Below are 57,671 nucleotides of genomic sequence, written 5' to 3'. Positions count from 1 at the left end.
TTTGAAGTTAATATATCGCGGTGCAAATGCGCAGAGCCCGCCCCTCCGTGGCCGGAGCGGCAACAGATCTTTACATAATCAACAAAATTTGAACCTTGAGACATTTTTTTTCTTTTTGAGTCGGGAAAGTCCGAAAGTCAGTAAAGTCCGAAAGATGCTAAGCGGGTTGCCTAATCTTCCGGACTTTACTGACTTTTCCGACTTTCGGACTTTCGGACTTAATTAATATGAACCTATAATAGTATTGATGGCATCAAATATTTCGGTAACCGAACCGATGCCATTTATGCTTTTATATTTACTTTGATTTTGATAAAAACCGGCAACAGGCGCGGTTTTGTCGTTATATTCTTTTATTCTTTTGCGGATAACTTCAGGGTTGGCATCATCAGGCCTGCCTGAATCCTTACCTCTAAGCAGCAAGCGTTTTTCAAGCTCATCATCATTAACCTCAAGTGCTATCATGCCTGATATAGGGGCATTTTTACTCTCCAGGAGAGTATCCAGCGCTTCTGCCTGGGCCACTGTGCGCGGGAAACCATCAAAAATGAAACCTTTAGCTTCCTTATTGGCATCCAGCTTATGGCTAATCATGCCTATAACTACGGCATCAGGAACTAATTTTCCTTCATCCATCAGCTTCTTCGCTTCTAAACCAAGCTCGGTGCCCTGTGAAATTTCACCGCGCAATAAATCGCCGGTGGATAAGTGGATCAATCCGTATTTTTCTATAAGTTTTTGTGATTGTGTCCCTTTCCCAGCTCCGGGAGGACCAAACAATACCAGGTTCAGCATGCTCTTATCAAATTAAAAGCCTTTCGGTACTATACAGAAAGGCTTAAATCTTTATTTTACTTTCATAACTGAAAGTGTATTTATTATGTGCACTTGAAGGGAGTCGAACCCCTAACCTCCTGATCCGTAGTCAGGTGCTCTATCCAATTGAGCTACAAGTGCTTTTTTTATCGGACTGCAAAAATAGGATTTCTTTTTAAAACATCACATTTTTTTTGAAAAAACAATCGTTCTTTCGCTAAAATACTTAATTACCGGTAGTTATTGGCCTTTAATAAGCACTGTCTATTGGTAAAAGTGAAGCGGATGAAAGCATTCCAGGGTATAGCCTTTATGAAAACAAAGATGGCCAATTACATCTTTTGGATAACCTGCCACCTGTCATATTTGGATATTTACTTTACAGCTTCAGCAATTGCAGCAAAATCAGGCAAATCGCCTGCCGATTCAAGTACTTCTGCATAAACAATATTTTGCTCCTCGTCTATCACAAAAGCGGCGCGTTTGGATACGCCTTTTAATCCGAATACAAACTGCTCATATATGGCACCATAGGCTGTTGATACTTCCTTGTTAAAGTCAGATAACAACTCAAACTGGTAATTATTATCCTCTTTAAACTTAGCCAGCGTAAAAGGGGAGTCAACAGAGATGCCTAATATAGTTGCATTAAGGCCATCATAATAGCCAAAGTTATCGCGCATGGTGCACAACTGAGTTGTACAAACGCCGGTAAAGGCCATCGGAAAAAAGTGAAGTACTACTTTTTTTCCTTTAAAATCAGCCAGTGAAACTTCTTTTAAAGCGGATGAAAATAAGGTGAACTGCGGAGCGGGTGAACCTGGTTGTAATGACATAAATAGTTTTTTATACAAAGGAATAACAATAAAATGAATGTTTAGCCACCGATCTATAATTACAAAGTCAATTTAAAAAACTTAAAGGAGTGCTTGATTAACTAAATAATTAGTTATAGCTTTATCAAAGCTTATTTATTCGTTATGTTTAAAAATTATATCAAAACAGCGTTCCGCAGCTTATTAAAAAACAAGGGATTCACATTCATCAACGTCCTGGGGCTTGCATTAGGCCTGGCAACCTGCCTGCTTATTGTTTTTTATGTGTTTGATGAATTGAGTTACGACAGGTTCAATATTAAGCACGACAGGATCTACCGTGTAAATACGGATCTGAAAGCCGGAACTAATGAAACATCATTTGCCATAACTGCCCCGCCGGTTGGTGACGCATTGGTAAAGGAGTATCCCGAAGTTGAGAGTGCAATGCGGATTGGACAGGGGGTAAACATTCGCTTTAAAAAAGGTAATGAAGTTATAGATGAGAAAAAGGCGTTTTATTGTGATAATGCAATATTCCATATTTTCACCTTGCCCCTGTTACAAGGCGATGCTAAAACTGCTTTGACAGAAGCCAATTCAATGGTTATCAGCAAGGACATTGCCATAAAATATTTTAACACAATTGATGTGGTTGGCAAAGTAATGTTATTGGTTAGTGACAGCAGCCTGCATAAAGTAACCGGCGTTATGGAAAACATGCCTGCCCAATCGCATTTTTATGCCGACATATTACTGGGCATGCAAGCCAATAAAGATCATAGTTGGAGCCATTTTAATACCGGCACTTATATCCTGCTTAAACAAGGTGCTGACCCTGCTAAATTGACAGCCCAATTCCCGGCGCTTATCCGCCGCAACGAAACCACACCCGCATTTGATTATGGAAAATTTGAAGCAAAAGGTAATTATATCAGGCTCAGTTTAACGTCGCTTATAGACATTCACCTGCACTCCAACAGGCAGCGCGAGCTTGGCATCAATGGCAATGTGCAGTATATCTACATATTTTCGGTAATTGCCATTTTTATACTGGCGTTGGCCTGCATCAATTTCATGAACCTGTCGACAGCACGGTCAGCCAACCGTGCCCGCGAAGTTGGTGTCCGCAAGGTATTGGGCTCATCGCGCAAGAGTCTGATCGCACAATTTTTGTCGGAATCATTGATGGTAACACTGGCCGCCACGGTAATAGCTGTTTTAGCTGCCTGGGTAGTATTGCCGTTGTTTAATCAAATTTCTGGAAAATCATTAAACATAAACGCCCATACATTCACCTGGCTGTTGCCGGCTCTGCTGGTTATTATTTTGGTGGTTGGCATTTTAGCAGGCTCCTACCCGGCGTTCTTCCTCTCGGCTTTCCAACCCATCCAGGTTTTAAAAGGCAAACTGGCCACCGGGTTTAAGGGCAGTTTCCTCCGCAGCTTTTTGGTCGTATTCCAGTTTTCCATATCCATATTTTTAATCATCGGCACGTTAGTGATCTATAACCAGTTAACGTACATCCGTAATAAAGATCTCGGCTTTAACCGTAACCAGGTGCTGATTATAAAAAATGTAAATTCCATTGATCCGAAAGTGTTAAAGCAGCAGGTTAAACAAATACCGGGTGTATTAAACGCAACGTTAACGCATTACCTGCCTACCTCCAATTTAAGTGCCCTCAATTATGTTAGTTACGGCTCAAACAAGAATATTGAAACACAGTTTTGGCAGGTGGATGCCGATTATATCAGCACTATGGGAATGAAGCTAATGCAAGGGCGAAATTTCAATGAACAATTTTTATCCGATTCTTCGTCGGTAATAATTAATGAAACCATGGCCAGGATGATTGGATATAAAGGCGACGCGGCAGAAAAAATAAGTAACGGAAAGGATTATAAAATTATTGGAGTGGTGAAAGATTTTAACTTCAGCTCACTGCGTAGTAATATTACCCCGGTAATGCTGGTAATGCAACGCGACTGGATGGCGTCCTTAAGCGTTAGGGTCAACACCGCCAACTTGCCCCCGCTAATGCAACAGATTGAAAAAAAGTGGAAAGCTTTGCAGCCCAACCTGCAGTTTGACTATTCATTTATGGATGAGGATTTTAACGCCCTGTACCACAATGAACAGCGGATGGGTGCCCTCTTTGTTATATTTACAACGCTTGCCATTATTATTGCCTGTCTCGGCCTGTTTGGCCTGGCTGCCTACGCCGCCGAGCAGCGCAACCGCGAGATCAGTATCCGCAAGGTGCTGGGCGCCAATGTATCAACACTGGTGGCCACGCTCTCTAAAGACTTTATTAAACTGGTGCTTATCGCCATTGTTATTGCAACACCACTGGCCTGGCTAATTATGCAAAAATGGCTGCAGAGTTTTGCTTACCGGCAAAATATCCAATGGTGGGTGTTGGCGGTTACTGCTTTATGTGCGTTGGTCATCGCTTTTGCTACTGTAAGCTATCAAAGCATGAAGGCCGCGCTGGTTAACCCGGTGGATAGTTTAAGGAGTGAATGATGGGGAGTCTGAAGTTCTGAGTCTGAAGTCAAAAAGACGACCAATTTCAGGCTCAAGACTATTTGCTTTCCCGTATCTTTACGCAATGAAAGCGATCATAATCAGTGAGCCCGGCGGACCGGAAGTTTTGCAAATGGCAGAGCGTCCCCGCCCCTCCGTTTTGCCGGGCGAGGTACTGGTAAAAGTGTATGCTTCCGGGGTTAACAGGCCCGATGTGTACCAGCGTAAGGGTAACTATCCGCCACCGAAAGGCACATCAGCAGATATTCCCGGGCTTGAAATTGCGGGTATTGTGGCCGCTACAGGAGCCGAAGTTACCCGCTGGCACGTAGGCGACAAAATATGCGCACTGGTAATGGGCGGCGGCTATGCCGAATATTGCAGCGTGCCCGCGGCGCAGTGCCTGCCGGTACCTGCGGGGCTTTCTTTTGAAGAGGCGGCCTCGTTGCCGGAAACCTTTTTTACCGTTTGGAGCAATGTATTTGACCGCGGAAGATTAAAGGATGATGAAACGCTGCTGGTGCATGGCGGAAGCAGCGGGATAGGGGTTGCCGCTATACAAATGGCAAAGGCTTTGGGGCATACCGTTTATGTAACGGCGGGCTCCGACGAAAAATGCCGGTTTTGCGAAATGCTCGGCGCAGCAAGGGCCATTAATTATAAAACAGAAAATTTTGCCGCTGTTACAAGCCAGCTTACCGGAGGCAAGGGTGTTGATGTTATTTTAGATATGATAGGCGGTGATTATACTGCCGGCAACCTGGCGTCGCTGGCAAACGAGGGGCGCCTGGTACTTATTAACACTATGAACGGTAAGGATGCCCAGGTTGATCTTTCGGTGGTGATGCGGAAACGGTTAACCATAACGGGCTCCATGCTGCGGGCACGTGAAACAGCATTTAAAGCGGGGATTGCGCATAGCCTGGAGAAAGCTATCTGGCCGTTGATCGAAGCTGGCAGGATAAAACCGGTTATCAGCAAAATTTTCCCGGCGGAACAGGCTGCGGAGGCCCACAGGTTAATGGAAAGCAGTGCCCATACGGGTAAGATAATACTAAAGTGGGATGTTGGATCGCTATTTACTTTTCAATAAAAACAGCTGGTTTAGGCTATAAAAAACAAAGTTTATAGCGGCGTAAAAAGGGTAACCGGGCCGCCGGAAAATGGCAGTTTAAAATAGCCTCAAAAAATCTTACAAAGCTATTTTAATATTTGTTTATAAATCATAACTTTGCGCACCGAAATAGACAGTATTTTTTGATATGTAATATTTCACTACAAATACTTTTAATTACCAGGTAATATATGCCAAACATTGGAAAAATATCACGGATCATCGGTCCGGTAGTTGACGTAAGCTTCGCAGATGACGCTCATCTTCCTAAAATTTATGATGCATTAGAAATCACAAAGGAAAATGGTCAGAAGGTTATTTTAGAGGTTCAACAGCATTTAGGTGAAGATCGCGTTCGCGCTATCGCCATGGATTCAACTGACGGTCTGCTGCGCGGAATGAAAGTTGTAGATATGGAATCGGCTATAAAAATGCCGGTTGGTGAAGATATTAAAGGTCGTGTGTTTAACGTGGTTGGTGATGCTATTGACGGTATTGCTAATCTTGATAAATCAAACGGTCGCCCTATCCACGCTGCACCTCCGCGTTTCGAAGATCTTTCAACCGAAACAGAAGTGTTGTTTACAGGTATCAAAGTTATTGACTTGTTAGAGCCTTATGTAAAAGGTGGTAAAATTGGTTTGTTTGGCGGTGCGGGTGTAGGTAAAACCGTATTGATCCAGGAGCTGATCAATAACATTGCAAAAGCATACTCTGGTTTATCAGTATTCGCCGGTGTAGGTGAGCGTACCCGTGAAGGTAACGACTTACTGCGCGAAATGCTTGAATCAGGCATTATAAAATATGGTGATGCATTTATGCATTCAATGGAAGAAGGCGGATGGGATTTGAGCGCTGTTGATGCTGAAGCATTAAAAGACTCAAAAGCAACCTTCGTTTTCGGACAAATGAACGAGCCTCCCGGTGCACGTGCACGTGTGGCACTGTCAGGATTAACTATTGCTGAATATTTCCGCGATGGTGATGCTGAAGGTAAAGGCCGTGATATCTTATTCTTTATTGATAACATTTTCCGCTTTACACAAGCTGGTTCTGAAGTATCGGCGTTGCTTGGCCGTATGCCATCAGCAGTAGGTTACCAGCCAACTCTGGCAACAGAAATGGGTAACATGCAGGAGCGGATCACTTCAACCAAACGTGGTTCAATTACATCCGTACAGGCCGTTTACGTACCTGCGGATGATTTAACTGACCCGGCACCGGCAACTACATTTGCCCACTTAGATGCTACAACTGTACTTTCACGTAAAATTGCCGAGCTTGGGATCTATCCTGCGGTGGATCCCCTGGATTCTACCTCACGTATCCTTAGCGCTGCTATTTTAGGTGATGAGCATTACAACACTGCCCAGCGCGTTAAAGAAACCTTACAGCGTTACAAAGAGCTGCAGGATATTATCGCCATTTTGGGTATGGATGAGCTTAGTGAAGAAGATAAATTAGTGGTATCACGCGCACGCCGTGTTCAGCGTTTCTTATCACAGCCGTTCCACGTAGCTGAGCAGTTTACTGGCTTAAAAGGTGTTTTGGTTGATATTAAAGAAACTATAAAAGGCTTTAACATGATTATGGATGGTGAAGTGGATGAGTATCCGGAAGCAGCATTCAACCTTGTAGGCAGCATTGAAGAAGCTATTGAAAAAGGTAAAAAATTATTAGCAGAAGCGAATAATTAATGTGCGGATGCGGGGATGTGCAGATATGCTGATTAAAAGCCGTCTGCACGTTTGCAAGTTTACATATTAACATAATCCGCAAATTTGCATATACGCATATTTGCACATCAAAAGCATGACATTAGAAATTCTTACTCCCGATAAAACAATTTACGAAGGCGAGGCTACCTCGGTAACATTGCCCGGTACATTGGGATTTTTTGAGATCCTTAACCACCACGCGCCCATCATCTCTACCTTAGAGGATGGTAAGGTAATTATCCGCGGTGGCAATGCTGGTAAAGAAGAAACAATATTTATAAAGGGCGGCGTTGTTGAAGCATCACACAACAAGGTTGTTATTTTAGCCGAAGGTATTTTGCATAAATAATTTACCCCGTCTGTTAAAACTTAAGAGATCCCCGGCCGTATGACCGGGGATTTTTTGTGCTCTGCCAATACCTACACCGGCAGGTATTTATTGAGTATTTTCCCGTCTTTGTATGGCGTTGAACTTTCTAATTTCAGCAGTTTATCCGTTTTAAAAATGGAAAGCCCGCTGCCTATGGCTATCGGGTTCCTGATGATATAATATTCATCAATAAGGTTATGGCTGATGAGCGAACTAACAAAACCGGCACCGCCATAAACAAGAAGATCTTTTCCTGGGCCGGCTTTTAGCGCCTGTACTGCGGCAGCCAGGTCGCCGTTCTCCACTTCCAGGTTGCGGCCGCTGATGGCGGTTTGGGTGCGGCTGAAAACAATTTTGCGCATATTTACCATCAGTTGCGCCAAAGGTTGTTCCGGGCTGTTAGGCTGGCTATCCACGACATTTTCCCAATGATCAATAAATTCCCGGGTCATTTTGCGCCCCAATAAAATAGTATCGCTGCTGCCGGCCAGCTCAAGTACCGTATTGAAACCGGCCGGATCCCTTTCGCCGGGGAGCCACATCCAATCCAGCTGACCATCAGGCCGGGCTACAAAACCGTCCAGGCTAATTTGCATCTGTAATTTTAATTTTCGCATAATAATCTTAATTTAAAAAACGGCCACGTTTCTCTCATTATAAAAATCTGAAAACGTATTCTCATTTCGCCAGCCTGATCACGACTAAATAAGGGGGAACGCCAAAAACTGATAAGAAGAATCGTCAGTGTTGGCGTTATGCCCGCAATGCTATCAATAATTGTAAAGATGCCATTTACACGTGTTTACACTTATTCACAAATGCTGATACAATTGTATCTAACCGCATAAAAAGCCTTCAAAATTTCACTCACTTTGTTGGTAAACACCGGTTTTGCAGCTAAGAAACGGGCCGGATTGATAACGGATGACGACAGCCGATGAAGCAAATAATTGTTTTATTGATGGCCATTGGCCCCATGTTTGGCAGTTCCCAGCCTTGCCGGGTGGGAACTATTGACGGTTTGACGCGCGCTAATGGGTTTAACCAACTTATTTTGGGGCAGGAAATTAAACAGGTGTCGCATCATAAACTTTCTTACCTGGAGCAGTCGCCGGGGTTTGATGCCGACAGCTGCATATTTTACCAGTACAATGAGGATGACGTGCAGCAGATCAGCAAAGATGCAAAGATCAAATTTATAGCTGTAAGGGCATACAAATATAACATTGTTAATATTTACGTGATTTTTAACCGGAGTGACGGTTTTGAAGTATTGAATGATTTTTTAGCCCGTTATGGGCAGTTTACCAGCCGGCCCGATGCATACGCCGATGTGTTTGAATGGGATAGCAGTTCGGTTCACCTGTCGCTGAAATACCAGCTGGACATAAATTTCGGCATTGCCGTTTATACCTGCAAAGCGCTGGACGAGCAAATTAAAGCAAAAAGTAAGCAGCGCCTGTTGCAGCAAAAAACACTGGCCGAGGGGAATTGAGCCGTTGGGGTTTGGCAGCTGTTTACTTGTACAACAAGACATATTGGCTGCTTGCCTGCATAGCGTGGAGAGCAGAAAGTATCCTCGGCTCGTACGCCTCTTCCTGTAATTTATCAGATAGGACTACTTTCATTGTTCACGTACACCGTTTTATCGAAACAGGTAAATAATGAGGATGGTGCATTCTTTTTTCGTATGAAATAATTTTTGAGGTAAGGCAATCAATTGAACGATTGTTGCTTTGGGCAGAAAGACAGGAAATATGAAAGAAAAAAAATAAATAACAGGAAAAGTCTATTCACGTTTATCATATTGTTAGCTATTTTCATTCATCCGTTATTTTTGTCACCTAACCGGCGCTTTTTCATAGTCTTTTTTAGTTTGGCAAGCCGGGTATTGCATTTGGAAAACATTTCATCAACCAGGTTAGCGTTTTTATTATGGATGGCGCTTACATCTGAATAGCCAAAATTTTGCTGGAAGGAAACAGATGGCGACAAGATCATTTTATTGGAGATTATCCGGGATAATAAAATATCGGCTACAACATTATCGTCAAATGGTTCCCTAAGTACACTCTCGAATGTTTTTTTATAAAGAACCACAAATTGCGTGGCCAGGCAGGTATCCACCCAGAATCGGTTTGAGCTCACAGGGATAGCAAAGTTGAAATAACTTGTACCGCCCGACATATATTCTGCATCCTGCCGGTGCGCTTCTAAAATATTTTTTAACAAATAATCTCTTGAATAATCAGCGGTAAAGCAATGGTCATCTTCACAAATAATAATTACATCGTCGTCACTATCAATTGCCATTTGCACTACTTTTCTAAAACTCTGCCATAGGCCCACAGCACCTATTTCATGCTTACAGGCTTCCACAATTGTTACATCAAACTCAGGTCTGCCTTTAAACTGCTCTATAATGTGCGTTTTTCGCTCAGTTCGTTCCGGCAGGTTAATTACATAGGTAGGAATGCTGATGTTTTCAGGCAGTTCGACAGGAGCCATATGCAGCAGTTCCTCATTTCGGAGTTTATAAAATGCAGCTACGTCTTTTAATATATGAACATTTATTTCTGTATCCCTGAAGAGGTTTTCAACCTGCACCTGGGTATTATTCCGGGGTGTTACGTCTGAATAACCAAAACTTTTCTGTGTTGAAAAGAAGGGGAAAGAAAAATATTTATTGTCTGTCAGCGATGCAATTTTATAATCCGCAGTGTCACTCTCGTTAAAATCAGCATCCGCAATCTTTTGAAAGAATCTCCTAAATATAATTATAAACTGGGTGCCGGAAAATTCCTCCATCCAGAACAATTTTTCCGACATCTGCAAACCGCCTTTTAACGAACTTATCCCCCCGGAGAGTACATCCGCCTGCAGTTCATTAGCTTCGGCGATAGCATCCCTCAATGCTTCAGCAGAATATTGTGTCCCAAAAGCGTGATCATCTTCACATACAAGTATATAATCGTCTTTATTATCAATTGCATTTAACACGACATGCTTAATCGTGTTCCATAAACTAATAACAGGATATTGATGTACAACAGGTTCAATAACCTGTATTGCAAATTCGTCTCTTCCTGCAAATTCATTGAGTATATGTTTTTTGCGGTCGGGTCTGCTTGTTAGGTTAATTATAAAAGTAGGAATAGGTATTGGAGTGGTCATAGTATGAACTTACAAGCAGGGTTATAAAACTATAATAATAGAACCAAGATAAATGCCATTAACTTTAGCTTTAAGCGAAATAATCAAAATTAAAAAGGCAATAGCTCCTAATCAACACGGAGCTTTGTCCATTTCGCCTGCCGCTCAAGTTAATGACATTGTCAGCCATCGTTTTAGCAAGTAAATGCGGGCATAAAAGGGCTTGATGGCTCACAAATAAGGTTGGTTGCTTATGGTGTTTACTGTTTTAATAAGAAATTTATCCACCACAATTTCATCAACCTTAGGATAAGCATTGACCTCTGAGACAATAGGTGGGCCATGGGCATATGGTAGCGCAACCACCAGCTGTGTAAGTACAAACATTATTGACGCAAACGACATCGTACTGATTGCAATCAATATCCCCCTGGCAATGAGTGCCTACGCTTCCTCCAACCACGTTCCTGAGTTGTTCTCTTGTAAGCCTTCCTCCGGCGCTAATTTCAAGCGCTTCGAGTTTTAACTTTTTCATAATAATATATTTAAATTGCGCCTCTATTATCGGGTTCGGCTTTTCCCTATCCTGTTTTACCGAAGACAGGCAACTTATTGTTCTCGAGACAATTTCTTTGCTGTATATAAATGTTTTATATGTTCCGGTTTATGGTTTTTGGGGGAGGTTGCGCCCGTTAATAAGGTGTCGCGCCTTTAAATGATCAGGATGTCTATCTAATTTACCATCGGTACAATTGCGGGTAATAGGCAGGTCAATTTCGTTTATAAAATGGGTTAAAACCTGCGAAGGCGTATTTTTCATGATAAGGTTTTTTGTACAATTAGTACTTATATTAAGTTTTAATATAATTGGTATTGCAATTTAATTAAATATATGTCATAAATACAAGTATTTAAATAAGTTAGTTAAATGTAAACCATAGCCCTGCGTTTGGTGATTATCAAAGCCTGGTGGTCGATTGTTTGCATGGTTCAGGGATTGGTTATGAAGCTGTAGTTGAGAATGGGTATTGATCTGGCAACTAATCTGGCGGCTTCAAGGTTAGTATCAAATAACCTCCTACTCAAAGATTCTCCTTTTTCTGTCTCCGCAGATCTTCCTGAAAAGGGACCCTGCGCCGTGTGCCAGGGATTCGTTCGGAAATTATCCCGTGTCCTGAATCTCTGCTCACTAAGTATATAATCATCTTTATTATCAATTGCATTTAACACGAGATGCTTAATCAAGTTGCATAAACTAACAACAGGATATTGATTTGCAACAGGTTCCATAACCTGTATTGCAAATTCATTAAGTATATGTTCTTTGCGGTCAGGCCTGCTCTTCAGGTTAATAATAAATGTGGGGGTGGCTATTAAAGGGGCATATTAAATTGAAAAAAAAATGCCATTAACTTTAGCTTGGAAGAATAAGCAAAACTAAAAAGACAATAACAATTGGTCGATATAACGTTTTGCCTGTTTCTACCGTAACTCAAGTTAATGACATTAGTGGTATAACCATCATTTTAGTGTGTAAGTCCCATCGTAAAATGCGCATTTATTCGCAAATAATATTGGTTACGTAAAGGATGCACACGTGCATGAAGGGTTTAACCCACAACGCAAACATGGACATCAACAAGGCAATGCCAGCCTGATGGACATGCTACTGCCGGGCAACTATTGCTGCCGGTACCACCAGATACGACGCATACATAATTGATGCATTGATAGGTATAACCAGTACCGCAATCCGCTACTGTTTGGCAATGGCCGCCTTCGCTTCCGCCAACTACATTTCTGAGCTGTTCTCTTGTAAGCCTCGCTCCGGCGCTAATTTCAAACGCTTCGAGTTTTAACTTTTTCATAATAGTATATTTAAATTATGCCTCTATTATCGGGTTGCGGCTTTTCCCTATCCTGTTTTACCGAAGACAGGCAACTTATTGTTCTCGAGACAATTTCTTTGCTGTGTTTTTTTTAAATGTTTTTATGCTTCCGGTTTGCTGGTTTTAGGGCAGACAGCACCCTTTAATAAAGAGACTAAGGTGTTTCATTGCTATCCTATTGGTGCCCTGTTCTTTTAGGTATTTAAATAATGGCCTCCATGTTTCAGCGTGCCTGATTGTTTAAATTAGAGGGGTACGCAACTTTAACGATAAGCCCGCGGTGCGGCATATTGCAGCCGATACGCAAAATGATATGATCAGCGTATCCCGTCGATTTTTATCAATGTAATTGCCAGGCCCGTACAGACGACGTACAAAAGGTATTGATGCCAGTGAAAGATTTCTTTTCATGATAAGGTTTGGATATATTTAATACTCAGCAGTATTAAATTGTATTTATAATTGGTATTGCAATTTAATTAAATAGATGTCATATATACAAGTATTTAAATAAGTTAATTAAATGCATACCATGGCTCCCATTTTTAAACTGGAAATACCTTATTATCAGTTGTTTGAGTGGTTTTTAAATTGCTTCGGAAACGGGCTGGCTGCAGACAGTTTCCGAAGCAATAATGTGTAGTGGAGAATGGGTATTGATCTGGCCACTAATCAGGCGGCTTTAAGCTCAGTATTAAATACAAGCTGCTCAAAGATGCCTAACACCTTTGTTCATCACTACGGCATCGTTCAAAATCACATCGCTTAAAAAACCTGAACAGATGCCTTTAACTACAATAACAGAATCTTTCCCGGTTAATTTATTTTTTGATTTTAGGGTACAGAAGATGTTGGCAAAGGGATCGCCGCTTTTAATGGTAAGGGTGGTGTTTTTGGCCTGGTCTTTACCCTGTTTTAAAACCGTGCCGCTTATTTGAACAACCTTATTTAAGTACTTTAAATTGGCGCGTTTCTCGTTGGCCTGGAAATCATTTACCAGCTGTGTAGCAGGGATCACAATGGCTTGCTCGGTAGCGGCATCCCTGTGGTGTATTTTTGAATACTGGAAAACGTAATATAAGCCGCCGGCTACATTTACAGCTATAATAACTAATACACCGAATATTATCCTTTTTTTCATTTTGGTTATGATTAATGTTAATTGATTTTTTTTGGCTTAACCACCGTGAAAACCCGCGAGATATTGAAGCCGAAATGGATGCCCCCATCGCCCCATTTGCCGGTTGTTTGGGTAATAAAGCTGCTCTCGTTTATGCCGGTTGAATTGGTGAAATGAAGCTGGAAAACGTGCCCGCCTGTTTCAATATCAAATCCCAGCGACAGCGCGTTTGTGGTTCCCTCGAACTGCGTTACCTGGTAGTAGTACTCCCCGGTTAAATTCACCCGTTTTGACAGCCGCAGGCGAAAGCCGGTACCGACAGAATAAAGATCATTTGGGATGGCTTTGGAGGCCACAAGGTTATAATGAACCATGGTAGGGGCCAGCTGCAATGAAAAATAGTCGCCGAATTTGCGGGCAATAAGCACCTGGTCGGTAAAGCTGAAATGATCGGAGGAGTTAATGGGATAAGTAGCAGGCGGATCCTTTAGCGACCGCAAAACGGCCGATGCCGCCAAGCTTACCGATACCGGCATATTTACTTTGCCGGTTGATTGTCTTAACAGCCGGTATTTTACAAAGCCATCAAACTCCTTATTATAGGTGCTTCGGCCAATGCCAACTTCCAGCCGGTTGGTGATCCCGTAATCCAGGCCAAGGCGCATGGAGGCCTGGTCAAGGCCGAAGAAGTTGTACGCGCCGGTATTAATCATGCCGAACCGGTGGGATATTTTAAGGTCTAATATTCCGGCACCGGTGTTTTCAATAGACTGCCCGTTAATTAGCCGGGTGGTTTTGAAAGTGGAAGTGGTGATATCGGTTTTCTCTTTTTTCTCCTTCTTATTTTGCTCATCCTGCAACTTAAAAAGGTCAACGTCCTGCGCGGATAAACGAAAGCCGGTGCAAAGCATAAATAACAACAGTAAAACGGGTTTGGACGAAATGGCTGGGTGTTTGATTTGAGTACGTTTCATCTTATTCGTAATTACAGTTAATAGTTATTATAGCATCGTTGGCAATTTTTCCGCCGATGTAGGAGCCCGTAATTCCATAGTCCTTTATGTGAATGTTAAAGGTGCCGGTAATTGCAGGCTTGCCTTTGGTGATCACCAAAAAACCACCGGGCGCTATCTTTTGCGGAACGCCGTGAATAGTTAAGGTGCCATTGAGGTTGATGGGGTACTTGCCGTCTTTCAGAAAGTTTACCGAGGTGATATTGGTGATGAATCCTTTAAACTCTGCCTTGGGTATTTTTGAACTTTCGAGGTAGTTTTCGTTAAAATGATCTTCCATTAGCTGGTTTTCAAAACGGAAACTCTTAATGAGCACACTGAATACGATTTGCCCCGTTTTGTCAACCATTTTACTATCTACCTGGTTGTTTACGGCTGCAATGGTTTCGAGCGGGGTGCTGGCATTAAATTTAATCTGGCCGGTTTGCGTTGCATATATTTTTTGCGCATGCAGGGCCGGGCTGGCACAGGCCAGTAAAAGGAAGATGAAGGTGATTTTCATGGTTTTGATTTTTAATTGTTAGGGGATCCGTTTGTTATCCAGGCTTGAATTTTGTTGATATCGCACTGCGACAACTGCGCAGCATTTAAAGGCATAGCCGGAATGCCGCCCGTATGGTTTATTGAATTAATGAGCTGCCCGTTGGTTACATAAGTTTTTAACGAGGCGTAGGTATCTAACGCGATGCCGCCCCCGGCTGCCGCATTGCCGCTGTGGCAACTGTAGCAGTTTGCCGTTAGCACACCGGTTACTGTAGTGCTGTAAGTTACGTTGGTGGTAATACATGCAGCGGTTGATTGCTGCGGATATACCAGGTTTGCATGGTCATAGTAGCAACCTGCATTACCCGTTAAAAGGGCAGCCAAAAATAGAAGGTGTCGTATTTTCATGGTTGTGGTGTTTATTGCGGGCAACCATTGTTGATCCACTTGGTGATTTGATTGATTTGACAGTTGCTTAATTTGCCCGACTGCGGCATATTCATGGCAGGGGTAGCCGATGTGTAATTGATGGCATTTAAAAAGGCTGTTTTTAAACCTGTGCCCGCGGCTTTGGCAGCAGCATAATCACTAAGCACTACATTTCCCGATCCCGGCGCTACGCCATGGCAGCCATTGCAGTAAGTGGCAAATATTTGCGAAACGCCGTTGGTGTAGGTTATTTTGGTGGTATCGCAAATGGGCACCGCGCAGGTTTTATTTAAGGCCCCCTGGGTTATCCATGTGGCGATGGTTGACAGCTGGGCCGATGATAGTTTGGGTGAGCTTTTGGGCGGCATCTGCCCTTCGGTTATTATGGTGTAATACCTGCTTTGGCCCGGGTTATTGGCTACAATGCCCTGCATAATATTGGTATAATTTGTTAAAGCGAAATTTGCGTCCTCGCCGCGCCGGGTGCCGTCATGGCAGCCGGTGCTGGCACAATAGGTTTGGTATAAAGGCAGCACATCCGTTTTAAAACAAACTGAGTCTGACGGGGATGGTGTTCCACCGTTTCCGGAGCCCGTCCCGGAGCCTGTGCCCGAGCCTGTACCGCTGCCGGTACCGGTATTTGATCCCGTGCCGGGGGTAAGATGATCGTGCGTACACGAATAAAATACGGCGATTAATAAAATCGCAACAACTATTTGCCTTTTCATATGGAGATGGGATTAAGAAGTGTTTGCTTGTGCTTCAAATCGGCAGTTAGCCGGGTATTGCTTTGTTATGCAACCAGCCGGAATTCAAGGCAATAAAAACCCGCTCCATTTATTTAATAAATGGTTTTAGCTGTTGGTCAGTAGTATACTTAACTGGCTTCAGTTGCAGAAAAATGTCAGATTTAAACCGGTAAAGGCTAAATTTAAGTAATAAAACAGCTATAAATTGGTGTATTTCATTTCTGCACAGCGCCTTAACCATTTGTTATCCGGGTATAAGCGAGGGAAGTATCTTACGGGTAAGGAACCATTCTGTCCGTACCTGCGGCCATGTCTGGCCTGACTGATTTTTAATTCCTGCCCCGGATGGCAATTAACAAGTACTGTGAAGCCTGGTTTTATGCTTGTTCCACTTTGTGCGCATCTTTACCCTGATTTTTGTCTTTTAGGTGCTTTTACCGGTGATTTGTGGCCGGATTGGGCTTGAAAATATCGTTTAGCTTAAAAAATTAACTATTGTTACTGTTCCACTTGTTCCACATTGTTCCATTTGTTCACACGCCAAAGTGGAACAAGATTATAAACCGCCATTTTAACCCCCCGCTTTCATCAAAAATACCATAAAACAAGAAACCCGCCAGGTATCATGCCTGGCGGGTTTCTTGTTGCTAAACTGCCTCAGTTTATGGAAGTTTAACTGCCCGGTAGCTGCTGATATTGGCTAAAGGTATGTTTGAGCCGTATTTTGAGTTTATAGCATTTATAAATTGATTGGCCACAATGGCATAGCCCCTCGGGGTTAGGTGTACGCCATCTAACGAGAACAAGCCGCCGCTGATGTAATTGGATGAAAGGTTAATCCCATCAATTAATAATCCGTGTGCTTTAATGTCATTCAAGAAAGTGTACATATCAGCCACCGCTATGCCTTTTGAGTCGGCTACAGATTTAATGGTATTGTTATAGGCTGTTACATAATCCCTGGTTATAGCAACCTCGTTGGCATCAAGTACATACTGGTTCTCAATTGGGGAATACGGTGTTAAGCCGTAAGGCAGCATCCCTGCGGGTGTGCTAACCAATGTGCCTATTTTGGAGGTGGGAAAGGTAAGCACGATAAGATCATTGGCAGTAGCCTGCCTAGCAGCGTAGGTTTGGTCGCCATTATCATTACTGCTTTTGGCGTTTATATACAACGCCTGTACCGCCGGATTAGCCTTCTGTACACCGGCCAGTACCAGCCCAACCGTTACCGTATTGAAATAGGGGATAGAAGTAACATCAGGAATGGTTGCTACCACCCCCTTTTGTCCTGCGGCAGTAAGCTTGCCCATCACGAGTGAATATAAGGCTGTAAACGTAGCCTTGTCGGTAAGCACATCGCCTGCACCACCTGAGGTTGCGTAGCCCAAAGCATCGTTATTCCCCAGCCAGTTTGAAAAGAAGGTGAAGGGCTTGGTAGTCACAAAGTCAAGATAAGCGGTATTGTGTGTGCCTTCGGCACCGTCCAGCAGCCGCTCGTAAAACCCGTTAAGGTTGCCGTATGACGCCAATGTTACATGGAGCAGCTTAATGCCCGGTACACCATAGTTGTTAATAGGGTCGCCAGTGTATTTGGTATAAGTGGTTACATTGCCAAATCCCGGAATAGGCACTATACCTGTAACCGCCAGGTTAGAAGTAACAGGTGCCGTAATTGGTGAACCTGTTGCGCTAAAGCCCGTAAGGGTTAAATAGCCCGATCCGTTGGCCTGTGCCTGTGAAAATAATGGCTGTATAAAGGTGCCGCCGCCAACTGACTGCATTTGTTTGGCTATGATGGACGGATACGAATTTTGCTGCCCTTCCAGGTATAAGCCGCCGTCAGCATAACCTGAGGTTAGTGAGTTACCTACTGAGATGTACCTGGAGAAATTGGCCGACCCATGCGATGGGGTGGGGGCCTTAAATTCGGGTTTACAGGCAGCAAAGCTTAAAATAGCCGCTGCTAAAATGAGTATATTTCTAAACTTGTTCATGTATTCGGTTTTTAAATGCTACCAGTGATAAGTAAGTGATATGCCGGGTATGTAAACGTTGGACTTGAAAGTACCCGATAGTTGCGTTTCGATGTTGGTTTGTGTGCGCGATAATAAGCGTTCAAACTCAAATGAAAAGTCGATATCTAACCGTTTGGCCGCCTGGTAACCAAGTCCTGCTGTAACATAGTACCGGTTAGCATCCGGCACCTCAGGTGTTACATAGCCAGCCTGTGCAGCAGCCGATGCGTAACCGCCACCAGCCCGTACTGCCCATTGATTGTCAGGTTTATATTGCGCCCCTCCCCTTACACTAAATGCATTCTTATAGTTACGCGGCGAGTAAGTATCCTGCAGCGCAGCAGTGTTGGAAGCGTAATCAAACGCAAGTGTTTTGTAAACGCTCCAGTTAACCAAATTGACATCTGCCGCCAGTAACCATTTCTTGTTTAATGCGTAGCCTAATCCTAACGAGGTTGTTGAAGGCAACGGGATGCCGGCCTTAAAGGTATTGGGCTGCGGGAAACTTGCCTGTACAGATGCCGGTACCTTGAATATAGCGTTGCCGTCGTTAATGGTTGTGTTAACCTTTGACCGGTAATCAACGCCAATGGTAAGGCCCTTATGGGTATCGAAGTAAACACCTGCATTCCAGCCGTACCCTTTTCCGGAACCCTTAAGTTCTGCCTGGCCATCCTGGCCGCTGCTGTTGCTTAACGGGATAGCCCGGGTTAGGTCAACACTGCCGCGGTTATAAACAAAACCGGCACCAATGCTCAGCGATTTACTTAGCCTTACGCTAATAGTTGGCTGAAAATAAATAGCTTTAAGATTAAGGCTTTCAACGGCATACTTGCCCTGCCAGTTATTGCCCCAATCGGTTAGCCCGCCAAAGGGTGTGTAAACGCCGATGCCGGCTTTCCACCATGATCCTTTAGGGCCAAATACGGCATACGCTTCAAACGGTGTTGCTACCTTGTCTGACGTGTTGTAAGTGGCATTAGTGCCTGCGGGGTTAAAAGCTGATTTGAAAAACAATGGGCTTATTCCTGCCTGTACAGAGTTTTCAGGTAGTGTTACCATTGCGCCGGGGTTAAAGAATATCGATGCCCCGTCTTGTGCAAGGCCTGTTCCGGTGTGCCCCATCCCGATCTGTTTCTGCCCGGCCAGGTTTACCTGGAATCCCTGCGCAAACGTTAGTGCCGGCAATATGCACAGCATAAAGAGGAGAAGTTTTCTCATAGTTAAAAGTTTATAAAATTGGTTCGCTTATGCCTGGTTTATAATTGGATTGCGAGCACATAGCATTAAGGAATAAAAATAGGAGCAAAAGAAATTCAAAAAAAGGGTTATAGTGCGGAGATATTAGTCAAAAAGTCGGAACTTAATAATTAATTAACTAATAATAAATAGACAAGAATGTAATCTGAATGCCGGTTTATACATATAATTTAAATAAGTTTGAAAGCGCAGCAGCTCTTTGTTCCGGTTTATATACTAATAAGTGCCGTTGTTGGTTTAAATTTGGATTTCAGTTGTTTTTATGAGTAAAAAAATCGCACAATTAAGTTTTCCCAGGTTTGTTGATCTGTATGCCGACAAGTCTATCGGGACCGATTTTTTTATAACTGAAGAGAAACACCTTTTAGCTTTAAGTGAATATCCGTACCGTTCAGAGGGTTATATCATTGGGATCTGTACCCGTGGCACGGCCAAGGTAGAGGTAAATTTGCAGGTTTACGAGGCAAAGCCTGACGCTATGCTGCTGGCCACGCCATTTCATATTTTAAGGATCTACGAAAGCAGCGACGATTTTTTATGCCAGTTTGTGGTGTTTTCAAAAGCCTTTTTAACAGAAAATGCGGTTAATAGTCATTTTTTGGAGTCGTTCAGTTATTTTAAAACTTCGTCAACCCCGGTTATTTATCCCGAACACGAAAAAGCGAAGGTGATGCCGGAGATCTTTAATTTGATCCAGCAAAAACTACAACGCGAAGAACATCCCTATCGCGCCGAAATATGCCGCAGTATTTTAACAATGCTTATTTACGAGGTTGAAGCCGTTTATAAACACGAACGTGTTATTATTAACAGCAGGCAAACACGCAAGCAGGAATTAAACATGCTTTTTCAGAACCTGGTTTTTCATCATTATAAAGAACACCGCAACGTACAATATTATGCTGATTCGCTTTTTGTATCGTCCAAGCATTTAACAGAAAGTATAAAAGAAGTAACCGGCAAAACAGCCGGCGAGTGGATTGATGATGCTGTTGTTTTAGAGGCAAAGGTTTTACTAAGAAGCAATGATACCAGTATTGCACAGATAGCCGACGAGATCAATTTTCCTGATCAGTCTTCGTTCGGTAAATACTTTAAAAAACAAACCGGGCTTTCTCCTTCGGAGTACCGGGTTAAGGCTAACAGTTAGCCGGTTACCATTTTTAAGGCTCATTTTGTTTCTGCAGGTTGAATTCCTTTGTCCGAATTTTTGACCAATATCTCCGCATTTCAGCCCTTTTTTGCAGCACGTGCAAACCTAATTTTACTTTCTGAATTATATAGTTCGGCCCGGCGTGTTTTCCCGGTGTGCTATCTACCCATAAATAAACCATAAAAATGAAAGTATTAGTTTGCATCAGTCAGGTTCCTGATACTGTTACCAAAATTGTGTTGAAAGACAACAATACCGCTATAGATGAAAGCGGAACCACCTTTATTTTAAACCCGTATGATGAATGGTATGCCCTTGTGCGCGCGCTTGAATTAAAAGAAAGCGGCGTTGCCGAAACTGTGCATTTGATTACCGTCGGCAGGGCAAATACCGAGCCTGTGATCAGGAAGGCCCTTGCTTTGGGCGGCGACGAAGCCGTTAGGATAGATGCAGACAGCGCCGATCCATTTACCGTAGCCACTTATATCGCCGCATATGCAAAGGACGCGGGTTACGATCTGATTTTATGTGGTAAAGAGTCTATCGATTATCATAATGGAGCAGTTGGCCCTATGCTTGCCGAACTGCTTGATGCTGATTTTTTAGGATTTGCAACTCACATTGACATTGCGGGTAACACAGCAACAGTTAAACGCGAAATAGAAGGCGGCGAAGAAACAGACAGCGTAAGCCTGCCGGTTGTTATTTCGTGCCAAAAAGGTGTTGCCGAAGCTCGTATTCCTAATATGCGCGGTATAATGGCTGCGCGAACCCGCCCCTTAAAAGTAGTAAGCCCTGCAGAAACTCCGGCCTTAACTGTGATAGTATCCTATGAATTGCCTGTAGCTAAATCAGGAGTAAAACTGGTGGCTGCGGATAATATGGATGAGCTGGTGAACCTGCTGCATACCGAAGCAAAGGTTATTTAATAAAGTAATGATCATTTAAACTAACAGTAATGTCAGTAATAGTATTAGTAGAAAATAATGGCGGAACTATTAAACCCAAAGGGTTTGAAGCCGTTCAGTATGCCGCACAGCTGGCTCAAAAAATGGGTACTACGGCAACGGCTGTAGTGCTTGGAACCATAGCCGAAACAGAAATGCAGGCCCTGGGCCAATATGGCGCAAAAAGGGTATTGCATATTGCGGATGAGCGCCTTAATAACCTGCATGCGCGCGCCTATACCAGGGCTTTGGTGAATGCAGCTGAAAAGGAAAACGCGAGTGTAGTTGTAACGCTTTATGACTTAACAGGCAGGGTGGTGGCTCCGCGTGTTGCCACACAGTTAAAGGCAGGAATAATAGCCGGGGCGCTTTCGCTGCCCGATCTGGACAAAGGTTTTGTTATAAAAAAATCGGTTTTTTCAGGCAAAGCATTTGGCTATGTTAATATAATAAGTAACAATAAAGTAATTATGCTAGCCGCAAATACACTACAGGTAAAGAAGGGAGAAGGTGCGGCGGCGGTTGAAAAGCTGGATGTAGCGTTTGAGGCTAAAGATTTCGCAATAGTTGTTAAAGAAGTAAATAAAGTAACAGGCGAAATTCCGCTGGCCGATGCCGAACTTGTGGTGTCGGGCGGCCGTGGTTTAAAAGGGCCGGAGAATTGGGGCGTTATTGAAGACCTTGCAAGAGAGCTGGGTGCTGCTACCGCTTGCTCGCGACCTGTATCTGACGCCGACTGGCGGCCCCATCATGAGCATGTGGGCCAAACAGGTGGTACTATCCGGCCTAACTTGTACATAGCGGCGGGCATCTCCGGCGCAATTCAGCATTTGGCCGGGGTAAGTGGCTCGAAAACAATTGTGGTGATCAACACCGATCCCGAAGCTCCATTTTTTAAAGCAGCCAACTATGGTGTTGTTGGTGATGCTATGCAGGTGCTGCCCAGGCTTACCGAGGCCGTTAAGAAGTTTAAAGAACAACATCAATAAGATCTGAGAATTATGGATAATGTGTTTTTTGAGGGTGACGTGCTTTGGTCGCAAATTGATGCCAACCAGCATATGCGCCACACTGCTTATGCCGACTTTGCCGTACAGGCCCGGTTGAACATGCTCGAAAAATTGGGGCTAAGCCTCAGTACGTTGTTGCAGGCAAAAATTGGCCCCGTGCTTTTTAAGGAGGAACTGCTTTATCTGCGCGAAATTGGTATGAACGATAATATAAAAGTTACCGCCGTGGTCACAAAATTTCGTCCTGATGCCTCGCGGTGGTCAATAAGGCATGAACTGTTTCGGCGCGACGGTACAAAGGCAGCCATAGTAAACGTTGATGGTTCATGGATTGATATGGATAAACGGAAGTTAACCACCCTCCCTGACGAGTTTCGTAAGCTGTTTTTGGATGCACCCCGAAGCCATGATTGTATAGAAGAAATTCCCGAACCTAAATAAAAGTATAAATAAATGGATCAAAAGAGCGCCTTTGAAAAGGCTGTTAACGAAAGTAAAGAATTAACAAAACGCCCGGATAACGAAACCATGTTACGTTTATATAGCCTTTATAAGCAGGCTACTACCGGTGATTTGGGCGAAGATGCACCAAAGCCGGTAATGTTTGATTTTGTGGCACAAGCTAAATACGATGCATGGTTAAAGTTGAAAGGCACTTTGGCGGATGATGCCATGGCTGCGTACATAGAGTTGGTAGCGAAGTTAAAGAGCTTAGAAGAATAATCCCGCATTTTCATCATATACCGAAGTTTTGACAAATCATTCCGTGATATAGACCTTTATTATATCTGCATAGTTGCGATATTTGTTTAGTAAACCAATTACCAGGCCATTATTATTTTTAAAGTATGCTGCGGGCAATCAATATAATGATTGTATGAACTTACCGCACTGCTTTTTTAATTTAAAACTAATCAAACAAGGATATGCTTTTGTCGAAAAAATTACCGTTGCGTTTTTTGTTCCTTATGTTGGGCATGGCGCTATTAACCACAGTTGCGAAAGCACAAACAGACCAGGTAGAAGGGTTTTGGTATAATGATGTAAAAAGCGGCAAAATTCATATCACGAAGGGTGCCGACGGAAAGTTTTACGGCAAGGTGGTTTGGTTAAAAGAACCATTGAAAAATGGAAAGCCAAAGGTTGACGAAATGAATACCGACCCGCGTTTACGCAGCCGGCCCAGGTTGGGTTTAGAGGTGCTTAACGGCTTTGAAAAAGACGGAGATAATAAATACACTAACGGCACCATTTACGATCCGTTAAACGGCAAGACCTACAGCTGTAAAATAACCTACAAAGGTAAAACGCTTGACATTCGCGGATACATAGGCATTTCGCTTTTTGGACGCACAACTGTTTGGTCGCGGGCCGAACAATAAAATAATCTCCGCTCTTATTAATAATTAGATTATGAATTCTAAACGAGTTATAAAAAAAGTTGCAATATTAGGTTCTGGCGTAATGGGAAGCCGGATTGCCTGTCATTTTGCCAATATTGGCGTACAGGTATTGCTGCTGGATATGGTCCCTAAAGATGCAGCACCCGGCGACGCAAAATCAAGAAATAAGCTGGTGAATGATGCACTTGCGGCAGCGCTAAAATCTAACCCCTCTCCAATTTATCTTAACGCATTCGCCAAACGCATTACTACCGGTAATTTTGATGATGATATGCCGAAAATTGCTGAATGTGACTGGGTGATTGAGGTGGTGGTTGAACGGCTTGATATTAAGCAGCTGGTGTTTACCAATGTTGAGAAATACCGCAAAGCAGGTACGCTGGTTACTTCTAATACCTCTGGCATCCCTATCCATTTAATGGCCGAGGGCCGGAGCGAAGATTTCAGGAAGCACTTTTGCGGCAGTCACTTTTTTAACCCGCCCCGTTATTTAAAACTATTGGAAGTTATTCCCACTGCCGATACCTTACCCGAAGTGGCAGATTTTTTACTGCACTATGGCGAAAAATACCTGGGTAAAACCACCGTATTAGCCAAGGATACCCCCGCGTTTATCGGTAACCGCATAGGTGTTTTCAGCATCATGAGCATTTTGCATTATGCAGAGAAGACCGGCATCACCATAGAGGAGGTTGATAAGTTAACGGGTCCGGTAATAGGGCACCCAAAATCGGCCACTTTCCGCACCAGTGACGTGGTGGGCCTGGATACTATGGTACACGTTGCCAATGGCCTGAGCCAAAATGTTCCGGGCGATGAATCCAGAGACCTGTTCCGGATCCCCGGATATGTTACCAAAATGGTGGAGAACAACTGGCTGGGCAGCAAATCGGGACAGGGTTTTTATAAAAAGGAAAAGGTGGACGGTGCCAGCGTTTTTTATACCCTTGATTTAAAAACGCTGGAGTATCAGCCTTCGAAAAAAGTAAAGTTTCCATCGCTCGAAACAACCAAAGCGGTTGATAATTTGAGGGATAGGATGAAGATATTATTTGCAGCAACTGATAAAGCCGGTGATTTTTACCGGGCTGTATTTTTTCAACTGTTTGCCTATGCAAGTAACCGGATCCCCGAAATTTCAGACGAAATATATAAAATAGATGCCGCCATGAATGCCGGTTTCGGCTGGGAAATGGGGCCGTTTGAAAAATGGGATGCACTGGGTGTTGAAGCAACAATTAAACAAATGGAAGCCGCGGGTAATAAGCCGGCGCAATGGGTTTATGATATGCTGCAGTCGGGTGCATCGGCCTTTTATAAGATAGAAGACGGAAAAAAATTGTACTACGATATTCTGTCAAAAACCTACAAAATAATCCCCGGCACAGAAGAGTTTATCTTGCTTGATAACATTCGCTCGTCTAATACCGTGTGGAAAAATAGCGGAACTACCATCACAGACCTGGGCGATGGCATTTTAAACCTGGAGTTTCATACCAAGATGAATACCATTGGTGGCGAAGTTATTGAGGGGATAAATAAAGCCATTACGCTGGCCGAGCAAAGTTATAAGGGATTGGTGATCTCGAACGAAGGCGCCAATTTTAGCGCAGGTGCTAATGTAGGGATGATATTTATGATGGCCATTGAACAGGATTTTGAAGAACTCAATATGGTGATCAGGGCGTTTCAAAACACTATGATGCGGGTAAGGTACTCATCCATACCTGTTGTTGCGGCGCCCCATCAAATGGCTTTGGGCGGTGGCTGTGAATTATGCCTGCATGCCGACAAAGTGGTAGCACATGCAGAATTATATATGGGCCTGGTTGAGTTTGGTGTTGGGCTAATTCCAGGCGGTGGCGGCACCAAGGAGTTTGCGTTGCGGCTGTCAGACGAGTTGCAGGATGGCGATATAGAAACCAATAATTTCCGCGACAGGTTCCTGACCATCGGGCAGGCTAAAGTTTCCACTTCCGCCTATGAAGCATTTAATTATGGCTATCTTAAAAAGGGTCGTGACGTGGTGGTGGTTTCACGGAACCGCCTTTTGGCAGAGGCAAAGAAGCAATGCCTGCTGCTGGCAGAAGAAGGTTATGTGCAGCCGGTAAAACGTACAGATATAAGGGTGTTGGGCAAACAGGTGCTTGGCCTGGGTTATGTGGGAGCAAATACCATGTACAGCGGCAATTACATTAGTGAGCACGATGTGAAGATTTCACACAAGCTGGCTTATGTGCTTGCAGGCGGAGATTTGTCGCAGCCCAGCCTGGTTAGCGAGGATTATTTGCTGAACCTGGAACGGGAGGCATTTATATCGTTATGTGCCGAGCGTAAAACACTCGAGCGAATCCAGTCCATCTTAACCGGTGGTAAAGTATTAAGAAACTGATTTTATTATCAACAACGAACAAAAATGAACGCATATATAGTAGCAGCCTGCCGCAGCGCAGTTGGAAAAGCCGGCCGAGGCGGATTTAAGTTCACCCGGCCCGATACGCTTGCCGCGGAGGTTATTAAAAAACTGATGGCCTCGGTGCCAAACGTTGATAAAGAGCAGGTAGAAGATGTAATTGTTGGTAATGCAACACCCGAGGCAGAGCAGGGGTTAAACGTAGGGCGGCTGATCTCGTTAATGGCGCTGGATACCGATAAGGTACCGGGGATGACGGTTAACCGTTACTGTGCTTCAGGTTTGGAAACCATTGCCATTGCATCTGCAAAAATACACAGTGGCATAGCTGATTGCATTATAGCAGGTGGTGTTGAAAGCATGAGTCTGCTGCCTATGGGCGGATGGCGCATTGTACCTAATGCCGATGTGGCATTAACCCACCCCGATTATTACTGGGGAATGGGCCTTACCGCCGAAGCTGTAGCTAAGGAATTTAACATTGGCCGCGAAGAGCAGGATCAGTTCTCATACAACTCGCATCAGAAGGCCATCAGCGCAATTAAAGAAGGCCGGTTTAAGGACCAGATAGTGCCGGTGAGTATTTCAGAAACCTATCTTGATGACAACGGAAAAAAGAATACCCGCTCATACACCATGGATACCGATGAGGGCCCGCGCGCTGACACTTCAATTGATGCGCTGGCGAAACTTAAGCCGGTATTTGACGCGCGCGGTGTAGTAACAGCAGGCAACTCATCACAAACCAGCGACGGCGCTGCTTTTGTGATGGTGGTTAGCGAGCGCTTTATGAAAGCCAATAACCTGGAACCCATTGCCCGGTTGGTTAACTATGCCGTAGTTGGCGTGCCGCCGCGCATTATGGGCATAGGCCCGTTATACGCCATTCCTGAAGTACTTAAAAAAGCCGGAATGAAGCAGGGCGACATAGATCTTTTTGAATTGAATGAAGCTTTCGCTTCGCAATCGCTGGCTATTATTAAAGGCCTGAATCTAAACAAGGAAATAGTAAACGTAAATGGTGGCGCAATAGCACTCGGCCACCCGCTGGGATGCAGCGGTGCCAAACTTTCCGTTCAGATTTTTGATGAACTGAAAAAAAGAGCAGGTAAATATGGCATGGTAACCATGTGCGTAGGTGCGGGCCAGGGAGCCGCCGGGATATTTGAATTATTATAATAGGCAGTAAAAACATTAAAATATAAGACATGAGCACAGTAGCAGAAAAATCACATTTAAAAGGTGGTGAGTTCCTTATTAAGGATACAAGTGCAGAGCAGGTTTTTATACCTGAAAACTGGGATGAAGAACAACTGATGATCGCGAAAACCGTACAGGATTTTATTGATCAAAAGGTTGTGCCAAACCTGGATCGTATTGACAGCCAGGAAGAAGGCTTAATGGTTGACCTGGTTAACCAGGCCGGCGAACTGGGTATCCTCAGTATTTCATTACCTGAAGAGTATGGCGGCTTCGGTAAGGATTTTACAACTGCAATGCTGATCAGTGAAAAAACTGGCCCGGGGGCATCGTTCTCTGTTGCAGTAATGGCCCACACAGGTATCGGCACCTTGCCAATTCTTTACTATGGGAACGAAGCACAAAAAAATAAATATATCCCCAAACTAGGCAGCGGCGAGTGGAAGGGTGCTTACTGCCTGACAGAGCCGGGTTCAGGCTCTGACGCCAACTCGGGCAAAACCCGTGCAACGTTATCTGCCGATGGTAAATACTACAGCATTACCGGGCAAAAAATGTGGATCACCAATGCTGGCTTTGCTGATGTATTTACCGTTTTTGCAAAAATTGATGACGATGAAAACCTGAGCGCCTTTATTGTTGAGAAAGGCTTTGAAGGGCTCTCCCTAAACCCCGAAGAACATAAAATGGGGATTAAAGGCAGCTCAACCCGGCAGGTGTTTTTTAATGATTGTAAGGTGCCGGTTGAAAACCTGCTTTCTGAGCGGGGCAATGGCTTTAAAATAGCGGTAAATATTCTGAACCTGGGCCGCATAAAACTGGGCGGTGCCGCATTGGGCGCTTCAAAGTCGGTTATCACACAATCTATACGTTACGCCAATGAGCGCGAGCAATTTGGCCGGCCTATCTCTAAATATGGGGCTATCCGCTATAAGCTGGCAGAGCAGGCAATACTTGCCTATGCAACAGAAGCAGCCATGTACCGGGCAAGCCAGAATATTGAAGATGCTACTCACAGCCTGATTGAAGGCGGCATGGATGCAGCAAAGGCCAAGCTTAAGGGAACAGAACAGTTCGCTATTGAAGCAGCTATTATAAAAGTGCATGCATCAGAAACGCTTGATTATATTGTTGATGAAGGTGTGCAGATATATGGCGGAATGGGTTACAGTGCGGAAGCCCCTATGGATCGTGCTTATCGCGATAGCAGGATCAACCGGATTTTTGAAGGCACCAACGAGATCAACCGCATGTTAACCGTTGATATGATGCTAAAACGTGCCATGAAAGGCGAATTGGACCTGATGGGCCCCGCCCAAAAAGTAGCCGCAGAACTGGTGAGTATCCCCGATTTTAGTACGGAAGAAGAAGATCTGTTTACAGTTGAACGGAAAATAATAAGCAAGTTGAAAAAGGCGGTATTGCTGGTTGCAGGTGCTGCCGTTCAAAAACTAATGGCCAGCCTGGCCAAAGAGCAGGAAGTATTAATGTATGTGGCGGATATGCTGATTGAAACCTATGTAAGCGAATCGCTGCAGCTAAGGGTTGAAAAATTAGCCGGGCAGCGTGGTGAAGCCAATGTAAAAGAACAGATTGATATGATGCAGGTGTACATTCGTGATGCTGCCGATAAGATTTTTAAGGCCGGTAAAGAAGCTTTAAATTCTTTTGCCGAAGGCGACGAAAGAAGAATGATGATGGCGGGCTTAAAACGATTTACAAAAACGGACGATATCAACACTACTGCTGCCCGCAGGCGAATTGCTGCTAAACTCATCGAAGAAAATAAATACTGTTTTTAGGGATTGATCTTCATTACTGATCTTAAAAAATACTTACATGAAGAACGCGGCAAGATTATTTGATTGTATCGGCATCCAGGCAGAGAGGCCCCGGGCCGACCTGCTGAATGCAAAAGTCAATGGGGTTTGGAAGGCTAGCAGCACGGCCGGGGTACATGAAAAAATATACCAGTTAGCCGCCGCCTTGTTAGAAATGGGAATATCCGCCGGTGATGGAACTACCGAGGGCCGCGACAAAGTGGGGCTCATCAGCAGCGGAAGGCCCGAATGGCTCATCGTTGATCTTGCTGTGCAACTAATTGGCGCCATACTGGTACCACTATATCCCAATACCAGTTTAAAGGAAATTGAACAGATCCTGGCAGAGTCTGAAGTGAAATGCATTTTTGTAAGCACTGGTGAACTCTATGAAAAGGTAGTGTCGGCACGCGGGCATGTACCGTCAATGAAAGCCATTTTTTCGTTTGATTGGGTGGAGGGGTGTCCCCATTGGGAAGACCTGCTGAAGCCGTTAACCGATGCCGCGCAGCGGGATATCAATGCAATCAGTGCCGCAATTAAGGAAGATGATGTAACCACTATTATTTTTACGTCGGGCACTACCGGCCGTCCCAAGGGCGTAATGTTAACCCACAAAAATATCCTGACCAACGTTTTTTCGTCAGGAAATGTTCTGGAGCAGATCCCAATGGAGGAAAAGCGCGCATTAAGTTTTTTGCCGCCTAACCACATTTTCGAAAAGATGTGTACATACATCTATCTCTTTTATGGTTTTTCCATTTATTACGCCGAGAGTATGGATACCATTGGCTTTAACATGAAAGAGGTTAAGCCTTATATTTTTACCGCAGTACCGAGGTTGCTTGAAAAGGTTTTTGAAAAGATATTGGTTGAAGGACAAAAACTTACCGGTATAAAAAGAAAGATTTTTTTATGGTCGATAAAAATTGCCGAACAATTTGAGCATACGGGAACCAGTACCTGGTACAACATGCAGCTGGCAATAGCTGATAAGCTGGTTTACAGCAAGTGGCGCAATGCTATAGGCGGCAATGTAAAAGCAATTGTGGTAGGCAGTTCAGCATGCCCGGTTAGGTTGGAGCGAATATTTACGGCCGCAAAAATGGTTATTTTAGAAGGGTACGGCCTTACGGAAACATCGCCGGTAATTTCTGTTAACCAGTATAACCCCACGGCGCGCAAGTTTGGTACTGTTGGGCCGCTGATTGAAAATGTGGAGGTTAAAATTGCTGCTGATGGTGAAATACTTACCAAAGGCCCCTGCGTTATGGTTGGCTATTATAAAAACCCCGAACTTACTGCCGAGGTGCTGGAAGGTGGCTGGTTCCATACCGGCGACATAGGTGAATTGGACAAGGACGGGTTTTTGAAAATAACTGATCGTAAAAAGGAGATCTTTAAAACTTCGGGCGGTAAATACGTGGCGCCGGTGCCAATTGAAAACCTGATGAAGGAAAGTCCTTATATAGAGCAGATGATGGTGGTTGGCGCCGACCGGAAATTCACAGCGGCGCTGGTAGTCCCTTCATTCTCTAACCTGAAGTTGTGGTGCAAGCAGCATAAATTAAGCTTTTCGTCTGACCGTGAGATAGTGAGTAACCCAGCCGTGTTTGCTATGTTCCAGTCGATTATCGATGTTAACAATAAAGAGTTTAACCACGTTGAGCAGGTGAAGAAATTTGTTTTACTTCCTGCTGAATGGACGATTGACGGGGGCGAATTAACCCCTACAGGCAAAATAAAACGGCGCATTATTTTGGAAAAATTCAAAACTGAAATTGAACAGATGTATAATGGCGAAGCAGAGCATGTGCCCAACCCCCACTAGTATCACCCCCAATAAGCAGATGTTAAAAGCGCTTTTATACTTCATCGTAAATGAAAACATTACAAATAAAAATCAAGGACGGGGTAGCAGTTGTAACGCTAAGCAGGGGCCGCTCAAATCCCATTAATTTGGAAATGATAGCGGAACTTAAGCAAGTTATGCAGGATATTGAAGCAGATGATGCCGTGGGCGGTGTAATTATTACCGGCAGCGAAGGCTTTTTTTCGGCGGGGATCGACCTGGTGGAAGCTTACAGCTATAACGAAGAACAAAGCATGGAGCTATGGTCCGGATTTTTAAACTTGCAATCGGTAATGGTGGCTTTTAAAAAGCCAATGGTTGCAGCTATCAGCGGCCACAGCCCTGCGGGAGGGTGTGTATTGGCGCTGTGTTGTGATTATAGGGTAATGGCGTCAGGTAAATTTATCATCGGCTTAAATGAAATTCCGGTAGGGATTATAGTCCCGGGTGAAATTTTTAACCTGTACTCTTTTTGGATAGGGAAACGTAAAGCTTACCAGTATTTACTGGAGGGCAAGTTGCTTAGTGTTGAGGTCGCTTATGCAGATGGGTTAATTGATGAGATCTGCGATCCTGCTGATGTGCTGGCTGCAGCTGAAAAAAAGATCACTGCTTACATGAGACTGAACCCGGTTACCTGGCGCCAGAGCAAACTTAATCTGAGGCAGGAACTGCTGCCTGCACCTGATACTGACCAAACGGCAACATTAAACCTGATGCTTAAACAATGGTGGGCACCCGAAACCCGGAAGACTTTGCAGGCAATAATTGAAAATTTAAAATCATCGTCACTTAAACAAGCTTAATTATGGCGCAGCAACCTTTAAATAAAATGAATGCATTACCGGCCGCCGGCGGCATGTTGAGGGATGATGCTTTCAGAGGCAAAACCATAATTATTACGGGTGGCGGCACCGGGCTGGGAAAAGCCATGGGAACCTACTTTTTGCAATTGGGCGCTAACCTGGTGATAACAAGCCGAAAGCTTGAGGTGCTGCAAAAAACAGCCGCCGAAATGGAAACGGCAACGGGTGGAAAGGTTTTGGCTGTTGCCTGTGATGTACGCAATTACGACGAAGTAGAGAACGTGCTAAATTCAGCTATTGAGCAATTTGGCCGGGTTGATGCTTTGGTTAACAATGCTGCGGGCAATTTTATATCGCCAACAGAGCGGCTTTCGGCCAATGCTTTTTCTACTATAATTGATATTGTATTAAAGGGTTCGGTTAATTGTTCGCTTGCCCTGGGTAAATATTGGATCAGTAACAAACAGCCCGGAAATATCTTAAACATTATAACTACTTACGCTTTTACGGGTTCGGGTTATGTGGTGCCTTCTGCCTGTGCTAAAGGAGGCGTACTGGCTATGACGCGCTCGCTCGCTGCGGAATGGGGCCGGCATGGTATCCGCACCAATGCTATTGCACCTGGGCCTTTCCCTACCAAAGGGGCATGGGAGCGGCTATTGCCAGGCGAAATGGCTGAAAAATTTGATTTTAAAAATCGTGTGCCCCTAAAAAGGGTGGGTGAACACCAGGAAATAGCAAATCTCGCCGCCTTTCTTGTCTCCGATTTTTCGGGCTATATCAATGGCGACGTAATAACTATTGACGGCGGCGAATGGCTACAGGGGGCAGGCCAGTTTAATGGACTCGAAATGGTATCCGGCGAGATGTGGGACAATATTGAACAGCTTACCAGGTCGGCCAAAGGCAGTTGATATCGACTGTGATAACGCTGATAATTAAAAACAAAGGCCCTCAAAATAATTTGAAGGCCTTTGTTTATTATAGCTGATTAACAGGTTTTATTTGGTTTTTGTCCATTTATCCTGCAGCATTTTTATAAAATAACCGCCAACAACGCTCCTGGCCTGGAAGCCAACCTGCTTTCCGCTGTTGGTTTCATGCCAGTCGCTTAGAGGTACGCGGGTAGGGGTTTGGATGGCGAACTTGTAAACCGGTGCCACCAGTGCTTTAAAATCGGCTTTGTTTTTAGCCAGCGTTGCTGTCCACATTATCCAGTCGCTTTTTGTGTAGGTTTTGCGGCTATCCAACGGCAGTCCAAACTCATTTTGCTTGGACAAATAAAATTTAACCTCTTTGTCATAAACGGCTTGCGGAAACAGGTTTAAACCTAACATTTTATCCCAAACCATATTGTATTTCTGGCTCCAGGTACCTTTGTTGCCAAATGCAAGGGTAAAATGGTCGTCATCATTTGCCAATGTTGCCCATCTGCCGGCCATATCTTTTGCTATTTTTTTATACCTGGCAGCTGCATTTGCCTCGCCCATTTTTTCTGCTAACTGGGCATAACAGGCAATGCCTACTATAGCTTTTACTGATAAATTTGCGTTGCGTGCCAGGTGCCCCGCAAAATCATCGGTACATAATTGGTTTTTAGGGTCAAAGCCCTCGTTTACCAGGTAGCTTAGCCATTTGCCTAAGATGATCCAGTGTTGTTTTGCAAAAGCAGTATTGCCCTCGGCCTTTGCTATTGCAGCCACTAAAGTGATCATATTGCCCGATTCTTCCACCGGCATACCTTCGCCATACTTCTGGCCATTTGCCAGCGGGTATGTGCCCAAGTCATGCGCTGCATAGTTGCGCTGAAATTTGCCGCTTTCGCTAAAATAAAAAATGCCGTTCAGCATGCCCTCCAGCAGCTTTGGGTTATATAGCAAGTATAACGGGGCCGAAGGATAAGTAACGTCAACCGTATTAATAAAGCCGCCGCTAAAGTTTTCTTTCGAAAGCCAAAGCAATTTACCCTGCGGACTTTTTACCAAAGTGTGGGCCGCAACACTTTGCCGGTACGCCATTACACAAAGCTTTGCGTATTGTTCGCCGCCAGCTTTCACGGCATCTTTATACATGGTGCTGTTAAAAAGTTCGCACTTTTTAATTACTGCCGGGTAATCAGCAGCGGCTTTTGCAAGTACCTGTTCAATGGTTTTGGTTTGGGCGGTTTTCCACCATGGCTTCAAATTGGCACCGAAGTACTGGATAGGATTGATGTCGTCATAACCCATTTCAATAAATTTTTCTACAGCGTTTTTGCCAACACTACCAAAAGAGATCACCGTATTTAAAACCGGGCTGATGCCGGGCTTTTGCGCTGATTTAACATCTCCTTTAAAAAAACCTTCAACGGCATCATTAGCACCGCTTATGTATTGCGCCGCATTAAATGATTTGGGCACGGCTACGTACATATATCCCCAGTCAATGCGTAAATCGTCGCCCTTTTTTTGCAGGATGGGCTGTTCAATAGTACCGGCTTTTAACACAGATAAATTACCCGAGGCGTATTTTTTTGTAGTTACCGGCTGCGAAGCGGTGTTGCGCGATACATCAGCCGATGCGCTGAAAAATACTTTAACGGCATGTTCCTTACCGTCGTTTGCTTTTATTTTGTAGCTAATGTATGATACCGGCCTCGACATGATGCTCAAATCATTCATTAACAGCGGCGACGTAAAAGTGAGTTGCAGGTCGGTGCCGCCGCATTTAAAATCATAAATAGTTTGGGTGGCGTTCATTACCACTTTGGCCTGCTCTGCAATCTTTAAGTCGGCATGCCCGGTTGGTTTTAATTCGTCTGAAAGGCCGGCATCCAGCCATGCTTCGCCACCGGTATTGGTGCAGTGCATTGCCAAAACGTTTTCGCCTTCTTTTAATTTAGCCGCCACATCATCGGCAAGCGGAAAATATTGCAGGTCGCCATTGGCACCATTGCTAACGTTTATTTTCTCGCCGTTCAGGTAAACTTCCGCATCATCATCGTGGTGTATTTTCAGGAACAGCTTATTGATATCTTTTTTGCTGTAGTTAAATACGCGGCGTACCCAAATCTCTTTGCTTTCCCATAGCGTTTTTGCCCGGTCTTTATCATCGCTGAAAGGGGCCTTGCCTGTTTTCCACGCGCTGTCATCATATTTAAGGGCGGTCCATCCGTCGCCGGGAAGCAGTTCATTATACTTACAGGTATAAGATTCCTCGTCGGCAGCGGGTAAAATGGTTTTATAGGAAGTTGGCTCCTTGCCCATAAAACGGTAAACCTCGCCATCAACTTTTATCAAGCCAATTAATGACTGGTCCTTACCCGTCCAGTGATGCGTTGTTGATTGGTTAAGCTGGTCGGAGAACGACCAGATGCTGAAATAAGGATTGTGTGTAATTAAAGGATAGGCGGGGGCCTTGGTTGCCTGGGCAAAACCCGAGTAAGCGGGCAACAGCAAAAACAAAAAAAAGGCATTTTTAATAAGTTTGTTCATAATGTAGTTGTAAGTGTTTATTGGTAATTGTCAAATCATGCTATAAAAAAGCAGGTTTCAAATATTGGCTGCCTCAGCTGCCTTTTTATTTATCAATATTTGAAAATACCGATCTAAATACCAAGTTTTGATTAAATTAATATTTGAAATATCTTTAAATGAAAACCACGGTACTAATTTTTCGCATGCTGCTCGGGTTCCTCTATGTTGTTTTTGGCCTCGATTACTTTCTTCATTTTATTCCTTACCAGCCCTTGCATACAGGGGCGGCGGGAGCCTTTATTGCCGGCCTAAAAGGTACTGGTTACTTTTATCCTATGTTAAAAGTTATTCAAATAATTGGCGGCCTGGCTTTAATGATAAACAGGTATGCGCCTTTTTTTGCTGTCGTGCTTTTTCCAATAAGTCTAAATGTTTTGTTGTTCCATACATTTTTAGTGCCTTCCGGCTGGCTAATGGGCGTTACATTAATGGTGCCCAACCTGTTTTTAGGTTATGCCTACCGCAAATATTATAGCGGTATGTTTGTTGCAAAGCCCGTGTTGTAAGTATTAAATGTTGTTTATTTTAACGCATATAAACTATTTAAATTTCCTGAATTCCCTAACCAGGCATTTTGCTATAACGGCGTTTCCTTTGTCTGACGGGTGCAGGCCATCATAAGTAAGATTAACCGCTTTTTCAGGATAAGGATATTCATCAGTTTTAGCATTAAACGGAATGGCTGTTGATTGCGGAAATGAATAATCATGATACGTTCCCGTATTTGGATCTTTCAGCCGCTTAAAATTCACCAGTTTATTTATTTTAAGGGCGCTGTTATGGTAAAGATCAACCACCGGGATTTTTTCATATTGCCCGATGGAATCCACTGCGTTTGCAAATTGTTCGAGTGTTTGCCCGTTTTTTGCTTTGTATGATCCGTACGCATTGTTGTTATGGTCGAAAAAGTAAACAAAATCATTGCGCTGCATTGGGGTGATCAGTACAATTTTGGCTGTAGAATTTAAAGTATGCAGCTTTTCAATAATAATGCGGAATGAACCATAAACGGTGGTATTGCCTGTGTTCTCCTTATAATCATTGAGCGTTCCCACCTGCCTGCCTGCCCACCAGTCGTTGGTTCCTAAAAAAACAGAATATATATCGGCTTTTACCAGGCCCAGGCTGTCTATTTGCCTTGCAATGTTACCTGCTGTCCAGCCATTATGGCCCTGGTTAATGTAATGGATACCAGGAAGTTGTTCAGTTACCCCTGTAAGGTATCCCTTTGATACGCGGTTGCCTGTTTCATCCAGGTGATTGTTGAGGTAAGTGATGGAATCGCCAATGGCGATCCACGTTAATTCCCTGGGCTTAAATGAACTTAGCAGGCATATCGCCAATAATATTATCCCTGTTTTCTTCATGGTTTCTATTCACCTGTCATTAAAAAAACAATCATACTGCGCGATCCGTGTGCCCCCAGTACCAGCGACTGTTCAATATCGGCTGTTTTAGACGGGCCTGCAATAAATGTCCCAAAGCCATATTGGCTATCGGCTATTTTTTCGTAGGCATCATGCATAGTAGCCACTATGTTATCAATAGCTAAAACAATTACAAGGTGCTGGCAAACAAATGGTAATACTCTTTGGGGTAGTAGTTGTTCGGTTACCCACACTGCACCATTTTCGGCAATACCAAAATGCGCGCCTATTATAGCCAGCTCAACGTCTTGTAATTCATGTGGCAGGCTGTCGCTCCCTGGTTTTTCAGCCACTGCGGATAGCTGTGCTATAGTGCTGATAACCCTTTGCGGGCCTGTTGTATGTAATTTAATATATTCAATAATGTCCTGGTAATTGCCTGTCTTTACTACATGCCCGCCTATGTTTGTAAGGATCTCCGTAAATTTTTCGGACAGGTTATCCGGGGTGCTTATTGAAAAGTTCATCTCCGGTATGGCTGAGCGCTCCGGCTGGTTTGCTGACACAGCTTTTAATATTTTTTCCCTGTCCGTCATTTTTTCTTCCTGTTTTTATGGTACCATTCGCCAAATGATTGTTTTGGCGGCTCGGGCATATCGCGCTGCCTGTACCAGGTATTGAACTTGTTATTAACGGCGAAGGGAATATATTTAAGCGCCCACCTGCCAGCTTTACCGGCGGTATGATATGCTGCCGGCGACGATAATGTATGGCTCATGAGCTGCATGGCTGCTTTTTTGGCTGCCGGGGCATAACCATTTTTAACAATCACCTGCCGCCATTTATAAAGCTGCTGGTGAATATCAATTTTTACTGGGCAAACATTGGTGCAGGAACCACATAGCGTTGATGCAAAAGGCAGGTCGGCATACTTTTCCATATCAAGATTGGGGGCTAATATGGAGCCTATCGGGCCCGCTATTGCGGTATGATAACTATGCCCGCCGCTCCTCCGGTAAACTGGGCAAGTATTCATACACGCCCCGCAGCGGATGCATTTAAGCGAGTTCCGGAAATCTTCGCGACCCAGCTGTATCGTGCGGCCGTTATCTACAATGATAATGTGGATCTCTTTTCCCTGGCGCGGTTTTGCAAAGTGGCTGGAATAAGTTGTGATAGGCTGCCCGGTGGCACTGCGGGTAAGCAATCTTAAAAATACGCCAAGGTGCTTTCTTTCGGGGATGATCTTTTCAATTCCCATACTGGCAATATGGATGTCAGCGAGGTGTGCGCCCATATCGGCGTTGCCCTCATTGGTGCATACCACAAACTCCCCGGTTTGTGCCACAGCAAAATTTACGCCGGTTAATGCGGCCCTGCGGGTCAGGAAAATTTCTCGCAGGTGCTGTCTGGCAGTTTCCGTTAAAAACTGCGGATCCGCGTTGCCTTTTGGCGTTCCCAGGTGGGTGTGGAACAGGTCGCCTATTTCCTCCTTTTTTTTATGGATACAGGGCAATACAATATGGCTTGGCGGTTCTTTGGCAAGCTGTACAATCCGTTCACCAAGGTCAGAATCTATTACCTCAATGCCATTGCTTTCAAGGTGCTCGTTTAAATGGCACTCCTCGGTAAGCATTGATTTGCTTTTTACCAGTTTACGGATGCCCTTTGCCAGTAACAGTTCCAGTACAATGGCATTGTGGGCGGCGGCATCCGCTGCCCAGTGGATAATAATGCCGTTTGCCTGTGCATTGGCCTCAAACTGCTGCAGGTATTCACTCAGGTTTGAAAGTACGTTGTTTTTTATTTGCGAGGCTGTTTCGCGCAATGTTTCCCATTCGGGTAAAACATGAACAGCCTTGTCTCTTTTCTGCCTAACCCACCAAAGGGTTTCATCGTGCCAGTCAACCCGGGCCTCATCCTTATTAAAAATTGCAGCCAGTTCCGCGTGATCTTTTGTTTCTGCCTGCATTTTATTTTCCGTTTAATATTTCTGCCAGGTGCAGCACTTTTACTTTGCTGCCCTGCCTCTTTAAAATACCCTCCATATGCATCAGGCATGACATATCGACGCCGGTAATATATTCAGCGTCGTGCTGCAGATGATCTTCAATCCTATCTTTTCCCATTTTTACAGATACCGCTTCTTCGGTAACGCAAAACGTTCCTCCAAAACCACAGCATTCATCCTTCCTGCTCAGCGGAATTATTTCAATTCCCTCAACCATTTGTAAAAGCCGTCCCGGTTTTGAAAAATCGGGAGCAACAAGCTCGGTCATTTGTGAAAGATGGAGGCCCCTTTGGCCATGACAGCTCTGGTGCATGCCTACTTTATGCGGGAATTTTGAGGGCAGGGAGGTTATCTTCAGTACATCTGTCAGGAATTCGCTTAACTCATAAACTTTTTGACTTAATTCTGTGGCAAGGTTGGGTTTATCGTCACTGTGCAAATGTTCCCTTATGTGCAGCACACAGCTGCCTGACGGGGCCACCACGTAGTCAAACCCGGCGAAATTTTTCAGGAACAATTTATTACAGCCGTCTGCCAGGTGTTCAAAACCGGAGTTGGCCATTGGCTGCCCGCAGCAGGTTTGGTTTTCCGGATAAACCACATTTACACCAAGTTTTTCCAGCAGTTCCAGGGTGGCTATAGCAGCGCCGGGATAAAACTGATCCACATAACAGGGAATAAATAAGCCAACGGTCATATAGCAATTGTTTGGTTAGCCGAATAATATTTCAAATTTATAATATCGTTCGGAATAATTTTCCTGTTCCACTCTTTATGTACGGCCAGGGCCGCCCCAACAGCAGTAGCCTGCGCCATTGACGCGGCAAAAACTTCTATTCCGGGGAAAGCTTTAGCCAGCAAATGCATATACACGCTGTTCTTGCTGAACCCGCCGTCAACAAAAAGCCTTTTTACCCTTGAGTGTTTGAGCACTATCCTGGTCGATTCAACCTGGAGCTTAACCAGATCGAACATCAATTGATGGTAAGCGCAAATATCATCTTTAAATTCAGCTAAGTCCCGTTTGCCGAAACCTGATTGTTTATTGATGGTGCCGGAAGTTAACGGCTCCTGTGAACTCGCTTTTAAGTGGCTTACCAATTCCGGATCAAATACAACATTTCGGTATTTGATTACGTCCTGGTTAAAATACTCAGCAATTCTTTTAGCCTGTTGTTCGTGCTCCTGCCCCGAAAATAGCCGGGATGCTTTTACCGGCTTTCCCTGGTATTGCAGGTAACATAAACAATCGTTTGCAAGCTCTTCAATGGTAAGTGGCTCCTGGTTAAAAGGGTTCAGGCTAATGCACCAGGTGCCGGTAGAAATTAATATAAAAGGCTCGCTAAAATTCACAAGGTAGGGGATCAGTGCAGCTGAACTGTCGTGCAGGCCAACGCCAACTTTATAACCGGTACCCGGAAAAAGTGCAGGCGAAACTTTATCTGCCGGAACAATAGGGGGAAGTTTTACAGAGATTCCTTCCCGCTGAATCCATTCGTGATAACGATCTTTTTTAAAATCCCACATGCCTGTATGGCAGCCAATACTGGTTAAATCAGAACAGGCGTTCCCAGTAAGTAAAAAGCTCATGTACTGCGGCAAGTGCAGCGCATACTTTACCTTGTTAAACACTGCAGGCTGCTCTTTCTTAAGCCGGTACAACTGCAGCCCTGAATTCAGGCTGCCTAAAACAGGTGATGCGGTTTCCATGCTGAAATGTTCCTTGCCTCCGTAACTTTTGTAAAACTCATCGCTCAAGCTTTCGGGATAAGGCTTAAGGTAGTTATAGAGTGGCGTAACTGGTTTTCCATCATTACCTATGTAAACAAAACTGGCCCCGTACGCGGAAAAGTTCACTGTTTTTACCTGGAATTCTTTCATTCTGAAAACCTCGCTCAGGGAATCAAAAACCGACAGGCGCAGGCTCTCGATGTTTTCGCAAGCAAAGCCATCTTCATCAACTGTTTCAATAAAGCGCGCGGATTTTTCAAAAACTATTTTGTAGCTGTCGTCAAATAAAAATAGTTTTTTGTTGGTTTTACCAACGTCAAATATGGCTATAACTGGTATGGCGCTCATTTTTTTAAAGAATAAATCGGCTACAAACCGGTAGCTACAGTTTGGGTACCCCGCTCTTTAATCAATTGATCCCTTACTTTAAGCCTTCTGAAGGTACTTATCGGATTTAGAGCGCCGCCCATCCTTAAGCTTGCCTCCGCAATTAAAGGCCTTACATCAGTACGGTAAGCATCCTGCAATATTTCCTGGGCAAGTGCTACATCGTTATTGTTTTGCGCATCAGTAAGCGCTTTTTTATCAACTATCAACGCCTGAGCGTAGGCAATTTTAATTGCCTGTACTGATTGCAGCAGGTCTTCGATAGGGTCTTTTACATTATGCGACGCATCTATCATCCAGCCTATAGCAGTAGAATGGTTCATTCCTCTCGTGTCCATTCCTTCAACCAGTTCATTAAATATCAGGAATAGCTGGTAAGGATTGATACTGCCCACCGTAAGGTCGTCATCCCCGTACTTCGAGTCGTTAAAATGAAAGCCGGCCAGTTTGCCTTCCATCAGCAATAACGAAACTATCTGTTCAATATTGGTGTTTGGCAAATGGTGGCCAAGGTCTACCAGCGTTGCCGCCTTACCGCCCAGTTTGTTGGCTAGTAACAGCGATTGTCCCCAATCGCCAATGGTGGTAGAATAAAAGTTCGGCTCAAAAGGTTTATATTCTATCCAAACTTTCCAGTCATCAGGCAATGCATCGTATATGGTTTGCAGGCTTTCCAGTGTATTCTGAAAGGCTTTGCGGAAATTTAACTGTCCCGGAAAATTTGACCCGTCAGACAGCCAGACAGACAAAGCTTTTGAGCCCAACTGAACCCCGTAATTAATTACTTCTATATTGTGCTGAATAGCCTGCTCACGTACCGCTTTATCCACGTGGTGAAGCGACCCGTATTTGTAGCTGTGTTTTTGGTCGGGCTGGTCCTGGAAAGTATTGGAATTTACCGCATCAAAGTGAAGGCCCAGCTGTGAAGCAAGTGCCTTGATAGACGAAGCATTTTCAGGGATATCCCATGGGATGTGAAGTGAAATGGAATTGCTTGAACGGTTAAGTGCGTGGATAACACCAACGTCTTCAATTTTTTCTTCCAGGCTGCGCGGTTCGCCACCGCCAGAAAATCGCCCGAACCTTGTTCCACCTGTGCCAAGTGCCCAACTGGGTATGGCAATGTTAAAGGCAGCTAATTTTTTTAAAACAGCATCTAAACCGTTTATGCCTTCGGCAACCTGTTCAAGGTTGCGGCGGTGCTTATCAATTAATTCATTGTTGTGCTCATCAATAATATACTTCTCTAATTGCATAATTTATTGGTTATATTGGTTTTAGTGGTCTTTATAAAAACGATTGCTAACTACCTGCTTATTGCGAAGCTGCTGTAAAGATTTGTTCTTTATGGTGAATATACAATGTATCTGAAGTAAAGCTGCCAAAAAAATGGAAGATATCAGCAACAGGCTGCATATTTAGAAATTGGTTTTATAAAAGATTAATGCAAGTATAAACCGAAGTATTTATTTAACTGTCCCTGTCTGTCACGGGCAACAATAGTGTTTGAAGCATGTCCGGTTAAAGTACGATAGCGTATCACAAACCAACTGGCGTTATCAGAATTTGTATTTTTTTAATGCCGAAACGTTATTTTAGCGGGCGTTAATTTCCGGTAATACAGACGCAACCAAATTAGATTGGCTTAGGATAAATATGCCAGGCTGAAAAGTGTTGTTTATCCCATTCATAATTAATTTAAAACAGAGATGATTAATTATTACAAATACCTGCCGGTTAGCAAGGAGGATGAGAGCTGGGGGTTGTGCGTTTTAAATACGGGCTGCACGCACGTAGAGCCTGAAGGCCTTTACCCGGTAACGAGTCATCCCGCCCATTATTATTTTAACTGGGATAACGGGCGGGTGCTTAATGAATATCAGGTTATTTATATAACCAGGGGCAAAGGGTTTTTTGAATCGGACAGCAGCGCCCGTAAGGAAATAAAAGCCGGAACGATCATTATCCTTTTCCCCGGCGAAAGGCACCGGTATAAGCCCTGCAAGGACACCGGGTGGGATGAATATTGGATAGGGTTGGAAGGGGAGATCATAGATAACCTGGCGAAAAAAAAGTTTATCTCCAGAAGTAATCCCTGCCTTTACATTGGTTTTCAAGAAAGTATTTTTTCGTTATTCAGTACTATAATTGAACAAACCAGGAACGAAATTACTGGCTATCAGCAGCTTATTGCCGGCGCCGCACTTCACCTGATGGGGAGCTTTCATGCCATTACCCGGCAAAATGACATCGGACATGAAGGAAAAGAGATCATTATAAATAAGGCGCGTTTATTGTTCCGCGCTAATATCGAAAAAGGGTTTTCGGCTGAGATGGCAGCTGACGAATTGAAGGTCGGCTATTCATGGTTCCGAAAAATTTTCAAAGCATATACCGGCTTATCGCCGGGTCAATACTACATTCAGCTTAAGATTGAACGGGCGAAAGAATTGCTAACTAACCCTACAATGCCGGTTAAAGAAATTGCCTATTTATTAGGTTTTGACACCTATTTTTACTTCACTAAGCTGTTTAAAGAAAAAACCGGCATCACGCCGACTGACTACCGAAAACGGGCATTGGGACTGTAACCCTCATCCCAAAAACAAATGCAGCTGTTTTCATATCATTTGGGAGGAGACTGTTAAGGACGGTATGCTACAAATAGTTATTTACTTTAGCCTGCTGTAAGCCGTAAATTTTAAAAAAAACCAATAAAAACCTGGTGAACACGTAACATGGCCTTATAATAAGTGCCACCATTATTTATTATGATATTAATAAAACGTATAGCATTTAAAAAGCTAGCCGCCTTTGCAGCGGGCAGTGTAATTTGTTTAGGTGTGTTGTCATCAGCCGCAGCAGGCAAGGCAACGCAGGACACTACTCCCAAAATTGTAAACATCGTAAATTTTATCCGCCTGCTTGAACCGCGCGACCCGCAGATAACCGAAGAAGTGCTTTACCAAACCGTGGTGAAGCAGGTAGAGATAATGAAAAAATACCACCTTGGCGGCACGTTCCTTTTGCAGTATGATGCGCTGCTTGATAAACGCTACCAGGTACTGTTGGCGGGCCTTCCAAAAGGTTCATTTGAGATCGGTGCATGGTGGGAGATTCCGCAGCCGCTGGTTGAAAATGCAGGGCTTAAGTGGCGCGGACGTTATCCGTGGGACTGGCGGGCGAATATCGGGTTTTCTACCGGATATACCCCAAAGGAGCGTGAAAAGCTGATAGATGTTTACATGAAAGACTTTCAAAAGATCTTTGGGTATTATCCAAAATCGGTTGCATCATGGTTTATTGATGCCTACAGCCTTAATTACATGTACAAAAAATATCATATCGTGGCGTCTGCAAATTGTAAGGATCAATACGGTACCGATGGTTACACCCTATGGGGCGGCTATTGGAACCAGGCTTATTATCCAAGCAAAATTAACTCATATATGCCGGCCCAGCATGCCGAAAATCAAATTCCGGTACCTATTTTCAGGATGCTTGGCAGCGATCCTATCCGCCAGTATGATAATGGACTAGGAACAACCCGTCAGGGGGTAGTAACGCTGGAGCCTGTTTATAAATTCGGCGGAGGCGACTCCACATGGGTGAACTGGTTCTTTAAATCGTTTACCGACGACAAAGCGCTTGGCTTTAACTATACCCAGGCCGGGCAGGAAAATTCCTTTACCTGGGATGCAATGGCAAAAGGGCTGGAAATCCAGATGCCTTTAATGGCCACCTTACGGGACGAGCATAAGATACGTGTAGAAACTATGGAACAATCCGGACTATGGTTTAAAAAGAAATATAAGGTTACACCTGCAACTTCTTTTACCGTTAGCAAGGATTTAGAAGGCAGTGATTTAAAAACCGCGTGGTATGATAGTCGGTTTTACCGCATCAATTTGTTATGGGAAAATGGCAGTCTTCGCATCCGCGATATTCACCTTTTCGATGAAAAATTCCCTTCTGTGTACGAAACACAGGTAGTTACATCAAATGAGTGTACATTTTTTACGCTTCCTGTTGTTGATGGCTATATTTGGAGCAAGCCTAACCAAATTGCAGGGCTGCGTTTCAAGGTTTTAAAAGATGGGAACGAGGTTTTATTAAAAGGTGGCAATCCTGAATTTACCAATAAGGCTAATGGTACCCTGCATGTGCGGTGGCCATTAACAAATGCAGACGGAGCATTAGAATTTGATTTTACCGAAACACAAGTTAAAATTAATTTTACTGGTAAAACATTATGTAACTGGTATCTGGATTTAAATGCAGCCGACAAGACTGTTTTGCCTTTTGTTAAAATAACCCCCGCGCAAATCAATAGCCGATTTGAAAAAACCGGCTATCGACTAAAGGCCACCCGTGGGTCTTTCTCAAAGCCTTCCAACGGTTCCGTATTCAGGTTAAAGCCTCAGCAGAACAAGATTGTTTTGAATATGGCTGATGTTACAGGGAAATAAGGATATAAAAATAAAAAACAAGGAGCGCGTTAATAGCTGAAATGCACCGGGCGTGCTGCTTGTTTTACAATTAATTACCTTTTAGCGCCATATCCCAAATTTTCAAAAGTTTAACAGTTGCTTTTCCATCCGAAAAAACAGAAAGCCCGGTGGCATCCTTATCCGGGTAGATCATTGTAGAGATTACCCGTTCTCCGTTGTTGCCAAAAACTTCAAGCGATGATTTGTCAAGTAATAATTTGATGTTTACCAGTCCGTTAACTGCTTTCATTGGTGCTGTTTGTACCAGGTGTTCGGGCGATTTGTTGGCCTTTTCAGAACCTGTACAATCTACAAAAAGCACCTCCTTTTCGGCATCATAACCAACTGTCACCGTCCTGCCCGAACCTGGTTTTTCTGTAACGTTAAAGCCGGTTATCTTTGAATCATTAATACTGAACGCGGCGTCAATCCAATAGGCGTTTTTATTAAACCTGTTGCGGCCGGATAATTTTATAGCAGATGCATTTAAGTTTAAATTCTTTTTTACAAGCACCTTCCCGGCAGCATACTTTGCCAGTGCGTTGGTAACTATTGCAGATGGTAATTGCTGAAGTATTAAACCATCCGGGCTTGTTTTTAACGACAGATCATGCGGGATGGACATTTGCCCTTTCCATGGATAAGTTTCAGGTTTCCCGCTTTGCAGCCAGCCCAACAATATTTTTTTGTTTTGGGGGGCATCGCGCCAGGCTATAGCTGCATAAAACGCATCGCCGTAGTCAACAGTCAGCACCTTATCATTGGCATAGTCGCTTTTGAAAGTAACCCCGTCAAAATCACCAACAAAATACTGCATGAATGGGCCATGATCTCCACCGGCTGATACAAACAGAACCCATTTAATATTCGCAGGATTTCCATCCACAGCCAATGGCAATAACGACGGGCATTCCCACCCATTTTTTGTGAAGCCTGCCGGCCCAAAGTCGCTTAGCTTTGTCCAGTCCTTTAAATTTTCCGATCCGTAAAACCGCACCAAATGATCATCAACCATAGAAACAGTCATGATCCACTTTTTGGCGGGTGCGTACCAAAACACGTTAGGGTCCCTGAAATCACGCATGTTTAAGTCGATGACCGGATTATGCGCATACATTTTGTAGCTCAATCCGCCATCATTGCTATAGCCAATAAACTGCGATTCTTTATGCTGTTTGGGTTGATCGGCAGTAAAGATGGCTACCAGTGGGCCCCTCCCGTTTTTGCCGAAGCCGCTGCTGTTGTTTTTATCAAGAACGGCGGAGCCGGAGTAGATCCAGGTGACGGTATCTTTACTTACAGCTTCCGGAATAGCCACCGGTAAATTTTTCCAGGTAACCAAATCCTTACTTGTTGCATGTCCCCAGCTCATGTGTCCCCATTTATTTTCAAAAGGGTTGTGCTGATAGTACAAATGGAAGACCCCGTTTAAATAAATCAATCCGTTTGGATCATTAGTCCAGTTAGCAGGGGGAGAGAAGTGATAAGCGGGCCTCCATTGAGGGGTTGGGACGACCTTTTCCTGGGCAAAAGATGTTAGTGCCAGGGAAACAAGTATTACAGTTAAAATTTTCACCTTGTTCATGCCAGTATCTTATTTATATCTACTATTAGGTTTATTTATTGTTTGCGGGTAACACAGATGGGTTGTGTTTATTTACCATATCACTGTTTTTTGAGGGTTTAAGATAGTACAGGAAATAGAAAAAAATAGATGATGCTATACTTTCAACCCCAGCGTTATTAAAAATCTAAAATAATTTAAAAAAACCAAATATCAGGAGTTTATTATCATTGCGGAATTCCTACCCGTCGGAGACTTTATTTATCCCCTGAAAAATTAATAAAAATAATTATTAATTCGCTAGCGATTACTGTGTGTTTAGATTAAGCGGCTGGAAGACAATACGTTTGTGGTTTGCAGTCATTTTTGTATGTATTTAAGAAGCATTTTATGTTTGTTACAAATAGTTAAAAAAAGGAAGATGTTATATTTATATAAGGCTGGCACAACTAATACAAAAAGAATTTTTGCACATAAAGAGGCAATATTTTTCAATTTAATTGAAACTTTAATAAAGCAGTTAACGTAAGAGCGCAAATAATTTAAAAATTACCTTTAACCGGCAATTATTTGATTAATAATAATGATTTGGGACCGGAAACAGGAGAATTAAAATCATAACAAAAGTATGGAGTCCGTATTTCAACATCTCTAAGAATTTACGGCTAAATGATACGTCAAGAAACTCTGCTGGTTTACTAATCAATTTGTTGGTATAATAGCGTAATAAAGAAGTATTGTAATCGATTTCGTTAATATAATTATATTTTTCAATATTTATGCTTTTTGTAAAAAAAACACAATTAATAGCTTTTTTTTTACTCTGAAAATTAATTTTATTAGAATATTTGAAACAAATTGCACCGTAACTTTGAAATTATATATTTGCAATTGCTAAAAAAACTTAGTCACAAATTAATATTTTGTGACTGAGATCAGCGAAGCTATATGAAACAAGTAAAACCTCACTTATCCCTTCTTTTCATAGGATATATAATATTATCAACTTTAAATTCATGCGTAAACAGTAAAAAGTTGGTGTACTTCAACAACATTCCAAGAGATACCACCATTCAAATTAAAGCTACGCCCAAATTATTTAAGATCAATAAAAATGATTTGCTTCAAATCACTATAATAAGTTTGGATGTGCAGGCAATGGCTGTTTTAAATGCGGCAAATGGCTCGTCTGCAGCCAGCGCAGCTTCGTCAGGCGGTGGTTCAGCGGGCGGTCCCATCAGTGGTTACCTGGTTGATGAAAATGGAACTATTACCTTGCCGCTCATAGGCAAAATTAAAGCCAATGAATTAAGCAAGGAGGAATTAGCAACGGCAATAACGAAGGAATTGATTGATAAAAAAATTGCGCTGGATCCGATTGTTACGGTGCGCATTCTCAACTACAAAATAACCGTGCTTGGTGAAGTTGCCCGCCCAGGCGTTATTCCAGTTCCCAATGAAAAGATTACGCTTCCCGAAGCACTCGGTTTGGCCGGCGATCTAACGCCCTACGGTAAACGGGACAACGTATTGTTGATTCGTTCCAGCGGGGATAAATTGATTTACAAGCGTTTTAGCCTCAACAATGATCAGATGTTTGATAAAGATTTTTATTACCTGCAAAATGAAGACATTGTTTACGTTACGCCTAACAATGCTAAAGCGGGATTAACTGACCGCAGTACCCAGGTGCTTCCGATTGCGCTAAGTGCCTTATCGGTACTTACCCTTATATTAACTTTTGCCCTCCATCGATAGATAATACCCCTATTAATGACCAACACCCGAAAGAAGGAAAGTTCAGAGTCTATTGAGCTTGACGAATCAAAGAACTTTTTTATAAGTATTGCGCACCGGTATTTACCCTACTGGCCTGTTTTCTTATTGACATTTGCGCTGTCAGTTATTGGCGGCTGGGTATATCTCCATTATCAAACACCTATTTATGAAGCCAGCGCATCTATTGTATTAAAGGATGATAAAAGCAGTGAGCCTGGTTCCAATGTATTAGAATCTTTAAATATCTCAAGTTCAAAAAAAAATGTCGAAAATGAACTTGTAGTATTAAAATCACATTCCTTAATGCGCCAGGTAGTAAAAAATATGGGGTTATATGCCCAAATTTACCAAAAAGGCCAGGTACGAGACATTTTATCATTTCCATCCTCCCCGGTTAATTTTATTGCACTATATCCGGATAAGATTAAGAATGCTTCCCATCCCATTCCGTTTGAGTACTTACCAGCACAGGGCGTTGTTAAAATGGAAGGGAAAAACTATGCTTTAAATATTCCCGTGAGTACGCCCTATGGCATTTTTCAGATAACACGGTCAGACACTACAACAAATGCTCCGCCGCAAAATCAGGAAAAGCATCCTTTTTTCCTTCTCTTAAAATCGGTAAAGGCTGTAGCTAAAAGCCTCTCCGGTTCGTTTACTTTAAGCGCTAATTCAAAGCAATCTTCTGTTATTACATTAAATTTTGTAGATCAGAACCCGGAACGGGCAGAGAGCATCTTAAATAATCTGATAAATATTTACAGTAAAAACGGAATTGAAGACAAAAATACAATTTCGGCTCAAACGCTTGCCTTTTTAGAAGACAGGCTTAAGATAGTTACGGGTGAGCTTTCTAAGGTAGAAGGGGATATCCAACAGTATAAAACGAAAGAGGATATTGTTGATGTTTCTGAAGAAGGTAAATTGTTTTTGTCGAGCGTTCAGGCCAGCGATCTTAAAATTAATGAAATTAATATTCAGTTATCTGTGCTTGATCAGGTTGAAAAATATATCGTTCGAAAAGCCGATAACCCGGGTGTGGTGCCAGGAACTGCGATAATTACAGATCCGTTGTTATCACAACTGCTTTTAAAGCTTTATGACGAGGATCTTCAGTTAGACAGGTTGCGAAAGATTTCGGGGGAGAATTCACCATCTATCATAGAAATAAAAACGCAGATTGCGCAGCTTAAGCCAAGTATTCTTGAGAATGTTCGTACCATTCGTCAAAATTTGTTAGCATCCCGCATTCAGCTACAGGCCGATAATAACAGGCTCACCACATCATTAAAACAGGTTCCAAAAAAAGAACGGGCATTACTGGAAATCAGCAGGGAGCAGTTTATTAAAAGCGGCATTTATACATTTTTACTTCAAAAACGCGAAGAGACACAATTATCATTGGCTTCAACCGTGGCCGACAGCCGTATTGTTGATGCTGCCGAAAGTAATCCCACTCCAATAAAGCCGGTTGCAAGTAACATCTACCTTATTTCTTTAGTTATCGGTGCTTTTGCGGCAATATTCTTTGTGCTTATCCGCGAGGTTTACAGCCGCCTGGTGCTTTTCCGTTCAGACATTGAACGCGCCACTAACGTTCCGGTAATTGCCGAGATCTTGTTTGATCCCGGAAATGAGCCGATAGTGATCAGGGATGGCAACAGAACCGTGATTGCCGAACAATTCAGGTCGCTTCGTACGTCTTTAGGGAACCTTGGGATTCATGACGATAATAAGGTGATCCTTATGACCTCCTCCATATCAGGCGAAGGAAAGAGCTTTATGGCTATCAACCTGGCAATAACCCTCACCCTGGCAAATAAAAAGGTAGCCCTGCTTGAATTGGATTTGCGCAAGCCTAAGTTTCGCAAAATGCTGAATATGCCCGGTGGTGATGGGATTGCAGAATATTTAGCCGGAATGGCTTCCGTTAATGACATCATACAACCTTTGGCCGAAATTCCAAACTTATATATTCTTCCGTCAGGAGCAATACCATCAAACCCTACTGAACTGATCTTAAATAAAAAATTAGATATTTTGATCAATGAACTAAAAGCCGACTTTGACTACATCCTGATAGATTCACCTCCGGCCGGTTTGGTTACTGACGCTAAACTACTCAATACCTACGCTGATGTTTGCCTTTATATTGTCCGTCATCATTATACACCAAAAATGTACTTAAAAATGATTGATGAGATTTACATCAATGATGAGCTTAATAATTTAAATATCATATTCAATGGATTAAAGCCAAGAGGGATATTGCAGCAGGGGTATGGGCAGGGGTACGGCCAGGGGTATGGTCAGGCTTACAGCTATGGTTATACTGAAAATGTTGCTAAAACCGGGTACCGTACTTTCTTCAAAGGAATAGCCAAAATCTTTATCAAAAAATAAAAAACCTTTCAAAAAATGAACGCCGAACCCCAGGTAAATGTAGGAGTTGATAAACATTGGTATGTTGTTTATACCCGCCCGCGGTGGGAAAAAAAAGTGGCTGAGTTATTAACCCGGGTTGGAATTGAAAATTACTGCCCGCTCAATAAAATAACCCGGCAATGGAGCGATAGGGAAAAAATTGTTTCAGAACCCTTGTTTAAATCTTACGTTTTTGTACGCGTGTCCGAAAGTGAAAAATGGCAGGTTACCGGGGTCATCGGAATATTGAATTATGTATATTGGTTAGGAAAACCGGCAGTTGTTCCCGGAGGCGAAATTGAACAGATCAAATCCTTTCTGAATAATCACGGGAAGGTATATCTTCAACCGGCTAGTATAAGGCCCGGAGATAAAGTGAAAGTAACCAAAGGCGTTTTTTCAAATTTGGAGGGGGATGTGGTGGCTTTAAATGGCAAACAAGTACAAATTTATGTACAGAGTTTAGGGATAGCATTGATAGCAATTGCTACGGGTAATTTAACAGTTGTTTCTGCGTAGCATAGTGTGGTCCGGGAATGAATTATTGTAATTTATGCTTTTAAATAGAGGTAATTTATATGCGAACTAAGCAAGCACTGATAAAAAATTCTATTGTAGGCGTTTGGTCAAAGATATCAATATTGCTTTTCAGAATTATACAGGTGCCGCTGCTGCTTTCTTTTTTGGGAGTTGAAGGGTACGGCCTCTGGCTTGTCATTTCTTCGCTGCCATCATGGTTAACCCTGGCAAATATGGGTTTCGGCAGTGTTTCCGCAAATGAAATGTCTATTGCTATGGCTAATGGCGATGTCAACAAGGCAAGAAAGATCTTATCAAGCACAGTAGCCCTGATTTTTAGTATAAGTTTAATAGGGATATTATTGATTGTTTCAATCGTCCCTTTTATTCCCTGGGAAGTTTTTATTAAACTTCCTGCAAGCAGGCATAATGAATTAGCCTATACTATAATATGGCTGTCGTCATCGGTATTTTTATCGTTTACCACTGATGTACTTAGTGGCCGATTTCGCGCCGCACGAAGGGCTCATGTATCCATGTTGCTGGATAGCTTTAAGCCATGGCTGGAGTTATTATTGATGGTTATTGTACTAAGGTTCAGTGCAAGATATGATTACCTCGCTTTATCCCTGCTACTGTCAATGGTAGGTTATTTAATTATAAATACGTGGTTAAGCGGTCGTTCATTACCTTCTTTAGCATTTTCATTTAAGGCTATTGAAGTAAGTCAGTTCAGGTTGTTGTTTAGAAAAGGGATAGCTTTCCAGGCATTTCCTTTAGGCAATGCGCTGCTTTTCCAGGGTAACCTGCTGGTTATTCAAGGGGTGCTAGGGCCGGTTTCGGTGGCTTTATTTGCTACTACCCGTACGCTTGTCAGGTCTATTAACCAATTAATGGAAATGGTGAATGCCATCATCTGGCCTGAACTTAGCGTACTAATCGGTACCAACGACCTGGTAAAAGCCGCCAGGTTACACCGGATTGGGGTAGGGTTTACCTTTATCAGCTCGGTAGTTTGCGTATTGATCCTTTCCGTTTTCGGGCATAGTATTTACGAATTATGGACCGGTAAAGCGATAGCCCTGCCCCAGCATTTACTTATTCTGTTTTTGCTGCCCATAGTATTCAACTCAATATGGTACACCAGCAGTGTTGTGCATACATCATGCAACCAGCACGAAGGATTGGCTATAAGATACTTAATTGCAAGCGCATTGGCCATTATTACGTGTGGTGTGTTGTCTTATTATAAAGGGGTCGAAGGCGCTGCCTTATCCACCTTAACGGTCGATCTTATATTGATCCCCTATGTCATCAAGCGCTCGCTGAAATTAACAGGAGATACTATGAGTCAATTCATAGCGGGCATTGGACATGAAATTAAGTTGGGTATTAGTACCGCAAAACAGATGCTGCGCGTTCCTAAAAAAGTAGCAGAATAACGTTTGACCGCCATTTTAGTTCCGGAAACGCTTTTGCATAATATTTCCTTTATAAAATAGTTAAGCCCGTTAAAATACAGGATATTAAATGAAAATAGTTCAGTCCACCTGGGTGCGTTATCACCATATTGACCTTGCCCGGGAATTGCACGAAATGGGACATTTAGAACGGATCTTTACGAGTTTGCCCTGGTGGAAAGCGGATAAGGAATCGCGTGAACAGCATGTACCGCGCGGGCTGATCACCTGTAACTTTTTAATGGAAGGCGTTAGGCGCATGGGCGGAAAACTTCCGTTTTACAGTAAAGGCACGGATGCCAAACTTGCTGTTATCCACACAAAAAACTATTCGAAGTGGATTGCCCGAAACCTGCCCGACTGTGATGCTTATATAGGTATTTCAGGATCTGGGCTGCATGCAGGGAAAGTGGCGAAAAGTCGGGGAGCAGGATATATAATGGATCGCGGCTCGTCGCAAATACGCCATGCCGACAGGATATTGCGCGAAGAGCATTTAAAATGGAACTTGCCCTGGAACCCGGTGCATCCGTGGCTGATTGAAAATGAAGAAGCTGAGGCAAACGAGGCTTCACTGATAACCGTTCCTTCGCACTTTGTAAAACAAACGTTTATACACCAGGGCACTGCTCCCGAAAAGATCAGGGTGGTTCCTTATGGGGTTTCCCTGCAGGAATTCCATCCTGTGCAAACGCCGCCAGATAATTGTTTTCGGCTGGTGTTTGTCGGCCAATTCTCCTTACGAAAGGGGGTACCTTATTTGCTGGAAGCTTTTAAGGCATTTAATCATCCGAATAAGGAACTGGTTGTTGTCGGAAACGTTAGCGATGAGATCAGGCCGCTGATTAATTCGATCGGGACCGAACATGTTAAATTTGTAGGAATAGTGCCCCGGGCAGAAGTAAAACGATATTTATCCACAGCGCACGCCTTGGTTTTACCAAGTATTGAAGAAGGCCTGGCACTTGTACAGGCACAGGCAATGGCATGCGGCTGCCCGGTAATAGCAACCCCCAATACAGGTTCAGAAACATTGTTTAGCAATGAAAAAGAAGGCCTGATTGTAGAAGCCCGCAATCCTAAAGCGCTTGCAGCAGCATTTACGAGGATAGCAGATGATCTGGATTTGAGAAATGAAATGAGCATGGCCTGCCTGGAACGCGTAAAAATGTTGGGCGGTTGGCGAAGATACGCCGAGGGTATGGTAGCTGTTGCCCGGGAGGCAAAGGCACTTGTTTTATCAACACAGTAAATTAGATCGTTTAAGATATCTGCAGATATCTAAAAGCAGCATGGAAAATTATTCTTTTAGCTCAGCTGATCGTTCTCACAAGCTTCAATTTATTGATAATCTAAGAGCACTCGCTATTTTATTGGTGATTTTTCATCATGTTGGAGAAGCTTTCCCTGATGCTGATTATCTTCGTATTATTTCAAAATGGGGAAAACTGGGTGTGCAGCTTTTCTTTGTAATGTCGGCTTTTACCTTATGTTACACCGGATCTAAATTGCCGTTAAATCGCAAAGCTGCCGTTGCATTTTATATCAAAAGACTGTTCCGGATTGCACCTATGTACTACTTAGCCATAATTGGCTATTATTACGTAGCCAAAATTACTTCAAATATTGCCGGTGCCAAATCATTGGGTGATATAGTATCGTACACTAAATGGAATGTGTTATCTAACGTTTTATTTCTTCACGGGCTTTACCCACCCGGCAATAATTCGATAGTTCCGGGAGGTTGGTCTATTGGATGTGAAATGCTTTTTTATCTGCTGTTCCCGTTTTTGATGCACCTTACCCGAATTTCAAAAGGTTATTTATTAGCTATTCAGGCAGTTTTCTGCTTCGTGCTTTATGCGTTTTTACTGGCCGCTAAATTAAATGGTCATCAGGGTGTTGGTGGTGAATCCTCTTTCGCGTATTATTTTCTCGGGAACCAAATGCCAACTTTCCTTCTTGGAATAGCTCTTTTCTTTTTTTGGAGAAGTAATAAGTTCTACAATGTATTGCTTTTTGCGTCTGTTGCAGGTGTAATAGCTATAGCTCTTTTTATTTATTTTGGATCGTCGGCCTGGGTTTGGGTTATCCTTCCGCCTGTTGCGGGCGTTCTTTCCTGCCTGCTTGCTAAACTGGTTTCAAAGATTCATATAAATAAAATATTTACCAGTATTGGGCAGGTGAGCTACTCCATGTATATATTTCATTTTGTTTTCGTTTGGACAGCCATTGAATTATTAAGAAGGAGCGGATTGAATTGGGGGGCTAATTTATCTGCGATAGTGACGTTCTGTTTTGTAGTTGTGTCATCATTCCTCTTTTCAAAAATCACTTATAAATTAATTGAAGTTCCTTTTGTCAAAATAGGAAGAAATTTGGCTAACGGTATTTATTCCGGTAAAATCAGGCAACGGGAAATGGAAATTTCAGGATCTAAATAATGCCACTTTCTGTCATTTAAAATAATTAAGCCGTATACAACCCTTAATTCATTTATGGAAATTTTATTAAAAGAAATAGTTAATCCTGATAATACTAAAACCAGTATTTATAAGCGAAAAATAACCGCACCCGCGTTGAAACATATTGCAGGAGTTGACCAATTGCGGTATGTATTTGCGCTTTGGGTTTTTTTTACACATGGCGGGAATCCTCCGTTATTTGCAGGTCACGCTAAAACTCCAATATTTGATTTTATAGATCACCTTTATGGATGGTCAGTTAATGGGCAGGCTGCTGTAATGGGTTTTTTTATCGTTTCCGGGCTTTGTATCCATTATCCAAACATCCGAAGAGATTCATTTGATATAAAGTCATTTTATGCCGCAAGATTCTTAAGACTTTCACTGCCTCTTTTTGCTTGTTTGGCAATTGCAAAATTTTTGAATTTCTATCATCCGAACGGTTTTCTTAGGGTAGTGCCAATGTGGACGCTTTATTGCGAAGCTATTTATTATGTGGTTTATCCTTTTGTGTTGTGGGTAGTTAAAAAGGATTATCTTATTCAACTTATAATATCGACCGGTTTCTTATCGGTCGTGCTTATTATTATATGGTCTGATCAGAGATCAATGTATTTTCATGAGATAGGAGGGGGTGGGTTCCTAAATTGGAAGGCTGCATTATTGGCGTTTCCATGTTGGTTGTTGGGCGTTTTGTTGGCTGAGCGGCTCTCTGTCGCATCAATCATTAATAAGATTGTGAATGAAAAACATGGGATTTGGTTATGGCGGACGGGGGCGCTCCTGTTATCAGTAATAACATTTCCGCTTTATAGATATGCACTTTATTATCATTTCATAAATAAACCTATTATTGGTTTATTTTTCACTTCCCAACTAACTATACTGTTATTTGGGTTATATGCTTTTTTTTGGATAGAGCGGGAAGTGATCAATATTAATTTCGGCAAAGCATTACCGTCATACCGGTTAGAAAAAATGGGCGCTGCGTCGTACTCACTATATCTTGTGCACCTGTTGGTAATTTGGTTGTTTGAAAAAATTAGTCCGGTTTATTTTTCCGGTTATCTATCCAATTGGCTTTTGCTTTTTGTAACACTCCACATCGCAGTATTTTTGTTTTTTATAGTTTTTGAAAAACCTTCACATAAACTATCAAAATTTTGCGCTAATGCTTTGAGAAATTAATGCCAGGGCGTAACTAATCTAATGAAAAAAGCGATCATCTTTTATCCTCATATAGGGGAATACGGAGGAATAGAAAGAAATATAATTGCTTTGGCAACAGAAGTGATCAAAAAAGGCTATGTTCCGGTGGTTGTTTGTTTTTACGATCACATCAATATGTCCAAATATTTAGATGGACTGGTAACAGTGAAAATTAACGATCACTGGAATCCGTTCATTAAGTCGTTAAGGTTAAAAAGGTGGATTGACCAAAATAAGAAAGACATACTTGGCCACCCGTTCTTTTTTGGGGGGAAAGCAGGATTTTATGGCGCTGTTTTCAATGAAAACTATGTACTTCACTATACGGATCCACCGAGCTTGTTGAGCAATAAAGCGCTAAAAACAGGTTATAAGAATTTATTTTCATTGTTCAGAAATCGCCTTTCATACCTGATGAGCAGAAGCGGCATTAGCCGTGCAAAAAACTGTATCACAATGACCAATTGGAATGCGGCGGAACTGCACGCATTGTACGGAAGGCCTTTCGACGTTGTTTATCAAGGCGGTATGCCGCCCAATAGCGATGTTAACCATGCTGAGCGTTGTAAAAATACCGTATTACGTATGTTTTCCATTTGCAGGCTTACCGCGTCAAAAAATCTGGGCTGGATCTTAGAAGTGGCCAAACATCTTAAAGGCGATCTGTCTT

General features: G+C 43.1%; 50 protein-coding genes and 1 tRNA gene (2 of these 51 cut by a window edge). 28 read left to right on the top strand and 23 right to left on the bottom strand.

Annotated elements, in window-relative coordinates; all coding sequences use genetic code 11:
• The 4 genes from obgE to MuYL_RS22760 all read right to left on the bottom strand — a co-directional run.
• Positions 1–104, bottom strand: partial view of a GTPase ObgE gene (gene obgE, locus MuYL_RS22775; protein ID WP_094572738.1) — the 5' end (the start) only. Its footprint begins 895 nt before the window's first position; the window shows 104 of its 999 coding nt (coding positions 1–104); it begins with the start codon at positions 102–104; its stop codon lies off the left edge, out of view.
• A gap of 118 nt (positions 105–222) precedes the next feature.
• Positions 223–795, bottom strand: a complete 573-nt coding sequence (locus MuYL_RS22770; protein WP_094572737.1) for an adenylate kinase — start codon at positions 793–795, stop codon at positions 223–225.
• Between the two features lie 88 nt (positions 796–883).
• Positions 884–957, bottom strand: a tRNA-Arg gene (locus MuYL_RS22765).
• Positions 958–1,190: 233 nt separating this feature from the next.
• A complete protein-coding gene (locus MuYL_RS22760) occupies positions 1,191–1,652 on the bottom strand; it encodes a redoxin domain-containing protein (protein WP_094572736.1) in 462 nt (153 codons plus the stop codon).
• Between the two features lie 144 nt (positions 1,653–1,796).
• Between MuYL_RS22760 and MuYL_RS22755 the strand changes: the two genes are divergently transcribed.
• From MuYL_RS22755 to atpC, 4 genes are all read left to right on the top strand, one after another.
• Entirely contained in the window at positions 1,797–4,160 is a 2,364-nt protein-coding gene (locus MuYL_RS22755; RefSeq protein WP_094572735.1) for an ABC transporter permease, read from the top strand.
• 85 nt (positions 4,161–4,245) lie between these two features.
• On the top strand, positions 4,246–5,253 hold the full coding sequence (locus MuYL_RS22750; protein WP_094572734.1) for an NAD(P)H-quinone oxidoreductase: 1,008 nt from the start codon (positions 4,246–4,248) through the stop codon (positions 5,251–5,253).
• Positions 5,254–5,465: 212 nt separating this feature from the next.
• Positions 5,466–6,971 (top strand): F0F1 ATP synthase subunit beta, encoded by a 1,506-nt coding sequence (gene atpD / locus MuYL_RS22745; RefSeq protein WP_094572733.1) that lies wholly within the window; start codon positions 5,466–5,468, stop codon positions 6,969–6,971.
• A gap of 115 nt (positions 6,972–7,086) precedes the next feature.
• Positions 7,087–7,341, top strand: coding sequence for an ATP synthase F1 subunit epsilon (gene atpC, locus MuYL_RS22740; RefSeq protein WP_094572732.1), 255 nt, complete (start codon positions 7,087–7,089; stop codon positions 7,339–7,341).
• A 71-nt stretch (positions 7,342–7,412) separates the two neighbouring features.
• Here the strand turns inward: atpC and MuYL_RS22735 are convergent, their stop codons facing one another.
• Positions 7,413–7,979 (bottom strand): dihydrofolate reductase family protein, encoded by a 567-nt coding sequence (locus MuYL_RS22735; RefSeq protein WP_094572731.1) that lies wholly within the window; start codon positions 7,977–7,979, stop codon positions 7,413–7,415.
• A 320-nt stretch (positions 7,980–8,299) separates the two neighbouring features.
• On the opposite strand from MuYL_RS22735, the gene MuYL_RS22730 reads away from it, so the two are divergent.
• Positions 8,300–8,857 carry a hypothetical protein gene (locus MuYL_RS22730; protein ID WP_094572730.1) on the top strand — a complete coding sequence of 186 codons (558 nt, stop codon included), beginning with the start codon at positions 8,300–8,302 and terminating at the stop codon, positions 8,855–8,857.
• 329 nt (positions 8,858–9,186) lie between these two features.
• Here the strand turns inward: MuYL_RS22730 and MuYL_RS23560 are convergent, their stop codons facing one another.
• From MuYL_RS23560 to MuYL_RS22685, 10 genes are all read right to left on the bottom strand, one after another.
• Positions 9,187–10,536, bottom strand: coding sequence for a glycosyltransferase family 25 protein (locus tag MuYL_RS23560; RefSeq protein WP_211710206.1), 1,350 nt, complete (start codon positions 10,534–10,536; stop codon positions 9,187–9,189).
• Positions 10,537–11,179: 643 nt separating this feature from the next.
• Entirely contained in the window at positions 11,180–11,335 is a 156-nt protein-coding gene (locus tag MuYL_RS23410; protein ID WP_157741073.1) for a hypothetical protein, read from the bottom strand.
• Positions 11,336–12,125: 790 nt separating this feature from the next.
• Positions 12,126–12,383, bottom strand: a complete 258-nt coding sequence (locus MuYL_RS23405; RefSeq protein ID WP_157741071.1) for a hypothetical protein — start codon at positions 12,381–12,383, stop codon at positions 12,126–12,128.
• Positions 12,384–13,113: 730 nt separating this feature from the next.
• Positions 13,114–13,545 (bottom strand): OB-fold protein, encoded by a 432-nt coding sequence (locus tag MuYL_RS22715; protein ID WP_094572728.1) that lies wholly within the window; start codon positions 13,543–13,545, stop codon positions 13,114–13,116.
• Between the two features lie 17 nt (positions 13,546–13,562).
• On the bottom strand, positions 13,563–14,498 hold the full coding sequence (locus MuYL_RS22710; protein ID WP_094572727.1) for a DUF5777 family beta-barrel protein: 936 nt from the start codon (positions 14,496–14,498) through the stop codon (positions 13,563–13,565).
• Position 14,499: 1 nt separating this feature from the next.
• Positions 14,500–15,039 carry a YceI family protein gene (locus MuYL_RS22705; RefSeq protein ID WP_094572726.1) on the bottom strand — a complete coding sequence of 180 codons (540 nt, stop codon included), beginning with the start codon at positions 15,037–15,039 and terminating at the stop codon, positions 14,500–14,502.
• Positions 15,040–15,050: 11 nt separating this feature from the next.
• On the bottom strand, positions 15,051–15,428 hold the full coding sequence (locus MuYL_RS22700) for a hypothetical protein (RefSeq protein ID WP_157741069.1): 378 nt from the start codon (positions 15,426–15,428) through the stop codon (positions 15,051–15,053).
• A gap of 11 nt (positions 15,429–15,439) precedes the next feature.
• Positions 15,440–16,177: a c-type cytochrome gene (locus MuYL_RS23400; RefSeq protein WP_157741067.1), complete on the bottom strand. Its 738-nt coding sequence runs from the start codon at positions 16,175–16,177 to the stop codon at positions 15,440–15,442.
• A gap of 683 nt (positions 16,178–16,860) precedes the next feature.
• Positions 16,861–18,195, bottom strand: coding sequence for an SGNH/GDSL hydrolase family protein (locus MuYL_RS22690; protein ID WP_094572724.1), 1,335 nt, complete (start codon positions 18,193–18,195; stop codon positions 16,861–16,863).
• A gap of 18 nt (positions 18,196–18,213) precedes the next feature.
• Positions 18,214–19,437, bottom strand: coding sequence for an OmpP1/FadL family transporter (locus MuYL_RS22685; RefSeq protein WP_094572723.1), 1,224 nt, complete (start codon positions 19,435–19,437; stop codon positions 18,214–18,216).
• 301 nt (positions 19,438–19,738) lie between these two features.
• Between MuYL_RS22685 and MuYL_RS22680 the strand changes: the two genes are divergently transcribed.
• The 12 genes from MuYL_RS22680 to MuYL_RS22620 all read left to right on the top strand — a co-directional run bounded on the left by MuYL_RS22680 (position 19,739) and on the right by MuYL_RS22620 (position 32,994).
• Entirely contained in the window at positions 19,739–20,626 is an 888-nt protein-coding gene (locus MuYL_RS22680; RefSeq protein ID WP_094572722.1) for a helix-turn-helix domain-containing protein, read from the top strand.
• Between the two features lie 188 nt (positions 20,627–20,814).
• Complete coding sequence (locus tag MuYL_RS22670) at positions 20,815–21,558, top strand: electron transfer flavoprotein subunit beta/FixA family protein (protein ID WP_094572720.1); 744 nt, start codon at positions 20,815–20,817, stop codon at positions 21,556–21,558.
• 29 nt (positions 21,559–21,587) lie between these two features.
• On the top strand, positions 21,588–22,565 hold the full coding sequence (locus tag MuYL_RS22665) for an electron transfer flavoprotein subunit alpha/FixB family protein (RefSeq protein ID WP_094572719.1): 978 nt from the start codon (positions 21,588–21,590) through the stop codon (positions 22,563–22,565).
• Positions 22,566–22,577: 12 nt separating this feature from the next.
• Complete coding sequence (locus MuYL_RS22660; RefSeq protein WP_094572718.1) at positions 22,578–23,027, top strand: acyl-CoA thioesterase; 450 nt, start codon at positions 22,578–22,580, stop codon at positions 23,025–23,027.
• 12 nt (positions 23,028–23,039) lie between these two features.
• Positions 23,040–23,309 (top strand): acyl-CoA-binding protein, encoded by a 270-nt coding sequence (locus tag MuYL_RS22655; RefSeq protein WP_094572717.1) that lies wholly within the window; start codon positions 23,040–23,042, stop codon positions 23,307–23,309.
• 203 nt (positions 23,310–23,512) lie between these two features.
• Positions 23,513–23,968, top strand: a complete 456-nt coding sequence (locus tag MuYL_RS22650) for a DUF2147 domain-containing protein (protein ID WP_094572716.1) — start codon at positions 23,513–23,515, stop codon at positions 23,966–23,968.
• Positions 23,969–23,999: 31 nt separating this feature from the next.
• Positions 24,000–26,381 (top strand): 3-hydroxyacyl-CoA dehydrogenase/enoyl-CoA hydratase family protein, encoded by a 2,382-nt coding sequence (locus MuYL_RS22645; protein ID WP_094572715.1) that lies wholly within the window; start codon positions 24,000–24,002, stop codon positions 26,379–26,381.
• Positions 26,382–26,405: 24 nt separating this feature from the next.
• Positions 26,406–27,581: an acetyl-CoA C-acyltransferase gene (locus MuYL_RS22640; RefSeq protein ID WP_094572714.1), complete on the top strand. Its 1,176-nt coding sequence runs from the start codon at positions 26,406–26,408 to the stop codon at positions 27,579–27,581.
• 29 nt (positions 27,582–27,610) lie between these two features.
• Positions 27,611–29,404, top strand: coding sequence for an acyl-CoA dehydrogenase family protein (locus MuYL_RS22635; RefSeq protein ID WP_094572713.1), 1,794 nt, complete (start codon positions 27,611–27,613; stop codon positions 29,402–29,404).
• A gap of 37 nt (positions 29,405–29,441) precedes the next feature.
• On the top strand, positions 29,442–31,253 hold the full coding sequence (locus MuYL_RS22630) for an AMP-dependent synthetase/ligase (RefSeq protein ID WP_094572712.1): 1,812 nt from the start codon (positions 29,442–29,444) through the stop codon (positions 31,251–31,253).
• A 50-nt stretch (positions 31,254–31,303) separates the two neighbouring features.
• Positions 31,304–32,080, top strand: a complete 777-nt coding sequence (locus MuYL_RS22625) for an enoyl-CoA hydratase/isomerase family protein (RefSeq protein WP_094572711.1) — start codon at positions 31,304–31,306, stop codon at positions 32,078–32,080.
• Positions 32,081–32,082: 2 nt separating this feature from the next.
• Entirely contained in the window at positions 32,083–32,994 is a 912-nt protein-coding gene (locus MuYL_RS22620) for an SDR family oxidoreductase (RefSeq protein ID WP_245845698.1), read from the top strand.
• Positions 32,995–33,081: 87 nt separating this feature from the next.
• Here MuYL_RS22620 and MuYL_RS22615 read toward each other — a convergent pair whose 3' ends face one another.
• A complete protein-coding gene (locus MuYL_RS22615) occupies positions 33,082–35,553 on the bottom strand; it encodes a glutaminase family protein (RefSeq protein ID WP_094572710.1) in 2,472 nt (823 codons plus the stop codon).
• 158 nt (positions 35,554–35,711) lie between these two features.
• Between MuYL_RS22615 and MuYL_RS22610 the strand changes: the two genes are divergently transcribed.
• Complete coding sequence (locus MuYL_RS22610) at positions 35,712–36,101, top strand: hypothetical protein (protein ID WP_094572709.1); 390 nt, start codon at positions 35,712–35,714, stop codon at positions 36,099–36,101.
• A 33-nt stretch (positions 36,102–36,134) separates the two neighbouring features.
• Here MuYL_RS22610 and MuYL_RS22605 read toward each other — a convergent pair whose 3' ends face one another.
• Genes MuYL_RS22605 through MuYL_RS22580 form a run of 6 tightly spaced genes read right to left on the bottom strand, consistent with a single transcriptional unit; the run spans position 36,135 to position 42,347 of the window.
• Positions 36,135–36,962 carry an SGNH/GDSL hydrolase family protein gene (locus tag MuYL_RS22605; protein ID WP_094572708.1) on the bottom strand — a complete coding sequence of 276 codons (828 nt, stop codon included), beginning with the start codon at positions 36,960–36,962 and terminating at the stop codon, positions 36,135–36,137.
• A 5-nt stretch (positions 36,963–36,967) separates the two neighbouring features.
• Entirely contained in the window at positions 36,968–37,558 is a 591-nt protein-coding gene (locus MuYL_RS22600; protein WP_094572707.1) for a LutC/YkgG family protein, read from the bottom strand.
• The gene (locus MuYL_RS22595) at positions 37,555–38,934 is read right to left on the bottom strand and encodes a lactate utilization protein B (RefSeq protein WP_094572706.1); all 1,380 of its coding nucleotides are present in this window, start codon (positions 38,932–38,934) and stop codon (positions 37,555–37,557) included. Before MuYL_RS22595 ends, MuYL_RS22600 begins: the two co-directional genes overlap by 4 nt.
• Position 38,935: 1 nt before the next feature.
• The gene (locus tag MuYL_RS22590) at positions 38,936–39,670 is read right to left on the bottom strand and encodes a (Fe-S)-binding protein (protein WP_094572705.1); all 735 of its coding nucleotides are present in this window, start codon (positions 39,668–39,670) and stop codon (positions 38,936–38,938) included.
• Positions 39,667–41,052 (bottom strand): FGGY-family carbohydrate kinase, encoded by a 1,386-nt coding sequence (locus tag MuYL_RS22585; protein WP_094572704.1) that lies wholly within the window; start codon positions 41,050–41,052, stop codon positions 39,667–39,669. Before MuYL_RS22585 ends, MuYL_RS22590 begins: the two co-directional genes overlap by 4 nt.
• Positions 41,053–41,072: 20 nt before the next feature.
• Entirely contained in the window at positions 41,073–42,347 is a 1,275-nt protein-coding gene (locus MuYL_RS22580) for a TIM barrel protein (RefSeq protein WP_094572703.1), read from the bottom strand.
• Between the two features lie 453 nt (positions 42,348–42,800).
• Here MuYL_RS22580 and MuYL_RS22575 point away from each other — a divergent pair, with 453 nt between their 5' ends.
• Both MuYL_RS22575 and MuYL_RS22570 read left to right on the top strand, forming a co-directional pair.
• The gene (locus MuYL_RS22575) at positions 42,801–43,682 is read left to right on the top strand and encodes an AraC family transcriptional regulator (RefSeq protein WP_094572702.1); all 882 of its coding nucleotides are present in this window, start codon (positions 42,801–42,803) and stop codon (positions 43,680–43,682) included.
• A gap of 180 nt (positions 43,683–43,862) precedes the next feature.
• Positions 43,863–45,560, top strand: coding sequence for a hypothetical protein (locus tag MuYL_RS22570; RefSeq protein WP_211710204.1), 1,698 nt, complete (start codon positions 43,863–43,865; stop codon positions 45,558–45,560).
• A gap of 70 nt (positions 45,561–45,630) precedes the next feature.
• Here MuYL_RS22570 and MuYL_RS22565 read toward each other — a convergent pair whose 3' ends face one another.
• Positions 45,631–47,166 carry a glycoside hydrolase family 32 protein gene (locus tag MuYL_RS22565; protein WP_094572701.1) on the bottom strand — a complete coding sequence of 512 codons (1,536 nt, stop codon included), beginning with the start codon at positions 47,164–47,166 and terminating at the stop codon, positions 45,631–45,633.
• 927 nt (positions 47,167–48,093) lie between these two features.
• Here MuYL_RS22565 and MuYL_RS22560 point away from each other — a divergent pair.
• From MuYL_RS22560 to MuYL_RS22525, 8 genes are all read left to right on the top strand, one after another.
• Positions 48,094–48,903, top strand: a complete 810-nt coding sequence (locus MuYL_RS22560; RefSeq protein WP_094572700.1) for a polysaccharide biosynthesis/export family protein — start codon at positions 48,094–48,096, stop codon at positions 48,901–48,903.
• A 15-nt stretch (positions 48,904–48,918) separates the two neighbouring features.
• The gene (locus MuYL_RS22555) at positions 48,919–51,327 is read left to right on the top strand and encodes a GumC family protein (protein WP_094572699.1); all 2,409 of its coding nucleotides are present in this window, start codon (positions 48,919–48,921) and stop codon (positions 51,325–51,327) included.
• 15 nt (positions 51,328–51,342) lie between these two features.
• Complete coding sequence (locus MuYL_RS22550; RefSeq protein WP_094572698.1) at positions 51,343–51,867, top strand: UpxY family transcription antiterminator; 525 nt, start codon at positions 51,343–51,345, stop codon at positions 51,865–51,867.
• A gap of 59 nt (positions 51,868–51,926) precedes the next feature.
• Positions 51,927–53,309 carry a lipopolysaccharide biosynthesis protein gene (locus tag MuYL_RS22545; RefSeq protein WP_094572697.1) on the top strand — a complete coding sequence of 461 codons (1,383 nt, stop codon included), beginning with the start codon at positions 51,927–51,929 and terminating at the stop codon, positions 53,307–53,309.
• A gap of 88 nt (positions 53,310–53,397) precedes the next feature.
• Entirely contained in the window at positions 53,398–54,579 is a 1,182-nt protein-coding gene (locus MuYL_RS22540) for a glycosyltransferase family 4 protein (RefSeq protein ID WP_094572696.1), read from the top strand.
• Positions 54,580–54,619: 40 nt separating this feature from the next.
• Complete coding sequence (locus MuYL_RS22535) at positions 54,620–55,771, top strand: acyltransferase family protein (RefSeq protein ID WP_094572695.1); 1,152 nt, start codon at positions 54,620–54,622, stop codon at positions 55,769–55,771.
• Positions 55,772–55,825: 54 nt separating this feature from the next.
• Positions 55,826–56,980, top strand: coding sequence for an acyltransferase family protein (locus MuYL_RS22530; protein ID WP_094572694.1), 1,155 nt, complete (start codon positions 55,826–55,828; stop codon positions 56,978–56,980).
• 21 nt (positions 56,981–57,001) lie between these two features.
• A protein-coding gene (locus MuYL_RS22525) for a glycosyltransferase family 1 protein (RefSeq protein WP_094572693.1) crosses the window boundary here: on the top strand, positions 57,002–57,671 show its 5' portion. 446 nt of this gene lie beyond the right edge of the window; only the first 670 of its 1,116 coding nucleotides appear in the window; it begins with the start codon at positions 57,002–57,004; its stop codon lies off the right edge, out of view.

Source organism: Mucilaginibacter xinganensis, assembly GCF_002257585.1.
Lineage (GTDB): Bacteria > Bacteroidota > Bacteroidia > Sphingobacteriales > Sphingobacteriaceae > Mucilaginibacter > Mucilaginibacter xinganensis.
Note: the sequence above shows the minus strand (reverse complement) of the source record. Positions and strands in the feature narration are given on the sequence as shown.

What these genes read in the sequence shown, in the direction of transcription:
- MuYL_RS22650 (WP_094572716.1), top strand. Translation starts at nt 23,513, where the DNA reads ATGCTTTTGTCGAAAAAATTACCGTTGCGTTTTTTGTTCCTTATGTTG.
- MuYL_RS22680 (WP_094572722.1), top strand. Translation starts at nt 19,739, where the DNA reads ATGAGTAAAAAAATCGCACAATTAAGTTTTCCCAGGTTTGTTGATCTG.
- MuYL_RS22535 (WP_094572695.1), top strand. Translation starts at nt 54,620, where the DNA reads ATGGAAAATTATTCTTTTAGCTCAGCTGATCGTTCTCACAAGCTTCAA.
- MuYL_RS22565 (WP_094572701.1), bottom strand. Translation starts at nt 47,166, where the DNA reads ATGAACAAGGTGAAAATTTTAACTGTAATACTTGTTTCCCTGGCACTA.
- atpD (WP_094572733.1), top strand. Translation starts at nt 5,466, where the DNA reads ATGCCAAACATTGGAAAAATATCACGGATCATCGGTCCGGTAGTTGAC.
- MuYL_RS22660 (WP_094572718.1), top strand. Translation starts at nt 22,578, where the DNA reads ATGGATAATGTGTTTTTTGAGGGTGACGTGCTTTGGTCGCAAATTGAT.
- MuYL_RS22665 (WP_094572719.1), top strand. Translation starts at nt 21,588, where the DNA reads ATGTCAGTAATAGTATTAGTAGAAAATAATGGCGGAACTATTAAACCC.
- MuYL_RS22590 (WP_094572705.1), bottom strand. Translation starts at nt 39,670, where the DNA reads ATGACCGTTGGCTTATTTATTCCCTGTTATGTGGATCAGTTTTATCCC.
- MuYL_RS22530 (WP_094572694.1), top strand. Translation starts at nt 55,826, where the DNA reads ATGGAAATTTTATTAAAAGAAATAGTTAATCCTGATAATACTAAAACC.
- MuYL_RS22640 (WP_094572714.1), top strand. Translation starts at nt 26,406, where the DNA reads ATGAACGCATATATAGTAGCAGCCTGCCGCAGCGCAGTTGGAAAAGCC.
- MuYL_RS22630 (WP_094572712.1), top strand. Translation starts at nt 29,442, where the DNA reads ATGAAGAACGCGGCAAGATTATTTGATTGTATCGGCATCCAGGCAGAG.
- MuYL_RS22635 (WP_094572713.1), top strand. Translation starts at nt 27,611, where the DNA reads ATGAGCACAGTAGCAGAAAAATCACATTTAAAAGGTGGTGAGTTCCTT.
- MuYL_RS22580 (WP_094572703.1), bottom strand. Translation starts at nt 42,347, where the DNA reads ATGCAATTAGAGAAGTATATTATTGATGAGCACAACAATGAATTAATT.
- MuYL_RS22655 (WP_094572717.1), top strand. Translation starts at nt 23,040, where the DNA reads ATGGATCAAAAGAGCGCCTTTGAAAAGGCTGTTAACGAAAGTAAAGAA.
- MuYL_RS22570 (WP_211710204.1), top strand. Translation starts at nt 43,863, where the DNA reads ATGATATTAATAAAACGTATAGCATTTAAAAAGCTAGCCGCCTTTGCA.
- MuYL_RS22770 (WP_094572737.1), bottom strand. Translation starts at nt 795, where the DNA reads ATGCTGAACCTGGTATTGTTTGGTCCTCCCGGAGCTGGGAAAGGGACA.
- MuYL_RS22670 (WP_094572720.1), top strand. Translation starts at nt 20,815, where the DNA reads ATGAAAGTATTAGTTTGCATCAGTCAGGTTCCTGATACTGTTACCAAA.
- MuYL_RS23400 (WP_157741067.1), bottom strand. Translation starts at nt 16,177, where the DNA reads ATGAAAAGGCAAATAGTTGTTGCGATTTTATTAATCGCCGTATTTTAT.
- MuYL_RS23405 (WP_157741071.1), bottom strand. Translation starts at nt 12,383, where the DNA reads ATGAAAAAGTTAAAACTCGAAGCGTTTGAAATTAGCGCCGGAGCGAGG.
- MuYL_RS23560 (WP_211710206.1), bottom strand. Translation starts at nt 10,536, where the DNA reads ATGACCACTCCAATACCTATTCCTACTTTTATAATTAACCTAACAAGC.
- MuYL_RS22700 (WP_157741069.1), bottom strand. Translation starts at nt 15,428, where the DNA reads ATGAAAATACGACACCTTCTATTTTTGGCTGCCCTTTTAACGGGTAAT.
- MuYL_RS22750 (WP_094572734.1), top strand. Translation starts at nt 4,246, where the DNA reads ATGAAAGCGATCATAATCAGTGAGCCCGGCGGACCGGAAGTTTTGCAA.
- atpC (WP_094572732.1), top strand. Translation starts at nt 7,087, where the DNA reads ATGACATTAGAAATTCTTACTCCCGATAAAACAATTTACGAAGGCGAG.
- MuYL_RS22605 (WP_094572708.1), bottom strand. Translation starts at nt 36,962, where the DNA reads ATGAAGAAAACAGGGATAATATTATTGGCGATATGCCTGCTAAGTTCA.
- MuYL_RS22550 (WP_094572698.1), top strand. Translation starts at nt 51,343, where the DNA reads ATGAACGCCGAACCCCAGGTAAATGTAGGAGTTGATAAACATTGGTAT.
- MuYL_RS22545 (WP_094572697.1), top strand. Translation starts at nt 51,927, where the DNA reads ATGCGAACTAAGCAAGCACTGATAAAAAATTCTATTGTAGGCGTTTGG.
- MuYL_RS22585 (WP_094572704.1), bottom strand. Translation starts at nt 41,052, where the DNA reads ATGAGCGCCATACCAGTTATAGCCATATTTGACGTTGGTAAAACCAAC.
- MuYL_RS22645 (WP_094572715.1), top strand. Translation starts at nt 24,000, where the DNA reads ATGAATTCTAAACGAGTTATAAAAAAAGTTGCAATATTAGGTTCTGGC.
- MuYL_RS22575 (WP_094572702.1), top strand. Translation starts at nt 42,801, where the DNA reads ATGATTAATTATTACAAATACCTGCCGGTTAGCAAGGAGGATGAGAGC.
- MuYL_RS22735 (WP_094572731.1), bottom strand. Translation starts at nt 7,979, where the DNA reads ATGCGAAAATTAAAATTACAGATGCAAATTAGCCTGGACGGTTTTGTA.
- MuYL_RS22685 (WP_094572723.1), bottom strand. Translation starts at nt 19,437, where the DNA reads ATGAGAAAACTTCTCCTCTTTATGCTGTGCATATTGCCGGCACTAACG.
- MuYL_RS22710 (WP_094572727.1), bottom strand. Translation starts at nt 14,498, where the DNA reads ATGAAACGTACTCAAATCAAACACCCAGCCATTTCGTCCAAACCCGTT.
- MuYL_RS22625 (WP_094572711.1), top strand. Translation starts at nt 31,304, where the DNA reads ATGAAAACATTACAAATAAAAATCAAGGACGGGGTAGCAGTTGTAACG.
- MuYL_RS22540 (WP_094572696.1), top strand. Translation starts at nt 53,398, where the DNA reads ATGAAAATAGTTCAGTCCACCTGGGTGCGTTATCACCATATTGACCTT.
- MuYL_RS22715 (WP_094572728.1), bottom strand. Translation starts at nt 13,545, where the DNA reads ATGAAAAAAAGGATAATATTCGGTGTATTAGTTATTATAGCTGTAAAT.
- MuYL_RS23410 (WP_157741073.1), bottom strand. Translation starts at nt 11,335, where the DNA reads ATGAAAAATACGCCTTCGCAGGTTTTAACCCATTTTATAAACGAAATT.
- MuYL_RS22595 (WP_094572706.1), bottom strand. Translation starts at nt 38,934, where the DNA reads ATGCAGGCAGAAACAAAAGATCACGCGGAACTGGCTGCAATTTTTAAT.
- MuYL_RS22755 (WP_094572735.1), top strand. Translation starts at nt 1,797, where the DNA reads ATGTTTAAAAATTATATCAAAACAGCGTTCCGCAGCTTATTAAAAAAC.
- MuYL_RS22600 (WP_094572707.1), bottom strand. Translation starts at nt 37,558, where the DNA reads ATGACGGACAGGGAAAAAATATTAAAAGCTGTGTCAGCAAACCAGCCG.
- MuYL_RS22555 (WP_094572699.1), top strand. Translation starts at nt 48,919, where the DNA reads ATGACCAACACCCGAAAGAAGGAAAGTTCAGAGTCTATTGAGCTTGAC.
- MuYL_RS22690 (WP_094572724.1), bottom strand. Translation starts at nt 18,195, where the DNA reads ATGAACAAGTTTAGAAATATACTCATTTTAGCAGCGGCTATTTTAAGC.
- MuYL_RS22615 (WP_094572710.1), bottom strand. Translation starts at nt 35,553, where the DNA reads ATGAACAAACTTATTAAAAATGCCTTTTTTTTGTTTTTGCTGTTGCCC.
- MuYL_RS22620 (WP_245845698.1), top strand. Translation starts at nt 32,083, where the DNA reads ATGGCGCAGCAACCTTTAAATAAAATGAATGCATTACCGGCCGCCGGC.
- MuYL_RS22610 (WP_094572709.1), top strand. Translation starts at nt 35,712, where the DNA reads ATGAAAACCACGGTACTAATTTTTCGCATGCTGCTCGGGTTCCTCTAT.
- MuYL_RS22560 (WP_094572700.1), top strand. Translation starts at nt 48,094, where the DNA reads ATGAAACAAGTAAAACCTCACTTATCCCTTCTTTTCATAGGATATATA.
- MuYL_RS22730 (WP_094572730.1), top strand. Translation starts at nt 8,300, where the DNA reads ATGAAGCAAATAATTGTTTTATTGATGGCCATTGGCCCCATGTTTGGC.
- MuYL_RS22760 (WP_094572736.1), bottom strand. Translation starts at nt 1,652, where the DNA reads ATGTCATTACAACCAGGTTCACCCGCTCCGCAGTTCACCTTATTTTCA.
- MuYL_RS22705 (WP_094572726.1), bottom strand. Translation starts at nt 15,039, where the DNA reads ATGAAAATCACCTTCATCTTCCTTTTACTGGCCTGTGCCAGCCCGGCC.